Genomic DNA, 40,815 nt, shown 5'->3' with positions numbered 1-40,815 from the left:
TATTGCTACCGCGCCGTTGGGTCGTGGAGCGCAGTTTCGGCTGGGTCAATCGATTCCGACGCCTGGCCCGTGATTACGAACGCCTGCCGGAAACCCTGGCTGGACTCCACTTCGTCGTCTTCTCCATTCTCATGCTTGGAAATGCCGCGTCTCTACTTCAAAGTTCATAACACGCTCTAGTGTCGGATAGTGCCGTAGCAAACGATAGGCCTCTTGCCGCACCTCCTCGGGAACAGCCTTGTTACCAGCAAGCTCTTTCAGAAACGCGCCCGCTTGCAAGACATTGCGGGTGCGTTCGTCAGGTAGGGTCATCGCTACTGCTTCCGAAAATAAAGAGACCTTAGCTTACTGCGCTGACAAGAAGTGTGCCCACCATCGGTTAGGAAGTGAATCGCGCAGAGCTCCCTACAGCCTGCAAGCCTAAAAGGCGATCGCGTGTCTCATGACCCAGCGTCGTGAATCGACTCTTGGCAGCGCGAGTCGCTCCTACGCATTCTTGGCCTCGTAGCGGCAGCCACAATCACTCGGTGCATCATCTCAAGTCGCAGGAAAGCCATGCCCGGGCAGGCCTCTGGCATGGCAGAGACCGTGAGGGTAAAGTTCGTAGCCACTACGGAGTCACGCGTACTACGAATGAAAATCCGTGCGGCTGCCGACGCCAGTGGATGCCACCCGGAGACGATCCGCTACTACGAGCGGATCGGCCTGCAGCCGCGCTCGGGCAATTGCGACTGGGTCTATGGCCGGGCCGACATTGCACGATCGCGTTTGGCCGACCTGCAGCGCATGACCACCGAGCAGGAACGGGGGATCGCCAGTTGCGATGGCGAACCGCGAGCTGGATGCACCATCCTCTCGACCCTGCGTCAGTCGGCCTCTGTGGAGACCACGCGCCAGTGACCGAACTGGATCGCTATCTCGATGCGGCCACGCGCCAGAACACGGTGCGCAGCTACGCGTCGGCGCTGCGGCACTTCGAGGTCGAATGGCAAGGGCACCTCCCAGCCACACCTGACAGCGTGGCGCGGTACCTGGCCGCGCATGCGCAGACGCTGGCAACCAGTACCCTTCGCCACCGGTTGGCTGCCATTGCCTCTTGGCACCGCGACCATGGATTTGTCGATCCCACCCGGTCGCCACTGGTGCGTAAGGTGCTCAAAGGCATCCAGACCCTCCACCCAGGCCAGGTCAAGCAAGCGGCTCCGCTTCAGATTCGGCGGCTGGTCGAACTCGATGATTGGCTGGCCGCAGCAATCGCTGCGGCATATGCCCGGCGCGACGGAGCGGCGGCGCTGCGCAATCACCGGGACCGAGCGCTGGTTCTGCTCGGGTTCTGGCGGGGCTTCCGTGGCGATGAACTCCTGCGTCTGGACGTGGCCCATCTCACGCTGGTACCGGGACAGGGGATGAACTGCTTCCTGCCATGCAGCAAGGGCGATCGGCAGGCAGCCGGAGTCACCTACAAAGTGCCGGCGCTGTCGCGGTTGTGTCCAGTGGAAGCAACCCAGGCGTGGCTGCAGGCGGCCAACGTGCACGAAGGGCCGGTATTTCGGGCGATCAACCGCTGGGGCCAGGTGAGCGCCGAAGGCCTCCATCCCAACAGCTTGGTGCGCTTGTTACGCGAGCTACTGACCAGTGCTGGCTTTGCCGATGCTGGACTCCACAGCAGCCATCGCTGCGTCGCGGCTTTGCCAGCTGGGCCAACGACCAAGGTTGGGACATGAAGGCGTTGATGGAGTACGTCGGCTGGCGCGATGTGCAGTCGGCCATGCGTTACCTGGACGGGCGTGACCCGTTTGCACGTGACCGCATTGAAGCGAGCCTGCCCGGTCCAACTGCGCCAGCACCAGCGATGGCACTGCCGGCGCCAGAGGGCAAATCCGCACTGCAGCTGCGCCTACGTATGGTGCTGACCCCGTTTGGCCGCGCCGGCCGCAGCGCGTTCAAAGCCCGGGGCCGGATCGAAGAGATTTGCTTGGCCCCGTTCCAAGCTGTGCGTCTAAGGCAACGCTGATCAAGTCGGTCCCTATCGGAGAAAATATGCCCCTTCCTTCAAATCGGAACGACCGATGAAACAGCAGACATTGGCGATGGCGGCCGATCAGGGCANTGGAAGGACGGCTGATCGTAGATCCAAGTGCGTCATGAGCCGGATCGGCCAGTTCGCTGGCCGTTGCGACTACTTGATCAGCGTTGCCCTAAACGCCGCCAACAGCGAGTACCAGTTGACTGTTCCTACCGATCCCGACCGGGATCTGGATGAAATCCTGGCCACGTTGCTCGATGACATGCACCGCATGGCCGATACACACCAGTGTTTCCTGGAAGCGTCTTTCAGTACAGACGACGGCCGGCACTGGGACTGATCCCCCCCTCACAACCTCCAGATCCAATGGCTACCCTTCACGAGACCGCCTACCCGCGACTGAAGCCTGATCCCACCGCCAAGGAACTGGAGGAGATTTATACCCCGACCTCCGCTGAGATTGCATTCTCCAAACAGCTAACCACCCAGCTAGGCCCGCAACTGGCGGTGCTGATTCATCTCAAGCTCTTCCAGCGCTTGGGGTACTTCACGCTATTGGCCGAAGTACCCAAGCGGATCCAGCAGCACATCGCCAAGGCCACCCGTCTCGGGCGCGTACTGGACACCGACCAGCTCGAACGCTGTGACACCTCAGGCAGCAAGCGCCGGCACATGCCGCAGCTTCGGCAGTTCATTGGGGTACGTCCCCTGGATAAATCGGGCTTGGCCTGGCTTGACACGGTGGCCACTGCCGCCGCCCAGACCAAGCACACCATCCCTGATATCGTGAACGTCCTACTCGAAGAACTGGTGCACCACCGCTACGAACTACCTGCCTTCCGCACTCTGGAATTGGCCGCCATCGGGGCGCGTGAGCGGGTCAATCTGGGCTACTACCGCAGCATCAGCCACGCGCTGACGCCGGCCACGCGCAAGCTCATTGACGAACTGTTGCGTGCACCGGAAAGGTCCAGATTTACTGGCTGGCAATCGCTCAAGCGCGAGCCTGGCCGGCCGACCAACAAGGAGGTACGGTTCTATCTGCAGCACATTCGCATGCTCCAACAGTTGGCCGACCAGCTACCTCCCATTGATGTGCCGGTGCCCAAGCTCAAGCAATTCCGTGCAATGGCTCGTGCGTATGACGCCAGCGAGTTGGCCGAATTGGCATCGGACAAGCGCTATGCGCTGGCCACCATCTTCATTCGCGCCCAGCATGCCAAGACTCTGGATGACGCAGCCGAATTGTTCATTAAGCAGGTGCGTGGGCTGGAGAACACCGCGCAGCAGAAGCTGCTGGCCTACCAGCTCGAACACGCCGAGCGGGCCGATTTTCTCATCGGCCAGCTCAGGGAAATCCTGCAGGCCTATCAGCTCGACGGCAGCGATAGTCAGCGCGTGGACGCCATCGACAATAGCCTGGAAGCAGAAGTATCGACCTTGCTCGCCGAATGCGAAGAGCATATGGCCTACGCAGGGAAAAACTACTTGCCTTTCATGCTGCAGCCCTATGGCGCGGTCAGGCCGCTGCTGCTCAATGGGCTGGAGCTGATGAATCTACGGGCAACCAGCCACGATGCCGGCATGGAGCCGTTGATCGCAGCCGTGCTGTCACTGCGCAACCAACGGCGGGAGCTGATCGAGGTTGCCTCCCTGGGCCTGGACCCGAAGAAGGATTTTGACTGGATGTCCAAGCTCTGGCATCAGCACGTGTTCGGCAAGCGTGCCAACGCAGCCGGCGCCGGCTGGATGCACCGGAAGTATTTTGAGCTGGCCGTGCTGGTGCAGGTCAAAGACAAGCTGAAGTCCGGAGATCTCTTCATTCCCAGCAGCGAGCGCTTCGACGACTACCGCGAGTAGATGGTCGATGAAGCCACCTTGGCCCAGGAACTCGAAGCCTATGGTCAGGTGTCAGGCCTGCCCACCGACGCCGAGTCGTTCGTGGCCGGATTACGCGCACAATTGACCGCGTTGGCCGATGAGGTCGACGCGCGCTTCCCGGAGAATGTGCACGCGGACATCCTGGAAGGACGCTTGGTACTGCGGAAGGGGCAACGCGCCGAGGTCTCGAGTGCCATTGCCACCGTGGATCGTCTCATCGCCGAACGACTCCCGGAGTCCAGCATCGTCGATGTCTTGATCGACGCCAGCCAATGGCTGGATCTGCACCGCTTCTTCCGTCCGATTGCCGGCACCGAGAGCCAGGTTGAGGATCTCCCCCGACGGGTGATCACCACGCTGTTTTGCTATGGCTGCAACCTGGGACCGACGCAGACGGCGCGGTCGATCAAGGGCTTTAGCCGGCGACAGGTCGCTTGGCTCAACCTCAAATACGTGACCGAGGATGTGCTTGAGAAGGCCATTGTAGAGGTCATCAATACCTAGAACAAATTCGACCTGCCGGGCTATTGGGGCAGTGGAAAGAGCGCGTCAGCAGATGGCACCAAGTGGAGCGTCTACGAGGACAACCTCCTGTCGGAGTACCACATCCGCTACGGAGGCTACGGCGGCATCGGCTACTACCACGTGTCCGATAAATACGTGGCGCTGTTCAGCCACTTCATTCCCTGCGGCGTGCACGAGGGCATCTACATCCTCGACGGCCTGTTGGCCAACGCTTCCGACATCCAGCCTGAGATCGTCCACGGCGACACGCAGGCCCAAAGCTATCCGGTCTTTGGCTTGGCTCACATGCTAGGCATCCAGCTGATGCCCAGGATCCGAAACATCAAAGATCTGACATTCTTCCGGCCTGAGCCGGGAAGAGCTTACAAGAACATCCAGGCCCTGTTTGGGGACACTATAGACTGGCAACTGATCGCCACCCATTTTCACGACATGCTGCGGGTGGTGATCTCAATCCGTTTGGGCAAGATCACCGCGTCCTCGATCCTGCGGCGGCTTGGCACCTACAGCCGGAAAAACAAGCTCTACTTCGCCTTCCGGGAGCTGGGCAAGGCCGTCAGGACGCTGTTTTTGCTGCGCTACATCGATGACAACGAGATTCGCAAAACGATTCATGCCGCGACCAACAAGAGCGAAGAGTACAACGGCTTCGTGAAATGGGTCTTCTTTGGCAGCCAAGGGATCATTGCTGAGAACGTCCAGCGCGAGCAGCGCAAGATCATCAAGTACAGCCAGTTGGTGGCGAACATGATCATCCTCCACAACGTGGAGGGCATGAGCCGGACGTTGGCTGAGATGCGGAAGGAGGGGGTTGAGTTAACGCCCGAGATCCTGGCCGGTCTGTCGCCTTATCGGACCAGCCACATCAATCGCTTCGGCGATTACCATCTCGACCTTGATAGAGAAGTGGCGCCTCTGAGCTACACAGCGAAAGTCCTTGAACTGGCTCCATAGAAGGAGAGGTCCGCCACGCCAAAAATATGAAATCAAACTCAGGTCTTCGCTGTGCATTCAATCCAGCGCCAATCTAAGGATGGTCTGATCAACGCAGCCGGAAAACGAAACACGCCACATCCGCCGCGCTGAGGGCGCTCAAACCCCCGGTTTTTTGCCGTTTTCGGCACGTTTTCGNTGTTGTACTCCGCGTCGCCGAAGGTCAGTTGCATCGTCATCGTCCTGGTGCCTCTGTGCGATTGTCGCAGGATCAGGGGGAGTTGTTCAGAGTTTCCTTAGAAAATTTGCGCGAAGTCGCGCAAATCGAAGCCGCTCCGGGAATCTTCCGCTGGGATAGGTGGTGATCTGAACTAGTTCGGCGAGATCCTGCGACTAAAGTATGCCGCGCGGGCAGATAGGCGCATTCTGCATGTTCAGAAGCTGGGGAGAGATCCGTCACGGGTGTTAATTATTATTTCTTTCAAATCAGTCACTTAGGAAGTTTTTGGCCCAAGCCGTAATGATTCCCTGCCGACCCTCAACCTGCAGGCGCTCGCGGCGAAGGTGAGTCGGTGGGAAGAAACTGCGCTGATTAAACTTTGCCGCTCTCGTGGCTGGTTGCCTTCGATATGGGCCGACCAGGACGACGCCAGCCTGCTGCAGTGGCTGGCGCGCGAGCTGGCGCATGGCGATGCACAGCGACACTACCTGCCAATGGCGATCACCGTGCCGGTCCATCCATTTGCCGCCGCGCAGCCGCTGGCGCCCCGGTCGGCAAGCGACGCGTTACTGGGATGGCAAACGCTGCTTTCCGCAGACATGGTGACATGCATCACCGTGCCGGGCGATCACCACACGATGCTTCAAACGCCTCATGTGGCTACGTTGGGGGCGGTCATCAGCCAGCAATTGGAGGCCAGTCCGCCATTGCCGCCGCGCGGTCCGCAACGCTACGTGCCCTTGACCCGCATCCAGACCGGCACCCAGCAGCAGTCATCCGTGGTGTGCGTACCCGGAGCGGCTGACAACGTTGCTGGATTCGTCAATCTTGCCGCCGCGCTGGGCGATGCCTGGCCGGTCTACGGTCTGCAGCCACGCGGATTGCAGGGCGACCCGCTACCGCATGGCACTGTCGAGTCCGCTGCGGCTGCCTATGCTCAGTCGATGATCAACGAGCTTCCCAACCGTCCAATCCATCTGCTCGGGCACTCGTTTGGCGGCTGGGGCGCCTTCGACCTGGCCCGCCAGCTGGCTGCACATGGGCGCACCGTCGCATCGCTGACGCTGCTCGATTCCGAGGCGCCCGGCGGTGATGGCATGGCCGGCAGGTCCTACACCGCCCCCGCGGTCCTCGAACGCCTGATCGAGTCGTGCCAACGCGCTCCAGAGTCCAGCGGGTGCGGTGTCAGCGATTGAACGGGCCGCACTATGGCGCACTCGCAGGGGCGGGCAACAGTCGGGCGTTTACGCGCTATCGCTGTTCTTGCACGGCAGCAGTCACCAGACTCGGTAGGTGACGAGCGTTTGCGCATCGACCCAACCGAAGCCGACATGGCACAGATGGCCGGCTGGAAGCGACTGGCAGAGCGATTCGCCAAGCCTTAGCTGGAGACAACCGGCCGCCACGTCCACGCCCGTCAGCTGCGCTGCCGAGAAGTCGAAGTACCGTCCGACAGCCGGGAAACTCGCCTTGAACAGGCTTTCCTTCGCCGAAAAAACCAGCGTCAGCAATGCATCCAGCGCCAATTCGCCGGCATCGTGGAGCCTCTGCAACAGGGCCAGTTCCGACGCATTGATCACCGTCGCCTGCAGGGCCTTTTGGGCATCGGGACTTGCCAGGGGTTCCAGATCGATGCCGATTCCACGCCACCGATCGGCAGGCGCGACGGCGGAAATGGCTAACCGGTGGGTATGGCTGATGCTGCCCACGGCAGTTGCCGGCCATACCGGCTCGCGTGCGTCACCGCTCGCGATCTGCACGGTGTCGGGGTGAATGACCAGTCCTTGCTGATGCAACGCGTGGCGCGCGGCGAGTCTGCCGAAAAAGTATTCGGCTTGGCGCTTGCGAACGCTGCGGCCGATCGCAGGCGGGCAGGCGATGCCGCCGCGTGCGAACGCATCGGGCAAGAACTGATCAGCGGCAAAGTCCATTACCTGGACAACCAGGTGCTCGCCTGCAGGGCAGGGCAGGGCAGACTGCCAGTGCGCCTGCAGTCCAGGCACAGCAATATCGTAGGCAGTGCATTTCGGCGATACCCGCTCTATCAGCACGGCGGCTGCTGGCGCAGGGCATGCGTGTCGGCCAAGGTCGGCAGGGCTCTGCGCTCGTTCGATTTCGCTTTCGTCATCCCCGTCATCTCTGCAGCGCCACGTTGGTCGCGCTTTCTCGGCAGCGCCCAATAACGACTGACAAAACCACTGCGGCCATGCCAGGCGGGCGCGTCCGGTGTTCGGTGCGGCATGTACCACGCGCCCGCTGCGGTCCTGGGCGCGTTGTCCACACCCAGCTGAGAACCACTCGCTACGTTCCATTGAGCCGCTATGAATCTGTGCCCGGGGCGGGGGTCGAACCCGCATAGCCTCACAGCTGAGGGATTTTAAGTCCCTTGCGTCTACCAATTTCGCCACCCGGGCATGGCGATAGCGTGCCTGATTGCGCGGCGATTGTGAATCTCCAGACGAAGATCGCGCCCACTGCCGGTCCGAGTCCCGCGTGCGCTATGCTGCCGCCGCACAGCTGCGCGGCAACCGGTCGCGCGATCCCGAGGAATTGCATGTCCGGCACCACGCCTGTCCAACCGCAGCACGCACGCATCGCCGTCATCGGGCTGGGCTATGTCGGCCTGCCACTGGCCGTGGCGTTCGGCGAGCAGCGCGACACCCTGGGTTTCGACATCGATGCGCAGCGGGTTGCGCAGCTACGCGAAGGGCACGATGCCACGCTGGAACTGGACGATGGCGAACTGGCTGCGGCCACTCAGCTGCGCTATAGCGCAGTTGCCGAAGACCTTTCGACGTGCAGCATCTTTATCGTCACCGTGCCGACGCCGATCGACAGTTTCGAACAACCGGATCTGAAGCCGTTGCGCAGCGCCACCACGTTGATCGCCGCCGCGCTCAAGCCGGGCGATCTGGTGATCTACGAATCGACCGTCTATCCGGGCACCACCGAAGAAGTCTGCGTGCCGTTGCTGGAAGCGGTGTCCGGCCTGCGCTTCAACACCGATTTTTGCTGTGGCTACAGTCCGGAGCGGGTCAACCCGGGCGACCGGCAACGCCGGCTGCGCGCTATCCGCAAGATCACGTCCGGCTCCACGCCGCAGGCAGCCGATGCGGTCGACGCGCTGTATACGAGCATCATCACTGCCGGCACCTGGCGTGCGTCGTCGATGCGGGTGGCCGAAGCGGCCAAGGTGGTGGAAAACATCCAGCGCGACGTCAACATCGCGCTGGTCAACGAGCTGGCATTGATCTTCGACAAGCTCGGCATCGACACGCTCGATGTCCTGGAAGCGGCAGGCACCAAATGGAATTTCCTGCCGTTCCGCCCCGGCCTGGTCGGCGGGCATTGCATCGGGGTGGACCCGTACTACCTGATGCACAAATCCGAAAGCGTGGGCTACCACCCCGACCTGATCCACACCGCGCGGCAAGTCAACAATCGTGTGGGCCGGCATGTGGCCGAGCGGGTCTGCGGCATGCTGGCGATGCGCGGCGTTGCGCTCGCGCAGGCGAGGGTGCTGGTATTGGGCGCCACTTTCAAGGAAAACTGCCCGGACCTGCGCAACAGCCGTGCGCTGGAGCTGGTGCAATTGCTGCAGGCGGCAGGCGTGCAGGTCGACACCTGCGATCCCTGGGCCGACCCTGCAGAGGCGCTGCTGCATGCCGGCGTGCAGTTATGCGAAGGCCCGGAGGAGGGCGCCTACGACGCCGTCGTGCTGGCGGTGGCGCATGCGCAATATCGCGACTACGACGTCCAGCGCATTGCTGCGCTGGGCAAGCCGGGTACGGTGGTCTACGACGTCAAATCGGTGTGGCCGCGCGTGGCCGTCAGTGATCGGCTGTAATCTGATTGCCGTGCTGCTTTAGCCACTCGATCGCACCAAACGCAGCGCGACGCCCGCTGGCGAAGCAGGCGGTCAGCAGGTAGCCGCCGGTTGGTGCTTCCCAGTCCAGCATTTCGCCGGCACAGAACACGCCTGGCCGTGCAAGCGCCATCAACTGCGCGTCCAGCGCTTCCAATTCCACGCCACCGGCCGAGCTGATCGCCTCTGCGAGCGGGCGCGGCCGCAGCAGGCGCAGCGGCAATTGCTTGAGCGTGCGTGCCACCAACGCCGTATCGTTGCCGGCTTGTTTGCCGAGCAGTTCATAGACCAGCGCGGCCTTGACGCCCTCGATACCGATCTGGCGGCGCAGATGTTCGCTGAAACTGCGCCCCTTGCGCGGCCTGGCCAACTCGGCGTCAACGCGCTCCAGCGAACGGTCGGGTAGCAGATCCAGCGCCAGTTCCGCCACGCCATGCACATCGATCTGCGTACGCAGATCGGCCGCGATCGCATAGATCAGGCTGCCCTCGATCCCGGTCTCAGTGATCACGCATTCGCCTTGCAGCGCGTGCTGCACGCCCGCGCTGTCGCGCCAATGCGCGACCACCGGTTTGAGCGGTGCGCCCGCATGCCGTTGCGCGAAGTGCGCACTCCAATCGAGATCGAAGCCGCAGTTGGACGGCACCAAGGGGCGCACGGCGATGCCGTGCTGCTGCAGCGGGGCCTGCCAGGCGCCGTCGGAGCCGAGCTGCGGCCAACTGCCGCCACCCAGTGCCAGCACCGTTGCATCCGCGTGGAGATCGAGAGTGCCGCTGGGTGTGGAAAATCGCAGCGCACCGTCAGCGTTCCATCCCAGCCAGCGATGCTGCACGTGAAAGGCAACGCCCTGATCCTTGAGTCGGCGCACCCAACCGCGCAGCAGTGGTGCGGCCTTGCGATCGATCGGAAACACCCGCCCGGAGCTGCCGACATAGGTCTCCACGCCCAGCTCGCGCGCCCAGCCGCGCAATGCGTCGGCATCGAATTCCTGCAGCCACGCCGCCACCGCTGGCGTGCGCTCACGGTAGCGCTGGGCGAACAGTGGCATCGGATCGGAGTGGGTGAGATTGAGCCCACCCTTGCCGGCGATCAGGAATTTGCGCCCCACCGAGCCTTTTGCCTCGTACAGATCCACGGCGATCCCGGCAGTGCACGCCACTTCGGCAGCCATCAATCCTGCAGACCCGCCGCCAATGACCGCCAGCCGCGGTCTGCTCGCATCCATCATCACTGTCGCACTCAGCGCGGCTGCACGCCGAGCAATTCCACATCGAACACCAGCGAAGCGCCCGGCGGTATGACGCCGCCTGCGCCGTTGTCGCCGTAGCCGTAGTCCGGCGGGATCATCAAGGTCCGCTTGCCGCCCACGCGCATACCGGCCACGCCATCGTCCCAACCGCGGATCACCTGGCGGCCACCCAGCACGAACTGAAACGGTTCGGCGCGGTCCAGCGAGCTATCGAACTTCTTGCCGTGTTTGTCGGCGGCTTTTTCGTCGTACAGCCAGCCGGTGTAATGCACCGTTACCAGGGAACCGGGCGTGGCCTCTGCGCCGGTACCGGCAGTGCGGTCGATCCGCTCGAAGCTGGCGATGGTGCCACCGGAGGGCGGCAGGGCGGGCGCACAACTGGCAAGCAGCAGGGCGGCACAGAGCGTCAGCTTAAGGCGCATGGGCATGTCCATGAAGGAAGACGGCCATTATCGCACCTGGCTCCCGTTATCATCGCCCCATGGCCAAGCTGCTGCTCAACCTGCGCAATGTTCCCGATGACGAAGCCGACGAGGTGCGGGCGTTGTTGCGCGAGCAGCTCATGCCGGTCTATGAAACCCGGCCCAGCAACTGGGGCATTTCCGCAGGCGGCATCTGGCTCAGTGACGACGCCGACTATCCGCGTGCCAAGGCGGTGCTGGATGCCTATCAGGCCCAGCGCGGCGCGATTGCCCGCGCACAGCGCCAGGAAGCCATCGCCGCGGGCACTGCAGAAACCTTCGGTGCATTGCTGCGCAAGCGCCCGGTGTTCGTGATCGCCACATTGCTGGGCATGCTGATCGTCGCATCCTTGGTGTTGCTGCCGTTCCTGCTGCTGCGCGGCTGACCGCCGCCAGCTGTAGCGTCAGTGCCCAAAGTCGCTCGCTGCGTCTCGCAGCCGGGTGCGCAATGGCATGCAGCAGCGGGCGCAATCAGGTCTGATCGGGGCAACTGACTGGCAAGCGCTCGCTCCCCGGGGGCGTGCGCTTTAAAATAGCCGGATGATCACCAACACCGCAGCTTATCAATTCGTTCCCATTCACGGCCCGCAGCGCCTGGCCGACAGCGTGCTGGCGCAGGCGCAGCAGCAGGAACTGAAGGGGTCCGTGCTGATCGCGGAGGAAGGCATCAACCTGTTTCTGGCGGGCGAAGCCGACCAGGTTCAGGCGTTCTATCAATGGCTGCAGGCCGACCCGCGCTTTGCGCAGATGCGCATCAAGTACAGCCACAGCGCGCAGCAGCCGTTCGCACGGCTCAAGGTCAAGGTGAAGCCGGAGATCATCAGCTTCCGCCGCGACGATGCCTCGCCGTTGCCGGGTCGCGCGCCTGCGGTAACGCCTGCGGTGCTGCAGCAGTGGCTGCGCAACGGGCAGGACGACCAGGGACGTCCGCTGGTACTGCTGGACACACGCAATGCGCAGGAGGTGGCCTACGGCACCTTTCGTGGCGCGTTGACCCTGCCGATCGACAAGTTTACCGACCTGCCTGCCGCGCTGGAGTCGCACCGCGCTGCATTGACCGATGCCACGGTGGTGAGCTTCTGCACGGGTGGCATCCGCTGCGAAAAGGCCGCTGTCTGGATGCAGGCCGATGGCATGGACAACGTGCTGCAACTGGAGGGCGGGATCTTGGGCTATTTCGAAGAAGTCGGCGGCGAGGGCTACGACGGCCGCTGCTTCGTGTTCGATGAGCGTGTCGCACTCGATCCCGACTTGCGCCCGTTGGTGGACAATGCGCGGACCACCGAGCCAGTGAAAATCTGACCGGGCGCGACTGCGTTGCCCGATACGGCCTGCATTGCAGGCGCTTGCATCATGCCAACACACGGCGACGACACAGGCAAACACGTGTCGCTGCCCGTAGAACGGGCGTCTATCGCTCTAACTCTTGCGTAATACGTCGCATCGAGCTTGCCCTGAATTATTCACGGAGCTAGGCTGCACCAGCCAGCCGCACAGCGAGGACAACAAGGATGACCATCAGAGTTTTTCTGATCGACGATCATGCACTCGTGCGTACCGGCATGAAGATGATCCTGTCCAAGGAAGTGGACGTCGATGTGGTGGGCGAGGCAGACAGCGGCGAAGCGGCGCTGCCGCAGATCCGCCAGCTCAAGCCCGATATCGTGTTGTGCGATCTGCACCTGCCCGGCGTGAGCGGCCTGGAAATCACCGAACGCATCGTCAAGGGCGACTACGGCACGCGCGTCATCATCGTGTCCGTGCTGGAAGATGGCCCGCTGCCCAAGCGGTTGCTCGAAGCAGGCGCCTCAGGGTATGTCGGCAAGGGCGGCGACGCGCACGAGTTGTTGCGCTCAGTACGTGAAGTGGCGCTGGGTCGGCGTTATCTGGGTAATACAATCGCGCAGAATCTGGCGCTGTCCAATCTGGAAGGTGGCAGTTCGCCATTCGACGCATTGTCGCCACGCGAGCTGGAGGTCGCCTTGCTGCTGACCCAGGGCCTGCGCCAGGAAGACATCGCCAAGCGGCTGAATCTCAGCGCCAAGACCATCAACACGCACAAGGCGCGGCTGTTCGAAAAGGTCGGCATCCAGGACAACATCGCGCTGGCGCGGCTGGCCAATCAGTATGGCCTGACCGATCCGTCCAGGGTCCTGTAAGTCGACGTCTTTGGGGAGCGTCCTGCCCGCAGCGCGCAGTGACATCGTCAAACCACGCCGTGCCGCCGCACTGCGCTCGCTGGCCCGTCTGCAGCGTCAGCTGGACTCCACCAGCGCATAAACGCGCGAAAAGTCGCCCTTCGCGGCATCCTGGCGATGCGCCAGGAAGAGGGCGCGTTGAGCGATCGCTCCAGCCGCAATGCCTGTGCCGATCGGCTGATCTCGTATTCGGAGGCGAAGACCATCGTCGCCTGGCCGTCTCGCCGGAATTGCAGGTATCCGGGTTCGTCGGTGTCGAGCGACAACCCGTCCACGTTGGCGCCGTTGGCGACGAAGCGCTGCTGCTCACCGTCCCAGACGACCTTGCGCATCGCCGCTTCGGTGGTATCGATTGCGTCCCTGGGGGAGGACGTGGGCCACCAGCGCGGTGTCCGGAGGAGTGAACACGACACGCCAATCGGAGTAGTCCGATCCGGTGAAAAACGCCAGCAGTCCCGCCCCTGGCAGGACTTCCGCACGTTCCGGCAGTCCAGACAACGCGATCTGCGCCAGAAAGTTCAGATAAAACCCGCTGGCATCGCGTGGCCAGCCCTGTCCTTCAGCAAGATCAGGTGCACCGCCAACACGGCTGATGCCGATCATGTCCGAGTCCGCAACGCCGAGTTCGGTCAGAGAAACCGAGGGCGCTACGATCCGGCGCAAGATCTCACGCTTGCCGTCCAGGCCAAGCGTGGCGATAGCTGCGTCAAAGCGTGTCTGAACATCGGCCAATCGTCTGGCCGTGCATTGTGGCAAAGGCGACCGCCTTGCGCTCGATCACCGGGTCGTCGTCGCGCGTCAATTTGGTCAGCCAGGTCTTTGCTGACAGCTTGCGCTCCGCAGCGGCCGTCCACACGCTGATCTGCGGCGAGAACGTGGTCTGCTGCGCGTATCCGAGACTGATCGAGCCGCCGAGCACGCGTGTGTTGTCGAAGATCGGATTGGCTCCGATGGAAAATTCCGCTGTCTCGAGACGTTGCGTCATCGCTGTTCTCGGTTTGGACTACCCCGCGTCTGGAGGGCAAGGCGCCTGCCGACCCGGAGGATAACGATGCGCGTCAGATGCAGATGTGCAGCCCTGGCGCTGCGCGTGATCACGCACGCGACGTGCAAAGCGCCTTGCTGCGGGAGTGGCCGGGAGGCGTCAGCAAGCTTCAGCCGTTGTCGCGGCCCAACGCACGAAGGGTTCTCTCATCATCCGCGTGAACTTGTTGTCGGCGTACTGCCCAGAAACGCGGTGACTGAAAAAACCATCTCGGGGTATGCGCCGCTGCATGTGCAGTGCTCCCGCCTGCTGACGCACATAAAAAAACAGCAGCCGAAGGCCGCTGTTTTTCATGCCGACATGGCCCGTTAGCTCACAGGCCAGCCCGATCGATCACGTGAAGATCAGTGATCGCCACGCGGCTTGTTGCTGTCGTCGTCCTTCGCCTCATCGGCGTCGGGCGACAGGGCAACCGGCTTTGCTGCCTCGGACACGATCACCGTCGGCTTGGGCTTGTCTGCCGCCGTCTCCTGCATTGCGGCAGGGGCTGTCGGCGCTTCGCTGACCGAGGATGCGGGGGCTGCAGCATCGTTGGGGCTCAGCGCATCGAGCAGGGTGGTCTGCACCGGTGTATAGGGCTTGCGCACTGGTGCGGCGTCTGCCGCGGAGCTGGTCGGCACGACCGCGGCAGTGGAAGTGACAGCGACCTCGGCCGGCGGTGCCTGCGGGGCAGACGGTGCAGCGTGCGGCGCATTGACCGTGACCACTGCCGCCTGCGCCGTTGGCGTCGCCGCAGGCAGATCGGCAGCAGGCTTCGCGGTGGTGGCTTGCGCCGGCGCCGATTGCACCACAGGCGTTGCAGCGGCTGCCGAAGCAGCGTGCTCCTGCTTGTCGGCTTTCGGTGCAGCGGCCTTGTCGGCCACGGGCGCAGCGGCGTTGGCCGATGTGGAGGGCTGGCGTTGAGCGCCGGCCTCGGCCTCTGTTGCCACCGGCGTTACAGCAGCCGGTGCCGGTGCCGCAGCAGCTGGCACCGATGCGGCGGCCGCAGTCCCAGAAGTCACCGCAGGGGATACCGGGTTGGCGGTCGCAGCGACAGGTGCCGGAGCAGTCACCGGTGCCGGCGCAGCGGAGACCTGCGGGGCGACCGGAGCCGGGCGCTGCTGTACCGACTGCGTTGCAGCAACGTCTGCACCGACGACCGTCGACGGCATCGCAGCGGGGGCAGGCTTGGCAGGTGCCTCTGCGGCAACAGCCGGCGCCTCGGGACGCTCGCGAGCGGCATCAGCTGCGGCAACCGGTGCCGCTGCGGAGGGCTGCGACGACGGCACGGCGTTGGAAACCGGCGCGGTGGTCGAGTCCGTCTCGCTGCCGCCTTGCGGCTCTGCACGTTCCTTGGGAACCGGGCGCGGCTTGGCAGCTGCCTGCATGGCGGCTTCGGGCTTGCGCGCGGCAGCTGCCGGCGCGTCGTCGTCGAAGTCGAACTCCGGCTGGCCGGCACGCGGCGCGGCCGAGGCGTGGGCCTGGGGACCGGCATCGTCACCTTCGCCATCACCGTCGAGATCGGTGTCGGCATCGCCGTCCAGATCGTCGGCCTCCAGACCATCGACGCTGCCGCCGCCCTCTCCATTGGCACCGGCGCCACGACGGCGGCGGCGTCCGCCGCGACGACCGCGACGACGACGGCTTCCGCCCTCACCATTGGCCGCATCGTCGCCCGAGGCGTCTTGGACCGGCGCGATCGAATTCGCGTCGGTGCCGCGGTCGGCAGTGGTTTCGCCTACCACGACCTCGACCGGATGCGCCGGGGTCGCCTCGTTGGCATTGCTCTGCGTGTTGACCGGTGCAGCGGCTTCGGCGATGGCCGACGCCACGCTCGACGTCGTTGCCGTTGCGGCAGTCGCGGTGGTGGTCTGCGCTGTCGACGTCCCCTCATCCTGGCGTGCCGGACGCGGCTGACGCTCGGACGGCGCGCCGTCCTGCTGTGCGGGCGCACGCGGCGGGCGCGGGGGCTGGTTCTGCGGCTTGGGCTTCTGCTGCTGGGGCTGCTGCGGTTGCTGCTGCTTCGGTGCCTGCGCCTCGTTGCGCGGCGGCTTGGACACCTGCACCTGCTGCTGTGCCTGGGCGCCGTTCTGCGCACCCTGGCCGCTGGCCGGCTGGCGGCGCTCGTCGCGACGCTCCTTGTTGGCACCGTTGCCGTTGCCATTACCGCCATTGCCGCGGTTCTGGCCGCCATTACGGGTATCGCGGCCGTCGCGGCGCTGACCGCCGCGCTCACCGCGTTCGCTCCGGTTAGCGCGGCCGGCATCGTTCTGGCGCGGACGCGGAGTCGACTCGGGCGCAGGAGCGACCGGCTCGACGCCACCGAAAATACGCTTCAGCCAACCGACCACGCCGGTGACCGGCGCCGGAATCGGCACGGTCACCACCGGTGCCGGCGCGGCGACAGGCGCAACCGGGGCAGGGGCCTCTTCGCGCACTGGAGCGGGCTGGCTCGGCTTGATCGAGGTCACCGCCGGGGCGGCCGGGATGTTCAACTGCGCCTTGGTCAGCGCATGCACCGGCAACTTGCGCGGGGTGCCGCGCTGGTAGCTGGGCTTGCCGCTGTCTTCGCCCAACTCGTTCTCGCGAAGACGCGTGACTTCGTAGTGCGGGGTATGCAGCTGCTCGTCGGCCACGATGATGATCGGCGACTCGTGGCGCTTTTCGATCTCACGCAGTGCGCTGCGCTTTTCGTTGAGCAGGTAGTTGGCGATTTCCACCGGCGCCTGTACCAGCACCTGCCCGGTGTTCTCCTTCATCGCGTGCTCTTCGGCCACGCGGATGATCGACAGCGACAGCGACTCGACGCTGCGCATGCGGCCATGGCCATCGCAACGCGGGCACACGATCTGGCTGGATTCGCCCAGGCTCGGACGCAGCCGCTGGCGGCTCATTTCCATCAGGCCGAAGCGCGAGATGCGACCCAGCTGCACGCGCGCACGGTCGTACTTGAGCGCGTTCTGCAGCCTGTTTTCCACTTCGCGCTGGTGCTTGGACGAGGCCATGTCGATGAAGTCGATGACCACCAAGCCGCCCAGGTCGCGCAGGCGCAGCTGGCGTGCTACTTCTTCGGCCGCTTCCAGGTTGGTCTGGAACGCGGTTTCCTCGATGTCGCTGCCCTTGGTGGCGCGCGAGGAATTCACGTCGACGGCGGTCAGCGCTTCGGTCTGGTCGACCACGATCGAGCCGCCCGAGGGCAGGCGCACGTTGCGCTCATAGGCGCCTTCGATCTGCGATTCGATCTGGAAGCGGTTGAACAGCGGGATATCGTCGGTGTAGTGCTTGAGCTTGCGCAGGCTCTGCGGCATCACCTGCTTCATGAATTCCTGGGCGTCGGCGTACAGCTCCGGCGTATCGACCAGGATTTCGCCGACATCGGCGCGCAGGTAGTCGCGCAGGGCGCGGATGATCAGGCGCGATTCCTGGTAGATCAGGAACGCGGCCGGCTTGCTCAGCGCCGCCTCGGCGATCGCCTTCCAGGTCTGCAGCAGGTAATCCAGATCCCACTGCAGTTCTTCGGCGTCACGGCCGACACCGGCAGTGCGGATGATCACGCCCATGTCGTCGGGGATATCGAGCTTGTCCAGCGCTTCCTTCAGCGCGGCGCGGTCTTCGCCTTCGATCCGACGCGAGACGCCACCGGCGCTCGGCGAATTGGGCATCAGCACCATGTAGCGGCCGGCCAGCGAGATGAACGTGGTCAGGGCGGCGCCCTTGTTGCCGCGCTCTTCCTTGTCGACCTGTACCACGATTTCCTGGCCTTCGCGCAGCAGCTCGCGAATGGTCGACTTGTTGTGGTCGACGCCGGCCTGGAAATAATCGCGGGAGATTTCCTTCAGCGGCAGGAAACCATGGCGCTCTGCGCCATAGTCCACGAACGCCGCCTCGAGGGAGGGTTCGAGCCGGGTGATACGGCCCTTGTAGATGTTGGACTTCTTTTGTTCCTTGGACGGCTGTTCGATGTCGATGTCGTACAGGGTCTGGCCGTCCACAATCGCCACGCGCAGCTCTTCGGCCTGCGTTGCGTTGATCAGCATTCGCTTCATTGTTGCGTTCCTCGCGCGCTCTACCGCGCGGAACGCCGTGACGTTTCGCCTCTGGAACAGGTCGCCGGCCTTTCGCGCAACGCGCGGACAGGCCTGGCTAGGGTTTCCAGCGCTGCAACACCACGGCAGGCCGCGGGAGCGCTTCTCTTAAAGTTTTTTAGGTGTTTCAGGGCCGGCGCTGCGTCCGGACGATACCGGGGCCGCGCACGGGACATGTTCAACGCAATGGTCAAAGACCGCTGGCGATGGCCGGGCAGGCCGGTGAGCCGCTAACATGGCCGCCCCGGGGGCGGTGGTCGCGCACTGTGCCGGAATCATCGGAAGTCAGGCTTCTGGCCAATCAACTTCCAACGAAATCAAACCCTTATCTCGCTCGCCGAGTGTAACAGAATAAACAGCCGGATGACCGACCCCCAGCCCCCCAAGCCGCCTGCCGACCGTGTGGGCGTGCGCATTCTCAAAGTTCCGGAAGACCGTGCTGGGCAGCGGCTGGACAATTTCCTGCTCGGCCAGCTCAAGGGCGCGCCGCGTAGCCTGATCTACAAGCTGGTGCGCAGCGGTCAGGTGCGCGTGAATGGCGGGCGGGCCAAGGCCGAACGCAAGCTGGAAGGCGGCGAAGAAGTCCGCATCCCGCCGGTGCGCGTGACCGAGGACGGCGACAAGACTGCGCCACCGGCATCGTTCCTGGCCCGGCTGGAAGCGGCGATCGTGTTCGAGGACGCGCGCCTGCTGGCGCTGAACAAGCCTTCGGGCGTGGCCAGCCATGGCGGCAGCGGCATCAGCTTCGGCGCGATCGAAACCCTGCGCGCGCTCCGCCCGAACCAGAGCCTGGAGCTGGTGCACCGGCTCGACCGCGATACCTCCGGCCTGTTGATCGTGGCCAAGAAACGCTCGGCGCTGACCGAATTGCAGGCGCTGATGCGCGAGGACGACCGCGTCGAAGGCCGCGGCATTACCAAGCGCTACCTGACCCTGCTGGTCGGGCGCATGCCCGATGGGGTGATGACGGTCGATGCGCCCCTGCATATCGGCCTGCGCCAGGGCGGCGAGCGGCACGTGCAGGTGAATGCGATCGGCAAGCCCTCGCTGAGCCACTTCAGGTTGCTGGAACGGCGCGGTGGGCATTCGTATTGCGAGGTCCGCATCGAGACCGGGCGCACCCACCAGATCCGTGTGCATGCCCAGCATCTGGGCCACCCGGTGGCCGGCGACGACAAATACGGCGAGGCCGAGGTCAACAAGCGCCTGCGCGAGCAGCTTGGCCTGAAGCGGCTGTTTCTGCATGCCGCATCGCTGGAGTTCGCGTTCGACGCCGGCAAGACCCCTTACGTGCTCAGCGCGCCGCTGGCGCCGGAGCTGGCCGAAGCCCTGGACCGCCTGGGGCGGTGAAGCAGGGACGCCATTGCTACCGCGACGGCGACGCTCGGTTGTCCTGATAAGCACCCGTGATAGTCCTTCAGTCCGTATTCGGAGCCATGCTGGCCATTACCTGGTGAACTCGGATGGATACTTGGCCACAGGGGATGCTGCTGCAGGATGCCCCCTCGGGGCACGACCCGAACGCCTACCCACGACGGTGGTCGGAACTCCGATTGGGAGCGGCGGTAGCAGCAACGGGGCAGGTGCCCAAAGCTGGCGCTATCTTTCACTGGGAACGGCCGCTGTCCGGATCCTGGAAATTCCCTGCCCAATGGCTGGGTTACCAAGAAGATTTTCCGCAAGTGGGCATCATCATTGATCGCCCGGCGCGAACCATCGGTATCGAGGGAGATCCGGTCTGTCTGCTGCAGCTGGGGGGGGGCTGCCATAGACCTCACGTTCGGAGATTGCGGTCAAGCGACTTTTGGGATCGCCAGGGAGGATCTGGAAGACCGCAACTTCGAGCGTGTGGCAGCTGTGGTGGAGGGGCATTAGAGACTGCTCAAGGGCACTCGTTTCGGCTCCGGGCAGTGGACCTGCCTCGCTGAAACACTTGCTGGCCCTCCAGGGGGGGGGCTGCCTGCGTCGGTTCGAAGCCAGGTGCCGCTTGTGAGCAGCAGCTTGGACCCACTTGCCGGAGGGATCGTCGCCATGCGTCCTGTGGTAGCTAATCGTTGGTCTAAGGCGCGGCAAAGCGGAACAACACCAGGCTGATGGCGAGGGTGCCCATACCCGAGACCAGGCCATACACGGTCTCGTGACCTTTTGCGTAGCGCTTGGCGGCCGGCAGCAGTTCGTCCAGCGCCAGGAACACCATCACCCCGGAGATCAGCCCGAACACCGTGCCGAACACCGCTTCGGACAGCACGTCCGCCAGCGCCAGATAACCGATGCCGGCACCGATCGGTTCGGCCAGACCGCTCAACAGGCTGGCACCGAAGGCATAGAACTTGTTGCGGGTGGCGAAATACACCGGCACCGCGATCGCGATGCCTTCGGGAATATTGTGGATGGCGATAGCGAACGCCAGCGGCATGCCCACGGCCGGGCTTTCCAGGGTGGCGAAGAAGGTCGCCAGACCTTCGGGGAAATTGTGCGCGGTGATCGCGATCGCGGTCATCAGGCCCACGCGCCGGATGTAGGCGCGGTTGTCGTCGCGAAACTGCGGATCGTCGGTGGACAGGCTCTGGTGCGGGTTGGGCACCAGGCGGTCGATCACCATGATCAGCACCATGCCCGCCAGAAAGGTCAGCGTGCCGAAGGTAAAACCCAGCTTGTCGTTGTAGGCGTTGGAAAACGCAGCGATCGACTTGTTGAGGATCTCGGACAACGACACGTACACCATCGCGCCGCCGGCAAATGCCAGCCCGAATGCGAGCAGGCGCGGGTTGGGCTTCCTGGCGAACACCACCATGAGGCTGCCCAGGCCGGTAGCCAGGCCTGCGGCCAGGGTGACCGCCAGCGCGATCCAGACGTTGTGTGACGACACCTCAAGCATGCGATGGGACGACCTCGTGGAATGGAGCCTTGTCCTGCGGCAAATGCATCACGCACCCGCGCAGCGGCGGTGCAGGATGGCAATGCCGCAATGACGAACGCGTGGTGCCGCCGGCACTCAATGAAGCCGATAGTCGCGGCGATGCGCATCGACGCGTGTGTCGTCATGCAAGGCAATGGCGGGCACCTCGGCCCGCCTTGCATATCGGAACCCCGCTGCGCCTGCAGCGGCCGTGCTCAACCGCCGCGCCGGGCCCGCTCTTCGATGGCGAAGCATTCGTCCGGCCGTGGTACCGGCGGCTTGAAGGCGACCGGGACCTGGATGGTTTGCGGCACTGCCTGTCCATTGCGCGTAGCGGGCTTGAACTGCCATTCGCGCACGCGCTTCAACGCAGCCTCGTCCAGCACTGGCTGGCCGCTGCTCCGGGTCACCGACACATCGGTGGGCTTGCCCTCGTTTCCGATCACCACGCGCAGCACACTGGTCCCGCCGACGCCGGCGCAGGCCAGCTCGGGCGCGTATTCCGGAGGCGGGGTCTTTATCGCGGCCAGCTCGGTGGGGGCCACCGTGGGCGCTGCCGGCTGTTGCGAGGACTTGCCGCAGCCGGTCAGGCCGGCCGCCAGGGCCAGGCCGGCGAGGGTGGCGCGAGACATACTCATGCAGTGACTCCCTGGTGGTAGAGTTGCGCGGCCTTCGCGGCGCAGATGAAGTCGTTTTCGCTCAGCCCGCCCACGTCGTGGGTGGAATAGCGCACCACGACCCGGTCGTAGTGCACGCCCAGGTCAGGATGGTGGTCTTCGCGGTGGGCGATCCAGGCCAGCGCATTCACGAAGGCCAGGGTGCGGTAATAGTCGGCAAACCGGAACGTCCGCGTGATCGCGGTACCGGCCTCGGTCAGCTCCCAGCCGGGCACCTGCGGGAGCAGTTCGGCCAGGCGCGCTTCGCCCAGTTTGTGGTCGCTGCCCTTGCGCGGGAGGCAGTGGGCCTGCTCCAGGGGAATCAGATCGGTCATGGCGGTCTCGCAGGAATGGGCGGACGGCGCCCCGCCAGGATCACGGTGTTCCATGAGCGAGGGCGCATTGAGCGCTAGAATAACCCGCATGATCCAGATATCCGACAAAGCCCAGACCTATTTCCGCAAGCTCATCGAACGCGAGGGCGTGCCCGGCATGGGTGTACGCCTGAGCGCAGTGGACCCGGGGACCCCGCGTGCCGATGCCAGGCTCGAATTCGCAGAGCCGGCCGATCTCAACGGCGATGAGTGGGCGATCGATTGCGACGGCTTCACTTTATATGTGGTCGCCGCCAGCGTGCCGTGGGTGGATGGTGCCGAGATCGATTACGTCACCCAATCCACCGGCAACCAGCAACTGACCATCAAGGCGCCCAAGATCAAGGGCGAGGCGCCGGCCGAATCGGCGTCGATGGTGGAGCGTGTGCGCTGGGTGGTCGAGAACGAGGTCAACCCGCAGCTCGCCTCGCACGGTGGCCGCGTGGCGGTGCAGGAAGTCTCCGCCGATGGCGTGGTGCTGCTGCGCTTCGGCGGCGGTTGCCATGGCTGTGGCATGGCCGATGTCACGCTCAAGCAGGGCATCGAGAAGACCTTGATGGGGCGCGTGCCCGGAGTGACCGCGGTGCGCGATGCGACCGATCACGCCACCGGCGACGCCCCGTACATTCCGCGCGACAGCGCGGCCTGATTCCGCACCACCGGTGACAACGGCTGCCGATCTGCTGCAGGCACTGCGCGCGCGCATGCCGGCCAAGCTCATTCTGGATCGGCGCACCGGGCTGCCATACGGCTGGGCGATCTGGATGCGCAGCCGTGGCGATGCAGTGGCGCCATTCAACGATGACCATGTGACGGATGTGCTGCTGGCGCGTCCATCGACTGCGGATGGCACTGGCGCTGCGCGGCTGCTGACGCCGTTCCAGGCATTTTGCAGCCTGTGGTGGCAACACTGGGAACCACGCCCGCGCGATCAGCGCACGCAGCACTGGCTCGCCTTGCTGGGCAGCTTGCTGATCCACATCGGCTTTATCGCCTTGCTGATCTGGGTGGTCGCCGTGCGCTGGGCCCCGGAGGAGACCACCCAAGGCGAGGAGTCGCGGGTGCGGATGACGTTCATCGGCGATGGCGCGGCCGAGCAGGGAGGCGGGCAAGGGGAACCGTCCGCAACCTCGCTGCCTGCCGCCGGCGAGGCGGCCACGGCGCAGGACGCCAGCGCAGCAAGCGGGACGACGCCACCACCTTCGGTGCCGCCGCAGGCAACCGAACCCACTGAGTCCGCCAGCACGGCGCAGGCGACGGATACCGCCCCCGAACCGGCGGTCGCTGCTGCCAGCGAACCGGTGGCGCCTGAGGTGCCGCAAGTGACGGTGCAGGCGCCGCCAGTCATGATCGAATCGCCGTTGCAGGTGACCGAAACACCGATTGCCACGACAGACTTCGTGGTGCCACCACCGCCGAGCATCACCGTGATGCCACGTTCCGTGGCGCCGTCGGCACCGCAGATCGAGGTGCGTCAGCGCGATATCCAGACCGTGACCGAGCGGCCGGCACTGCGCGAGCTGCAGCGCCCCGCGCCTGCCGTGGCGGTGCGCGCTGCACCGGTGCCGGCGGTACGCGAGCGCGAGATCGTGGTGCCCGACCAACCCCAGCGCAGCGCGCCAGTGATCCGGCCGCGCGAGCTCGCCCCCAGCGTGCGCATGCCCGAGGTTGCGGTGCGTGCCACCGAACTGCCCAGCGTGCCAGAACCAACTCCGGTACCGCCCGCGCCTCCAGCTCAACCGGTACCAGCCAAGCCGGCGACCTCGTCGGCGACGGCCAGCCCGCCTGCTGCGCAGCCTTCGCCAGCCAGCTCGGCAACACAGACTGCGCAGGCCAGATCGGCCACACCTGCGCAAGCTGACAAGGCGGCAGCCTCTTCCGCTGCCACGCCCGTTGCCAGCAGCAAGGCCGGCCCGCAAGCGGCCGACCGTAGCGGCGGCTGGGATGTCGCGGCCAGTGCCGACGACTGGAGTAAATCCGACCGCAACCGGCGTGGCGACAGCAGCGGCGCGAACGGCCAACGCGATGGCGTCTTCAACAGCGACGGCAGTGTGCGGGTGGCCGGTAGCGGCGATACCGGCAGCGGCGCGGGGGATCGTGGGCCGCCGGGCAGCGAGACCGACACCTGGACCCGGGACCAGATCGCCCAGGGCGGCACCTGGCTCAAGCGGCCGCCGTATGGCTACACGCCCACCTCACTGGACAAGTACTGGATGCCGAACCAGTCGCTGTTGCAGGAATGGGTGCGCCGCGGACTGAAGAAGATCGAGATTCCGATTCCGGGCACCACCACCAAGATCAGCTGCGTGGTGTCGCTGCTGCAATTGGGTGGCGGCTGCGGTCTGAGCGACCCCAACCTCAACGACCAACCGGCCACCGCCAGGCCGCCGCCGGATGTGCCGTTCAAGCGCGAGTTGCAGGAAGACAACGGAGCGGTGCGGTGATGGCGAATGATCCTGCGGCTCGGTGATCAATGCCGGCGACGCCGCCGAGGGAATTGGCGTCTGCTTCCTGGAACGACCGGTAGAAAACAGCGGGCATCCGACCCACAAGGCGAGATGTAACGGTGACCAGTGGTGGACGCGAATTCCTCAAGTGGTTAGCTGCCGCCTTCATGACAGGCGATCACGTCTTGAAGGTTCTTGCGATTGGATACGTGCCAGTCGTGACAGAATTAGGGCGGGTGGCATTTCCGCTGTTTGCGCTGGTGCTCGCCTATAACCTTGCCCAGCCCAAGGCGGATGTCGAGAAGTCTGTAAAGCGGCTGTTTCTCTGGGGTCTTATCGCCACGCCGGTTTCAGCTATCGCATTTCAGCGCGTTTTTCCGCTGAACGTTCTGCTGTCTTTTGCATTGGCGGCAGTCTGCATTCTGGCGATCGAGCGCGGCCGCTGGGTTTTCTTTGCTTTATGCGCGCTTCTGGCGCCAACGGCGGTCGACTATCGATGGAGCGGGCTGGCAATCGTGCTGTGCGCGTGGGTGTTCTGGCGTGACCCATGGCAGTGGCGCCTGTCCAGGGGCGTACTGGCGCTGGTGCTGATAGTGTTGCCGGTGGCGCTGCTGTGCTTGGTCAACGACACCCCTTGGGGGTTGCTGGCGCTGCCATTGCTGTTACTTGCGAAAGTGCGCATACCGGTTCCGCGCTCGCGCCGGGCGTTCTATTTTTACTACGTGGGGCATCTACTGGTATTGAGCCTGCTGTCTTACGCAGTGCCCTGACACCTGGCGGCCCTTGCTCTGCGTCGCCTAGTCAACCAACGCAGGCCGCTTGTTGCGCGCGGACTTTCACTGATGAGCGTGGATGAAGTGCTGAATGCCGTGAAGCGCGATCAGAACACCGAGCCCGTCGCAGCGCACTTTGCGGACGAGGGAATTCGGCCGGTGATGACGATGCACACGCAGCGCATTGTCACCGGAACCGATTTTGCCCGTTGCCGCCCGTGTGGCGACCTGAGCTGCTGGCGTCATCGATGAATGAGTTCGCCCAACAGTTCGAGGGCGACCTGGCCAACGGCAAATACACGCCTGCAGCCGAAGCCCTGGAAGACGGGGAGCAGTGGCTGCAGGCAGCACGCGAGATCGATGTCTGCAACTGGTACAGCTCACCGACGTGGTCTTATGGTGGGCGGTTGATGGGTGAAGTACTTCGCCTGGCTATGGATCGGGTTCACATAATATACATTATGCGAAGTGGGCTGTTGACGCTCCTGTGCGCCCTGGCGGCCTATCAATGCTGGTCCCTCCACAGGAAGCGGACTGGACAATGACGCTAGACACCTACGATCGCGTAGACCTAACCGGCCCTTGGGCCGGTTTTGGTTTTCAGGGGCATCGGTTTTTCACTCCCGAAGGCCGAGATATCGACCCGGTGGGAATGCGGTACTGGTCGCTCACATGCAACATCGCCCGCGAGTGGGCGCTGATGATGGCCGAGGAACGCGAGCGCGTGTGGCATGCCAGGCCGGCCGAGGTGATCTACCTGCGGGACGTGCTCCGGCGCAGGCGTGAAATGCGGCTATCAGTGGTGGATGGCGCGGGGTCCGCCGATCGATCGACGGTGATCCGTAGGACGCGTGGGCCACGAGGTCCACGGCGCGGGTAAGGCGTTATCCGTAGGGGCTATGCCCCTACACCCCTGGGTTATTTGCAGGCGTCTTGGACTGCGTTGTCCCAATAGCTGGAAAGCGCGAAAGAGCGATGCACGCCGGCAGCTTCATAGGCTGCACGACGCCCCTCTTTGGCAACCTCACAGGCATAGCGATCCTTGGAAGAACTGGCAGCCACATAGGTCCCAGAACCGGAACGAACAGGAGAAGCATTGCGGGCGCGAAGCTGCTCAGCGGTACGGGCAAGCCTTTGCCTCAACGCCGGGTTATCCGGCTCAGGCTGAGCATCCCATTGCTTTGCGGCAACGCCTGCACACGGAGCCGACTGGTAAACGACTTGCGCACCGTTCACGCACTTGAAAACCTGCTGGGCGCTGGCCGGAGCGGAAGCCACGAAGAGCACAACAAGAAACGCACGAATATCCATACGCCCTCCCCTTGAGAGCGGGATTCTACCTACATCTGCAAGGTAGTGGCCGGCGTCGTGGTGTTCGTGGTGTAGGCCTTGTTGTCCGGGAACGTGCCCTGCGTACGCGGCCCGTACTCAATGACACCGCCTCGCACCCGGTCGCGGTCAGCGCCGCCGCCGTCACTCCCTACGGTCGCAACGCCAGCAGCGCCGCCGCTCCCATCGGGGGCCATGTTGTAGAGCCGTGCGTCCTTCTCACGTATGGGCGCGGTCCAGGGCCACGCGGTGGCCACCATTATGTGCTTGCCTGCTGACAGGCGAACGCCGTACGTGACGACGCTGACGCTGTAGCCCAGGGCGCGCAGCTGCGTGAGGTCCAATTCCTCAATGACGTTGTTGCTCTCATCGATCCATTGGACCCAGGCCCGGTCCTGATCCCCTACCCGCGCACGCGCCGACAGCCGAATGCGGCCCTTGTTGGCAAGCTCGGCGACATAGCGCTGTTCCTGCGTGAGATCGGCAAGCGGATCGGGCGGCGGCGGCTGGATCGGCACGCTTGGCGCGCCATTTGCCAAGCCCGCACCCACGTGCGTGGGCTTGTTGGTCTGGCTGGCCGAGGCCACCGGCTTGTTCGGATCGGAACGATCCTTGGTGAAGTAGTGCACGAAGAAGTAGATGCCAACAACACCCACGACGATGAAGATGGCAGCACGCACCGCCATCGCCGCCCAGACGTTTTTGCCGCCCTCTTCGTAGACCTCCGTGTTTTCGGCACCAGGGGCATAGCCGTCATACAGCGGAAAAATCGCAGGATCGTACTTGAGCGTCTGACCGCCCACCTTCTCAAACTTGCCCGGCGAAGTGGTGTGGAAATACGTCACGCGATACCGGCCCTTCATACCGATGGCGGTCATCTTCTGGAAGGTGTTTTTCTTCTCGATGCGCGCCTTGACCGCCGAGTGCAGGCGGTTGATCCATTGCGTCATGATGACCGCATCGCCGCCGTTCTGGCCGAGCAGCGCCCAGAAATTCTCCACTGCCGGCGCGAGCGGCTTGCGCTCATTGACGTAGAACTCGTGCACCTCATCAATGACGACTAACGCATCTTTGAACTCGTCCGGAATGCACCACTTGCCCGACTCATCCTGCGTGCACGCAAAAAGCTTGGTCACGTTTTTCGTATCGACCAAAACGAGCAGGCTTTGCACATCGCTTTCGGCAATGCCCAGGTGCTTAGCAATGCGATCAAACCGCAAGCCGTTGAGACGTGCGAACACGCGCCGGCCCTTCTTGAGCGCGGGGAGGATGTGATTCTTTACCGCGTCGTAGCTCTTGCCGGCACGCGGCACACCTTCGTTGAAAACTAGCATGTCACCAAATCCCGACCGTCAGAACGCGACGCAACAAATAGAACACCATGGCCGCACCAATCATCACCAACGCGGGACCGATCTTGAACACATCGGCGAACCACAAGATTGTGCTGCCGGCGTTACCGAGCATACCGCCAATGCTCTGGCCCTTCATGAAGTCCGGCATGGGCAGCAACGTCAACACGTAGAGAATGGCCGCCAGCGACTGTTCAAGCCACATGACGAACAGGTCGCCAACGAAATCGACAACCGCCTGCCATACCAGTTTGACGGCACGCCACAGCCATGCGGTCAAATCGTTGAACCAACCTGCTTGCATATCGTCGTCCTCAGGTCACAGCAATGCGAAGAGCAGCGTACGCAGCAATCGCGAGGATCACCCAGCCCGCCGCGCGCAAGAACGCCAGGAAATCGCCGCCGCAGTGAAAATTGATCGTCATGGCGTCCCAAAACTTCGACGCGCGCAGCGAAAACACCGGACACGATCCACCCGAGGGCACGGTCATGAAGTCCGTGATGCCGGCGACCATGGGCGTGCCACGCACCTGCGTATTGAATTTGCTCAGCACAGACTCAACAGTCTTGCCGCTTTTTTTGTAGAGCTCGGACATGGGAGCGCCCTCACCGCCTTCACCCTCACCGGGCGTAGTGCCGTCACCATCGCCAGGAGTATCACCGTCACCGTCGCCGTCGCCGTCGCCATCACCATCGCCGTCGCCGTCGCCACCGCCATCACTGCCACCGTCTCCACCACCATCACTGCCGCCGTCACCACCGCCATCGCTTCCACCGTCTCCACCACCGTCACTGCCACCATCTCCACCACCATCGCTGCCGCCGTCACCATCACCGCCGTCATCGCCCGGAGTAGAAGGCGGCGCGTCGCCTGCGGAGCAAGTGGCACCGCTGGGATACATGCCGCTGCCGCCTGAAGCACCAACAGTGAAGTTGTAGAAGCAGCCGTCATCGCAGCTAAAACCGCTGCCATCGGAAGAAGACGCACCAATCAACGGGGGACGCTGGGCACACGTTTTGCTGTAAAACGTAGAACCAGCACTAGCAGGCCCACCAATGCTACACGTCGCCTGTGCGTTATAAATGCCAGCACTGTCGGCAACAACATCCGGCCCCTTGTAAAGCGAATTGGAACCGCCGACTAGCTTGCACAAATCAACGCCGCGCTGATCGGCCAGCATGCGAGCAGCCAAAAACGCCTGCCCTTGATCGCAGGCGTCAGCCGAATCTCTACACATGGCGGCATTGGCGCTAAACGCGCATGACCAGAACGCACCCGCAAGGATGCACGCGACAAGGCGAACAGTTATCACGCGTCTAAACCCTTGACGCCTGCCCACCCACACAGCGCGCCCATAAATCCACAGAACAAGAGAACGATCATCGCCCTACCCTGAAAGAGAGAGGGCGACACCGAAGCGCCGCCCTACCCTCACCACAATTAGCCGAAGAAGCTTGCAACCTTCTTAGCACCCCACTTGGTGAAGCCCACCAAGGCAATGATTGCGGCCGCTGCGATCATCGCGGTTGCAGCTTCAGCACCGCTCACGCCAGCCAGAATGTCACCCATGTTTAACTCTCCTCATTGATTGATTGATTTACCGGTCGTTGAACATGCCTGCGACGCTGCCGGCGAGGCGTCCCAGGACGAACCACACGATCACAAGGCCACAGCAGCCGGTGGACCACGCTACGGCGTCCTCCTTGCTGGGCATTGCGAACGCTTCTTGCACCAGCGCATACACGCTGTATTCGCTACCACTGACGAGTACGTAGCCGCTGCACTCGCCAACCGATTGGCCGGTGGGCACCAACGTGCCGTCCGCTTGCAGGGCTACGCACATCGCCATGGATTAGCCGGCCTTTGCGGGCTGCTGTTGCAGCCTTGCAGTGAGATCAGGCACCAGCCGGATGCGACGGCCAAACTCGAGACCGCCGAATTTATTGTTCTGCAACGACTTGGGATCGATGATGTAAAAGCCCTCGCCGTAAGGGGGTTGATCCTCATCAAGGCCAATGGTGAACGGCAGCGGGAAATCTCCCTCCCGCAACACCGCTGCGGTCTGCTCACGGAAATGCGTCGCGGGCTTACCCTCGCGCGCAGGGAAGGAACGAACAGCGACAGCGGAACTCATGACTTGGACTTTCATAGTTGGACTACCTTCCAGGCGAATGTCCGGCCGAAAATGAATGTGACTTTCCACGGAGACGGCCAGAACTCTCCGGTAAGCCTGTCGAACCATCCGCCCTTTACTTTGCGGATATCCGCTTCCCCGCCGAGAGCTTCACGCGCATCTTTCGGGGCTTTCCACCAGCGCAACTCGCGCTTGGATTCGGTATCAAGTCCACCAATGCCATGGGTGCGGAAGCCTTTGGGAAAAGCTCCAGCTGTAAGGGCAGTGAACTTGCTCGCGTATTTCGCGAGATACCCGACGCAGTTGCGGGCTTTCTCAATTTGCGTTGTGCCATGTGGCCACCAGCCGCGTTGATCGACCTTGCCGAAATACATGCCAGTGGGAACCCACAGCATCACGTGGTAGTGCGGACGGAATCGCTGGGTGAGCTCTCCGACCCATACGTAACGAAAGCTTTCACGGTTCCACCGTGCGCGCCCAGATTTAAGGCGATTGAAGTGGCCGCGCATGCGTTTAAATAGTTCGCTAACGTCACGAGGGCTGCTGTCGCTTCCATCACGGTAGGTGAGCGTGAGGAAATACCACGCACCACGGAAGGAGCCTTTTTTCGCTTCCTGGTCATGCAGACGTGCTCCGGTAATCACGGACTTTCGCAGCCGTTGCGCCCGCGCTTGCAGCGGGTCGATTTCGATGGTCACGGTGCCGGTCGAAGAGGCCCGCGTGTCACTTGTTTTGTAATGGACAAGCCCAAGGGCCAGCGCTGCGCGCTGGCCCTCAGCGGTCAATGCGATCGGATGGGCAGCGTCGAACTCACGCACGCTTGTGCCGACCACACGCTTGTTCTTTTGGATCTTCTCTGCGGCGATTTCAGTGCGGCGCGTAGCGGCCTGCATGACGCCAACAGATGCATCGAAAGCGGACAACTCACGCGATTGCGTGGGCTGTTCCTGCATTCGAATCCGTGCGTTTTTCGAGGTGCATGCAAGGCACAACCGGCCTGGGAAAAAATAGGCAGTGGTGTCGCCGCAGAAAGAGCACGTGCCGTCAGCCACGATAGAACTCCATGGCAGCATCACGGGCATCGGCAGCATCGGTGCGCGATGCGAAATAACTCTGTTCGACAGCATTGCCGTTGACGACGATGGTCAACACGTAAATGCGTGGACCGCCGTGCACACGAGCAGCGGAGATGAGCCACTGCACAGACGGAGCGTCAGTCATGGCCGACACCGGAGAAATACGCGATCAGACCGGCAGGCGTCAGGAACAAGAACACGCCACAGACCCATGTCCACGGCTCAGGCAGGTAGTAGGCACCGATGATGAAAAGGGAGATGAAGGCAGCGAGCGCCCACACGTAGCCGATGCACTTTGCGAACTCCTTCATGCGACGGACCGCCCATACCAATAGCCAGAGGTCGCATCCGCCATGAGTTCGGCGCGTTCCTCAGCAGCAGCTACACAGGGATCAACGTAGTCCACCGCCAAAGACGATGCGACCAGATCGGCGTAGCTTTCGATGATGAAGACCTGTTCGCGGTGTGCGCGCAGCGCAGCTTCGGCGCGACGGTCAAGAATCCAGGCGACCAATCGGGCGAGGCCGACAATCACGGTCAGCGCGGAAGCGCCGATCAGTGCAAGTGCGTTTGTGTCCATGAAGCCCCTATCCCCTGCCCCTTGACGCGGACCCCGGAGGGGAGCCGGGGGCGCGGTGTCATACGGCGTAGGACACGAGGTGCATGTAACATGAGAAAGGACACTTATGTCAAACGGTATATGACGTGGACACCATAAATAAATTACTTGACACGGCGCGCAAAGCATGCTCGCGCGACTCAGACAACAGTGTTGCGCTGTCGCTTGGCGTGTCGCGGAATTCGGTTTCGGTGTGGCGCAAAGGCGGCAAGATCACAGACACACACCTAATGGCGCTCATTGAACTGGCACAGGCCGATCCGGCGTTGGCCGTGAAGGTGCGCCAGGAAGAGGCAGCATCGCCGGCAGAGAAGAAGGCGTGGAGTGCGCTGTGGGACAGACTGTCCCCGGTCACTACGGTGATCGGGGCGCTCGCACTGGTGGCAGTCGGCATGCACGCAGGGGCGCATGAGGCGCTGCTGGCGGCCCTCTCGCCGGTCGTGATAACCGACCCTCTATACATTATGCGAAATGTATTGGAGTGCGGCATGAACTCGGATGTGGCAGGTCTGGAACCGGGCTCAAGCGCTCAGGTCGAAGTCAGTGCGAGACTCATCGTTCAAGGCCAACGACTGAATTGATGCCGGCACGGCACCCTATGTGCCTGGCGGTGCCACAGATGTGCTAGGTCACGGAATCCCGGTCGGCTTGATCACGCATTGTCATTTCCAGGCGCACTGGGCAATTGACTCGCCCCGGAGCCGGGCATATACGTCGAAGCAACCTACGACATCTCCAGAGGGTCTCAAGAAACCAAAAGAGCGCCCTCGATCTCCCAATGAGCCTAGACGCAAGGACTGCGCGAACGGATGCAGTTTTCGTCGCCACTGGGACGGATGGATGCGCTTCAGATGCATGCAATCTCGCCACCCAGCCAAATGCTAGGACACTATGGAGAAGGTTTGTATGAGCGCGACCGAAACGCATGCCCTATCGGGAGTCATTTCCAGCACTCCCCGCCAGATCGTCAACCAGCCCCTTTCGAACCTCGACGCCGACAAAGCCGCACTGCAGGCCTTGGTCCAGGCTGCGGTGAATGTAGAGCTCTTCACCGTGCCGCTGTATATGTGCACGATGAAATCCATCCAGGGCACGCACGCGATCAATGCCAACGGCATTTCCTATTACAAAGGCCGCCGCTGGCCGGGCATGGCGACCGGAACGCTACCGGTGGGCGCTCCGCCTGAGACGACTGCTCCGCAACGCGCCTATAACTTGCTGTTCTCCGTGTTTATCGATGAGATGCTGCATCTTCAGATGGCCGCAAATCTGTGTGGCGCGGTCGGTGTTACCCCGACGTTCAACAGCCCGCTGCTCCAGGACGCCAACCACAACTGGATCTGCTACGGCCCGTCGCAAACCGTCATTCCGCATATCATCGATCTGCAAGACCTGGAAGACGGCACAGTGGGTAGCGGATTGACTGTCGACCTTGCAGGATTGACGGACGCGCAAGTGGCGCTGTTTACGGTGATCGAGGAAAACCACGATACTGCACGCGTCAAGATCAAGCCCTCGGTGCTTGAAACAACCTATTTCCCGACCGTGCCGTTCAATGGCTGGACTGCGACGAATACGGAAGTGGACCTGCCGAAATTCGGGACCATCGGCTGGATGTATTTTTGCATCTTCCAATACATCACGCTCAAATACGAAGACGGCCAGACCTTGTGGGAAAAGGTGTTTGCAGGCCCCACAGGTCAGCGCGATTTGTTCAATGGCGTCACCAGCAAGATCCAAAAAGAATACCCGCAGCTCAACACCCAGATCACCGAAACGCAGTCCCTGGCCGCCGCAGCGCAGGCCATCTACATGATGTATGCCATCTGCGATCAAGGCGAAGGTGGGATCGACTGGCAAACCACCAGCGCGTTCCTGGGCATGATCCACGAGCGCGCACTGGAGACGGGCGCCACGCTTGCGACCCTCAACAGCGTGATCGTGCAGTTCCAGCCCGACGAAGCGGCATTAGCCAACAACTATCCGTCCTACACCGATAGCGGTGAGCCCGCCCCCTCGGCAGATGCGGCTGCGCGATCGAGCAATGGCGGGCAGGATCATTACGAGCGCTTCGAGCAACTGCTTGATCTGGTCGACCAGGTGGAGACGTGGAGTGAATGGCACGCAGTGTCCGGCAACGTCTGGACAGAGGCGCTGCTCACCGGTGCCGACTTCGACCCCGCCACCGCACCGACCACCATCCCCAAGCCGTCGGAGGTGGCGACTGCGCTCAACAACTTGAAGCTGGTTGATCCGGTCGGGTTGGACAATGTCGCACAGGGCGCGCTTGCCGGCATCACCACCGTGCTGACCAAATCCTGGGGCGATCTGTCTGTCGACTTCCCGTTCCCTTCCATGGTCGGTTCGGGTGACCGCATGGGGTTGTATTGGGCCGTGTATGGCAGCGCGCCAACCCTGCGGCAAGGAGTGGCGGCGCAGCCGATCAGCGCCCTGCAACATGCCTGCCAGGGCCTGGCACTGGATGCATCCGGCGGGAACTGTGCGGCGCCGGCCATCTATCACAGCTGCAAGGGCTCCAACACCTGCGCCACCCAGGGAGGCTGCGGTTTTGCTCATTCGGTGAGCGGAGGCGGCAACTGCTCGCAGTCGATCGGAGGACGCGGCGGCTGTGGCCAATCTGCGCCACGTGCTGCTGCGGTAGGTGGCAGCTGCGGTCTGCCGGACTTCTTCAGCGCGCCCGCAGACAACAAATGCGCAGGGTTGGGTGGATGCGCCGTGCCCATTTCCGCCTCGCAGCTGTATCCCACCGCCGGCACGATGGAACTGTTCGATTTCACTGGTTCGGATAATACTCCCACGCCAATAGCGGAACTGCCCTTCGCTGTGGGCGATTCGGTCTACGATATCGCATGGCAGGCGTTCGAGAAGGTCATGGCCAACCGCCAACTGCCGCCTGGCACCAAGCCCAATCCGACGGACCTGCGCATTGCCCTACCGCCTTCCACCTGACGGCCGACATGGTGATGCACGCATGTCCAACGCAGCCGCACCATGTCCAGGGCATGGAAGAACGCATGCCCTACCCCGACTGGGCTTACCCAATCTCGGATTCGGTGTGGGACTTCGGCCGCAGCATCTCCCGGCCATCCTGGCCGGGGGAGCGCGGGTGGAGTGGTTCGAAATCATTTCCGAGAACTATCTCGACGACGCCGGCTACCAGCGAGCCATGTTGAGCAAGCTGGCGGTCGAGGTCCCCATCGTGATGCATGGCGTCAGCTTGTCGATCGGTTCGAACACCCCGCTCGACACCGCTTACCTGCACAAGCTCAAACAGCTTGCGGAAGACATCAACGCCGTCTGGGTGTCCGATCATCTGTGCTGGACCGGACTCGGTTCGCACAACTCGCATGACCTGCTCCCCCTGCCCTTCAATGCAGAGTCGCTCGTTCATGTGCGCGATCGGGTTTTGCAGGTGCAGGACGTGCTCGGCAGAGCGCTGGTGCTGGAAAACCCATCCAGCTATGTGCAGTTCCAGACGTCGACCATGCCGGAGTGGGAGTTTCTGTCACGCCTGGCCGAGAGCACCGGTTGCGGCATCCTGCTGGACGTCAACAATGTCTATGTGAGTGCTCACAACCATCGCTTCGACCCAGAGGTGTATCTTCGCTCGCTGCCGCATCAACAGGTGGTGCAGATCCACCTGGCAGGACCGACGCAATACGGCGACTGCCTGGTCGACACGCACGACCAACCCGTGCCCGCCCGCGTGTGGGAGCTATATGCACTTGCGCAGCAACTGACCGGCGGCGTCTCGACACTGCTGGAATGGGACGCCAACTTGCCTGACTACGACGGGCTCCTGCGCGAGCTGGACAAGGCGCGCCAGGTCATGGAAGGCAGCATGCCGGCAACGGCAACTCCGGTGGCAGCCGAGCAAGCAGTTTCCACGCCCCTCCACCATCCCCAGGTGGAGCGTCTGGATGCTTAGTTCTCCAACGGGCCGCCAGAGCGCCACGCCGCTTGGCGAGGTGCAACGCTGGATGCTGACGGCAACCACACATGCGGCTGGGCTGAAAGAAGGTCTTAGATCCGCGCTTGCCGGACAGGGCCTGGATCTCCACACACTCGTTGCTACGCCTGCTGGTGTCGATCCGCATGCACGGCTGGCTATCTACGCCAATGGCTATTGGCTCAGGCTGATCGAATGCCTGCAATGCGACTATCCAGCGCTATCGCGCCTGCTTGGCCAGGAACTGTTCGCGTTCTTCGCACGCGCGTACCTGAGGGAACATCCCTCACGCTCTCCCACTTTGCATGCGCTGGGTGCAGGTCTCCCCCACTTTCTTCGTGCCTCGCAACGGTCTCGCCCCGGGCAGCAACGCCAACGCTTTCCGCTCGAGCTGGCTTGGATCGAGCGGGCACTCTCCGAGGCCAGCCGCGCGCGGGGACTGGAAGACGCAGACGTCGATACACGGATGAATGCAGCGGTGCTCGCAATGGGAGTGCCCTGCGTTGTGCGCCTGCCTGCGACCACCAGGCTGACCGTCGTGTCTCACACACCGGAGAGCTTTCGGAGGTGGCTGTCGGGCGAACGCCCGAATGAATTCCCCATCGCTGGCCACACCTTCCTTACCGTGCACCGTCACCGCTACCGCGTCGGGATTGAACCGCTCACCGACTGGCAATTCTTCGCCTTGCGCCACGCGGCGCGCCGTCCGCGCACGCTCATCGAATGCGCACAGGCGGCGGCACGCCGCACTGGACGAACGGCAGGCGAACTGCACGCCCTGCTTGCGCTATGGCTGCCCACTGCTCAGGCATCGAGCCTGGTGGAGCTGACGTCCCCATCAGCAACCACTGAACCCACCGACCTATAGATTTGCTCAACACTCCGACCGAGGACATTCGCATGCCTGGCGTTACCGCACCGTTGTTGGACGTGCACTATCAATGCAGCTTCGGCGCGCTGGCCGGATATCTTCCGGAAGACCGCAGCGGATTGACCGCGTGGCACGCGCTCATTCGCGAAAAAGCTGACCGGCTACGCAGCGCTCAAGGACCTGGCTACGTCAATAAGGCAGTGCAGGACATGGCCGACCTGATTGACGCCAACGGCATCGTGCGCATGTATGTCACCGAGGCTATCGACCAGACCGGTGCTTTTACGAAGAACATTTCCTCCATCCAGGACATGTTGGCCCAGCTCGATGTCATCTGCACCACGGCGCCCGAATACAACGTCGACAAGAACGCACGGGTTCTGTTCCCGATGTCGGCGCTGTTTGTCGACATGATGGCAACGCCCGCAGGCAAAGCCCTCTTCCGACTCGCATCGTTCAATGAAGCACTGAGGGCGATTCTGAAGACTTGGGCGGCGTATCTCGACAGCCAGGCCAGCTGCTGGGTGCTCAACCGAGATCCCAATGTCGGCTGGCTAGGCACAGCCGCCATCGCCGAATTCAAGCTTGCCGATTTTGTCATCGACTGGGACGCCGAGCACGGCGGCTTTCAATCCTACAATGACTTTTTTCATCGCGAAATTCAGGCCAGTTGTCGCCCGCTAGCTGGGGAAGGCGACGCCAGCATCATCACCTCGCCCAACGACGGCACGGTGTATCGCATCGCAACCGACGTGCAACAGAGCGCCGTGTTCTGGATCAAGGAGCAGAGCTACTCCTTGCAGGACATGCTCGCCAACCCGGATGCAGCTCTGCTGCAGCGCTTTGTGGGAGGCACGGTGGTGCAGATCTTCTTGAGTGGAGCGGACTATCACCGCTGGCATGCGCCGGTCGATGGCGTGGTCACTTACGAGAATGTCAACGGACTACTTTTCAGCGAAAACGAAGACAGCAGCTTCGATCCGGACGCAGGTGTGACATCGCAGGTCTATGGATCGGCAGTCAATAATCGAGGCATTGTCTCCATTGCTGCCGACGACGCGCGCCTGGGCACCGTCTTCGTGATGCCGATCGGCATCACGGAAATCTCCTCACTGACGCAGACTGCTGCCAATGGCCAGCACGTCAGCAAAGGCGATGAGCTGGGCTACTTCAACTACGGCGGCTCAACGCTTTGCCTGGTGTTCGAGAAAAGCGTGGCACTGAACTTCGGCACCCTGCAACCGAACCAGACCATCGACGTTAATGCACAGCTTGCAAGATTAAACACACCTGTTTGACGCTGCTCAAGGTCGTCGTTCTCGCGCAGGCAAGCGATGACGCGACCTAGGCAGGCTTCACAGCCACACGTTCCCATCGACCACGCCATACCTGGAATGCCTCCCAGCCATCGAAGCTGCCTGCCGCATTGTCACCCTGGCAGGAAAAAGAGCGGACTTTGTCCCTCGCGTTCGCCTGCGTGTATTTGCTACTCAAGCTCCGCATGGAGATGCACGATCAATCCGCCCGCATCGAATCTCAACACCATTTGGCCAATCTCATGTCCGAAGTCGCCAGTGAAATCGAGTCGAAGGCGGCTACACAGCTCATCTGCGTGGTTCAATGCGAGTATCCGGGCGACCGTGTCGTAGCCGACGAAATAGCTTTCGATGTACTTACGAATGCCGCGACGGCCATGGAATACCTGTTCTGTCGATGGGTCGTCGATCAGAGCGGCAGGCGCAAAAAGAGCAACTGCGGCGTCTGTGTCAAAAGCATTGGTTGCGGCAACAAGCGCTATGGCCACCGATTGGCGTGCGTCCTTCTGCGCGCTAGACCTGGTGAAAGACATTGATCTTTTTATCGAGTGCTTCTTCATTGTACTGGTCATGAGACTCCGTTGCGCAGCGAGGCGATCTTTTGGCTGGCTGGCCGGCCTGTGAATGCTAGAGGATGTAACCGCCGGAAACGTCGATCGATTGCCCGTTGATCCATTGCCCATCGGTGGACAGCAGCATTGCGATCACGCGCGCGACATCGTCGGGCTCTCCGATGCGATCGAGCGCGGTCCTGGATGCAAGCAAGGACTCGAACGCGGCGTCCACGCCGCCGCCCAGCTCGGTCCGGATGGCACCAGGCGACACAGCGTTGACGCGGATTCCTCGCCCGCCGAACTCCTGCGCCATGTAGCGCGTCAGAACCTCCAATCCACCCTTGCACGCGGCATACGGCGCGACACCCGCAGTGGCCACGCGCGTCGTGGCACTGGTCAGGTTGACGATCGATGCTCCCTGCTCCAGTAACGGCAGCAGCTGCTGGGTCAGGAAAAAAGGGCCCTTGAGATGCACATTGCATAGTGCATCGAACTGCTGCTCGGTCGCCGTCTCGATCGGGTTGAAGAGGCCGTGCCCGGCATTGTTGACCAGCCCGGACAAGGTCTCGCACTGCCAATGTTCTTTCAGCTGCTGGACCACCGCCTGGTGGAATGCACCAAAGCCTGAGAGCTGGCCGACATCCAGGCGTAACGCCACCGCGCGCGCGCCCATGCCTTCGATGTCATGCACCACCTCTGCGGCCGCATCGGCCTGGCTGTTGTAGGTCAGGATGACGCCCATTCCGCGCCGTGCACATTCCCGCGCAGTGCTTGCGCCGATACCGCGACTTCCGCCAGTGATAACGATCACGCCCATTGACTTGCTCCGTTGTTGTTGAGGAGCATCACCTTAAGATGCAGGGCGCGACCCAGCCTGCCCGATCATCGCGTAGACCTGCCTATTCCTGCTCCTGACTTCCCTACCCCCCCCTTCGGATCGAATTACCCATGATGTCCGCGCTCGCCACCCTCCGCCGACTGACCGCACATGCCGAGAACAGGCGTACCGACACCGGTATTCCGCGTGTGGCGATGGTCCAGGGCAAGATCGCGGAGCATTCGCTGTCGATGGTCTACGAGCCGATGATCAACCTGATCCTGCGCGGCGGGAAATCGATGACGGTCGGCAGCCAGACGCTGCACTACGACCCTGCGACCTATTTCGTGATGAGCGTCGACCTGCCTGCGGTCGGCGTGGTCCACGCCGATGCAGAAGGACGTCCCTATCTGGCCGTTTCGCTGACCCTGTCCGCACAGGTGATCGGCCGCCTGCTGGAAGACGTGCCGGCCGAGCTACATGCCCACAGGAGCACTGCCACCTCCGGTCAGTCCTTCTCGGTCGCAACGGTGACGTCAGAATTGATGGATGCCTGGGTGCGACTGCTGGGCTTGATGGAGCGGCCATTGGAGATCCCGGCGCTGGCGCCGGTCTATGAGCGCGAAATCCTGTATCGCGTGCTGCAGGGCCCGCATGGGCACATGCTGCGCGATATCGCCACCCCGGAATCCCTGCTGGGCCGGATCCGGCTGGCGATCCAGTGGATGCGCGCTCATTACGCCATGCCCTTGCGCATAGGGATGCTGGCCGAGCGCGCGGCGATGAGCGAGTCCGCATTTCATCGCCACTTCAAGGCGGTTACCGCACTCAGCCCGCTTCAGTTCCAGAAACAGCTGCGTTTGCTGCAGGCGCGCCATCTATTGGCCACGCAAGGCCTCAGCGTCACCACTGCGGCAATGGAAGTGGGTTACGAAAGCACTACGCAGTTCGCTCGGGAATATGCGCGCAGCTTCGGCCTGCCACCGTCACAGGATGTTGCACGCATCGTTGCCGGCTTTCGCGCAACGACGTCATCGCAATAGCTGCCAGTTGATCGACCGGGCAATGCCGGCAAGCGATCATTCGGTGCCAGGCGCTTTGGGTGCCCGGAAACAGCTAGGCCAGGCGTTATGGCTATGGCACGCTTTCCCAGCGATATC

General features: G+C 62.9%; 47 protein-coding genes, 1 tRNA gene and 2 pseudogenes (1 of these 50 only partly in view). 23 read left to right on the top strand and 27 right to left on the bottom strand.

Going from position 1 to position 40,815, the window contains the following annotated elements; genetic code table 11:
* On the top strand, positions 1 to 170 hold a 170-nt coding region (locus tag XCSCFBP4642_RS27005), incomplete at its 5' end, for a transposase (protein WP_152527260.1).
* Here XCSCFBP4642_RS27005 and XCSCFBP4642_RS30490 read toward each other — a convergent pair.
* Entirely contained in the window at positions 130 to 312 is a 183-nt protein-coding gene (locus tag XCSCFBP4642_RS30490; protein ID WP_084624494.1) for a BPSL0761 family protein, read from the bottom strand. The two genes, XCSCFBP4642_RS27005 and XCSCFBP4642_RS30490, sit on opposite strands and share 41 nt — an antisense overlap.
* A 321-nt stretch (positions 313 to 633) precedes the next feature.
* Between XCSCFBP4642_RS30490 and XCSCFBP4642_RS0111680 the strand changes: the two genes are divergently transcribed.
* The 4 genes and pseudogenes from XCSCFBP4642_RS0111680 to XCSCFBP4642_RS0111660 all read left to right on the top strand — a co-directional run bounded on the left by XCSCFBP4642_RS0111680 (position 634) and on the right by XCSCFBP4642_RS0111660 (position 6,781).
* Positions 634 to 900, top strand: a complete 267-nt coding sequence (locus tag XCSCFBP4642_RS0111680; RefSeq protein WP_029219941.1) for a MerR family DNA-binding transcriptional regulator — start codon at positions 634 to 636, stop codon at positions 898 to 900.
* Positions 897 to 2,002 (top strand): annotated as a pseudogene (locus XCSCFBP4642_RS24680) (site-specific integrase); the annotation flags it as partial. The gene XCSCFBP4642_RS0111680 and the pseudogene XCSCFBP4642_RS24680, both read left to right, overlap by 4 nt.
* Before the next feature lie 390 nt (positions 2,003 to 2,392).
* A pseudogene (locus XCSCFBP4642_RS24675) lies at positions 2,393 to 5,386 on the top strand (Tn3 family transposase).
* Positions 5,387 to 5,983: 597 nt separating this feature from the next.
* A complete protein-coding gene (locus XCSCFBP4642_RS0111660; RefSeq protein WP_029219939.1) occupies positions 5,984 to 6,781 on the top strand; it encodes a thioesterase domain-containing protein in 798 nt (265 codons plus the stop codon).
* 81 nt (positions 6,782 to 6,862) lie between these two features.
* Here the strand turns inward: XCSCFBP4642_RS0111660 and XCSCFBP4642_RS0111655 are convergent, their stop codons facing one another.
* Together XCSCFBP4642_RS0111655 and XCSCFBP4642_RS0111650 are read right to left on the bottom strand one after the other, a co-directional pair.
* Positions 6,863 to 7,516, bottom strand: a complete 654-nt coding sequence (locus tag XCSCFBP4642_RS0111655) for a 4'-phosphopantetheinyl transferase family protein (RefSeq protein WP_029219938.1) — start codon at positions 7,514 to 7,516, stop codon at positions 6,863 to 6,865.
* Between the two features lie 399 nt (positions 7,517 to 7,915).
* A tRNA-Leu gene (locus tag XCSCFBP4642_RS0111650) sits at positions 7,916 to 7,999 on the bottom strand.
* Positions 8,000 to 8,139: 140 nt separating this feature from the next.
* Here XCSCFBP4642_RS0111650 and XCSCFBP4642_RS0111645 point away from each other — a divergent pair.
* Complete coding sequence (locus XCSCFBP4642_RS0111645) at positions 8,140 to 9,432, top strand: nucleotide sugar dehydrogenase (protein ID WP_029219937.1); 1,293 nt, start codon at positions 8,140 to 8,142, stop codon at positions 9,430 to 9,432.
* Here XCSCFBP4642_RS0111645 and XCSCFBP4642_RS0111640 read toward each other — a convergent pair.
* Together XCSCFBP4642_RS0111640 and XCSCFBP4642_RS0111635 are read right to left on the bottom strand one after the other, a co-directional pair.
* Positions 9,416 to 10,678, bottom strand: a complete 1,263-nt coding sequence (locus XCSCFBP4642_RS0111640; RefSeq protein ID WP_029219936.1) for a TIGR03862 family flavoprotein — start codon at positions 10,676 to 10,678, stop codon at positions 9,416 to 9,418. The genes XCSCFBP4642_RS0111645 and XCSCFBP4642_RS0111640 overlap by 17 nt on opposite strands.
* Before the next feature lie 11 nt (positions 10,679 to 10,689).
* Positions 10,690 to 11,121 (bottom strand): FKBP-type peptidyl-prolyl cis-trans isomerase, encoded by a 432-nt coding sequence (locus XCSCFBP4642_RS0111635; protein ID WP_029219935.1) that lies wholly within the window; start codon positions 11,119 to 11,121, stop codon positions 10,690 to 10,692.
* Between the two features lie 59 nt (positions 11,122 to 11,180).
* Here XCSCFBP4642_RS0111635 and XCSCFBP4642_RS0111630 point away from each other — a divergent pair, with 59 nt between their 5' ends.
* The 3 genes from XCSCFBP4642_RS0111630 to XCSCFBP4642_RS0111620 all read left to right on the top strand — a co-directional run bounded on the left by XCSCFBP4642_RS0111630 (position 11,181) and on the right by XCSCFBP4642_RS0111620 (position 13,319).
* Positions 11,181 to 11,546 (top strand): DUF6164 family protein, encoded by a 366-nt coding sequence (locus XCSCFBP4642_RS0111630; RefSeq protein ID WP_029219934.1) that lies wholly within the window; start codon positions 11,181 to 11,183, stop codon positions 11,544 to 11,546.
* Positions 11,547 to 11,700: 154 nt separating this feature from the next.
* Positions 11,701 to 12,462: a sulfurtransferase gene (locus XCSCFBP4642_RS0111625; RefSeq protein WP_029219933.1), complete on the top strand. Its 762-nt coding sequence runs from the start codon at positions 11,701 to 11,703 to the stop codon at positions 12,460 to 12,462.
* A 209-nt stretch (positions 12,463 to 12,671) separates the two neighbouring features.
* Entirely contained in the window at positions 12,672 to 13,319 is a 648-nt protein-coding gene (locus tag XCSCFBP4642_RS0111620) for a response regulator (protein ID WP_029219932.1), read from the top strand.
* Positions 13,320 to 13,366: 47 nt separating this feature from the next.
* Here the strand turns inward: XCSCFBP4642_RS0111620 and XCSCFBP4642_RS0111615 are convergent, their stop codons facing one another.
* The 5 genes from XCSCFBP4642_RS0111615 to XCSCFBP4642_RS0111600 all read right to left on the bottom strand — a co-directional run bounded on the left by XCSCFBP4642_RS0111615 (position 13,367) and on the right by XCSCFBP4642_RS0111600 (position 18,419).
* A complete protein-coding gene (locus XCSCFBP4642_RS0111615; RefSeq protein WP_029219931.1) occupies positions 13,367 to 13,690 on the bottom strand; it encodes a hypothetical protein in 324 nt (107 codons plus the stop codon).
* A complete protein-coding gene (locus XCSCFBP4642_RS0111610) occupies positions 13,665 to 14,090 on the bottom strand; it encodes a DUF1963 domain-containing protein (RefSeq protein ID WP_152527259.1) in 426 nt (141 codons plus the stop codon). The genes XCSCFBP4642_RS0111615 and XCSCFBP4642_RS0111610 overlap by 26 nt, the downstream gene beginning before the upstream one ends.
* On the bottom strand, positions 14,065 to 14,343 hold the full coding sequence (locus tag XCSCFBP4642_RS0111605) for a hypothetical protein (RefSeq protein WP_029219929.1): 279 nt from the start codon (positions 14,341 to 14,343) through the stop codon (positions 14,065 to 14,067). The genes XCSCFBP4642_RS0111610 and XCSCFBP4642_RS0111605 overlap by 26 nt, the downstream gene beginning before the upstream one ends.
* Before the next feature lie 159 nt (positions 14,344 to 14,502).
* Positions 14,503 to 14,697: a hypothetical protein gene (locus XCSCFBP4642_RS29190; protein WP_160170370.1), complete on the bottom strand. Its 195-nt coding sequence runs from the start codon at positions 14,695 to 14,697 to the stop codon at positions 14,503 to 14,505.
* A gap of 50 nt (positions 14,698 to 14,747) precedes the next feature.
* A complete protein-coding gene (locus tag XCSCFBP4642_RS0111600) occupies positions 14,748 to 18,419 on the bottom strand; it encodes an Rne/Rng family ribonuclease (RefSeq protein ID WP_029219928.1) in 3,672 nt (1,223 codons plus the stop codon).
* Positions 18,420 to 18,830: 411 nt separating this feature from the next.
* On the opposite strand from XCSCFBP4642_RS0111600, the gene XCSCFBP4642_RS0111595 reads away from it, so the two are divergent.
* Together XCSCFBP4642_RS0111595 and XCSCFBP4642_RS30770 are read left to right on the top strand one after the other, a co-directional pair.
* Positions 18,831 to 19,817 carry an RluA family pseudouridine synthase gene (locus XCSCFBP4642_RS0111595; protein WP_029219927.1) on the top strand — a complete coding sequence of 329 codons (987 nt, stop codon included), beginning with the start codon at positions 18,831 to 18,833 and terminating at the stop codon, positions 19,815 to 19,817.
* 345 nt (positions 19,818 to 20,162) lie between these two features.
* Positions 20,163 to 20,342 (top strand): DUF1963 domain-containing protein, encoded by a 180-nt coding sequence (locus XCSCFBP4642_RS30770; protein WP_160170369.1) that lies wholly within the window; start codon positions 20,163 to 20,165, stop codon positions 20,340 to 20,342.
* A 184-nt stretch (positions 20,343 to 20,526) separates the two neighbouring features.
* On the opposite strand, the gene zupT is transcribed toward XCSCFBP4642_RS30770, so the two are convergent.
* From zupT to XCSCFBP4642_RS0111580, 3 genes are all read right to left on the bottom strand, one after another.
* Positions 20,527 to 21,345: a zinc transporter ZupT gene (gene zupT, locus XCSCFBP4642_RS0111590; RefSeq protein WP_029219926.1), complete on the bottom strand. Its 819-nt coding sequence runs from the start codon at positions 21,343 to 21,345 to the stop codon at positions 20,527 to 20,529.
* 236 nt (positions 21,346 to 21,581) lie between these two features.
* Positions 21,582 to 22,004: an energy transducer TonB gene (locus XCSCFBP4642_RS0111585; RefSeq protein WP_029219925.1), complete on the bottom strand. Its 423-nt coding sequence runs from the start codon at positions 22,002 to 22,004 to the stop codon at positions 21,582 to 21,584.
* Positions 22,001 to 22,357 carry a 4a-hydroxytetrahydrobiopterin dehydratase gene (locus tag XCSCFBP4642_RS0111580; RefSeq protein ID WP_029219924.1) on the bottom strand — a complete coding sequence of 119 codons (357 nt, stop codon included), beginning with the start codon at positions 22,355 to 22,357 and terminating at the stop codon, positions 22,001 to 22,003. Before XCSCFBP4642_RS0111580 ends, XCSCFBP4642_RS0111585 begins: the two co-directional genes overlap by 4 nt.
* 88 nt (positions 22,358 to 22,445) lie before the next feature.
* Between XCSCFBP4642_RS0111580 and XCSCFBP4642_RS0111575 the strand changes: the two genes are divergently transcribed.
* The 6 genes from XCSCFBP4642_RS0111575 (at position 22,446) to XCSCFBP4642_RS0111550 (ending at position 26,496) form a co-directional block, all read left to right on the top strand.
* On the top strand, positions 22,446 to 23,045 hold the full coding sequence (locus XCSCFBP4642_RS0111575) for an NfuA family Fe-S biogenesis protein (protein WP_029219923.1): 600 nt from the start codon (positions 22,446 to 22,448) through the stop codon (positions 23,043 to 23,045).
* Between the two features lie 13 nt (positions 23,046 to 23,058).
* Positions 23,059 to 24,840, top strand: a complete 1,782-nt coding sequence (locus XCSCFBP4642_RS0111570; protein ID WP_029219922.1) for a hypothetical protein — start codon at positions 23,059 to 23,061, stop codon at positions 24,838 to 24,840.
* Between the two features lie 122 nt (positions 24,841 to 24,962).
* Positions 24,963 to 25,613: a TraX family protein gene (locus tag XCSCFBP4642_RS0111565; protein WP_029219921.1), complete on the top strand. Its 651-nt coding sequence runs from the start codon at positions 24,963 to 24,965 to the stop codon at positions 25,611 to 25,613.
* A 72-nt stretch (positions 25,614 to 25,685) separates the two neighbouring features.
* Entirely contained in the window at positions 25,686 to 25,868 is a 183-nt protein-coding gene (locus XCSCFBP4642_RS0111560; protein WP_029219920.1) for a hypothetical protein, read from the top strand.
* Complete coding sequence (locus XCSCFBP4642_RS0111555; RefSeq protein ID WP_029219919.1) at positions 25,865 to 26,161, top strand: hypothetical protein; 297 nt, start codon at positions 25,865 to 25,867, stop codon at positions 26,159 to 26,161. The genes XCSCFBP4642_RS0111560 and XCSCFBP4642_RS0111555 overlap by 4 nt, the downstream gene beginning before the upstream one ends.
* Positions 26,158 to 26,496: a DUF3653 domain-containing protein gene (locus XCSCFBP4642_RS0111550; protein WP_029219918.1), complete on the top strand. Its 339-nt coding sequence runs from the start codon at positions 26,158 to 26,160 to the stop codon at positions 26,494 to 26,496. The genes XCSCFBP4642_RS0111555 and XCSCFBP4642_RS0111550 overlap by 4 nt, the downstream gene beginning before the upstream one ends.
* Positions 26,497 to 26,534: 38 nt before the next feature.
* On the opposite strand, the gene XCSCFBP4642_RS26995 is transcribed toward XCSCFBP4642_RS0111550, so the two are convergent.
* The 11 genes from XCSCFBP4642_RS26995 to XCSCFBP4642_RS0111490 all read right to left on the bottom strand — a co-directional run bounded on the left by XCSCFBP4642_RS26995 (position 26,535) and on the right by XCSCFBP4642_RS0111490 (position 32,088).
* Complete coding sequence (locus XCSCFBP4642_RS26995) at positions 26,535 to 26,927, bottom strand: hypothetical protein (RefSeq protein WP_029219917.1); 393 nt, start codon at positions 26,925 to 26,927, stop codon at positions 26,535 to 26,537.
* A gap of 29 nt (positions 26,928 to 26,956) precedes the next feature.
* Positions 26,957 to 28,279, bottom strand: coding sequence for a zonular occludens toxin family protein (locus tag XCSCFBP4642_RS0111540; RefSeq protein WP_029219916.1), 1,323 nt, complete (start codon positions 28,277 to 28,279; stop codon positions 26,957 to 26,959).
* A 1-nt stretch (position 28,280) separates the two neighbouring features.
* Positions 28,281 to 28,601, bottom strand: coding sequence for a minor coat protein (locus tag XCSCFBP4642_RS0111535; protein WP_029219915.1), 321 nt, complete (start codon positions 28,599 to 28,601; stop codon positions 28,281 to 28,283).
* A 10-nt stretch (positions 28,602 to 28,611) separates the two neighbouring features.
* The gene (locus tag XCSCFBP4642_RS30050) at positions 28,612 to 29,535 is read right to left on the bottom strand and encodes an attachment protein (RefSeq protein WP_425480110.1); all 924 of its coding nucleotides are present in this window, start codon (positions 29,533 to 29,535) and stop codon (positions 28,612 to 28,614) included.
* Positions 29,536 to 29,738: 203 nt separating this feature from the next.
* A complete protein-coding gene (locus XCSCFBP4642_RS0111520) occupies positions 29,739 to 29,867 on the bottom strand; it encodes a Phi-Lf prophage-derived major coat protein (RefSeq protein ID WP_029219912.1) in 129 nt (42 codons plus the stop codon).
* A gap of 28 nt (positions 29,868 to 29,895) precedes the next feature.
* Positions 29,896 to 30,147 carry a hypothetical protein gene (locus tag XCSCFBP4642_RS29415; protein WP_029219911.1) on the bottom strand — a complete coding sequence of 84 codons (252 nt, stop codon included), beginning with the start codon at positions 30,145 to 30,147 and terminating at the stop codon, positions 29,896 to 29,898.
* A 3-nt stretch (positions 30,148 to 30,150) separates the two neighbouring features.
* Positions 30,151 to 30,447: a single-stranded DNA-binding protein gene (locus XCSCFBP4642_RS24665; protein WP_033898288.1), complete on the bottom strand. Its 297-nt coding sequence runs from the start codon at positions 30,445 to 30,447 to the stop codon at positions 30,151 to 30,153.
* Positions 30,444 to 31,385, bottom strand: coding sequence for a rolling circle replication-associated protein (locus XCSCFBP4642_RS0111505; RefSeq protein WP_029219909.1), 942 nt, complete (start codon positions 31,383 to 31,385; stop codon positions 30,444 to 30,446). The genes XCSCFBP4642_RS24665 and XCSCFBP4642_RS0111505 overlap by 4 nt, the downstream gene beginning before the upstream one ends.
* A 91-nt stretch (positions 31,386 to 31,476) precedes the next feature.
* Positions 31,477 to 31,653 (bottom strand): hypothetical protein, encoded by a 177-nt coding sequence (locus XCSCFBP4642_RS28560; protein WP_228325755.1) that lies wholly within the window; start codon positions 31,651 to 31,653, stop codon positions 31,477 to 31,479.
* The gene (locus tag XCSCFBP4642_RS29410) at positions 31,646 to 31,819 is read right to left on the bottom strand and encodes a hypothetical protein (protein WP_017118719.1); all 174 of its coding nucleotides are present in this window, start codon (positions 31,817 to 31,819) and stop codon (positions 31,646 to 31,648) included. Before XCSCFBP4642_RS29410 ends, XCSCFBP4642_RS28560 begins: the two co-directional genes overlap by 8 nt.
* Positions 31,816 to 32,088 carry a hypothetical protein gene (locus tag XCSCFBP4642_RS0111490; protein WP_029219908.1) on the bottom strand — a complete coding sequence of 91 codons (273 nt, stop codon included), beginning with the start codon at positions 32,086 to 32,088 and terminating at the stop codon, positions 31,816 to 31,818. Before XCSCFBP4642_RS0111490 ends, XCSCFBP4642_RS29410 begins: the two co-directional genes overlap by 4 nt.
* 125 nt (positions 32,089 to 32,213) lie before the next feature.
* On the opposite strand from XCSCFBP4642_RS0111490, the gene XCSCFBP4642_RS26980 reads away from it, so the two are divergent.
* From XCSCFBP4642_RS26980 to XCSCFBP4642_RS29660, 5 genes are all read left to right on the top strand, one after another.
* A complete protein-coding gene (locus tag XCSCFBP4642_RS26980) occupies positions 32,214 to 32,708 on the top strand; it encodes a DUF3693 domain-containing protein (protein ID WP_029219907.1) in 495 nt (164 codons plus the stop codon).
* 325 nt (positions 32,709 to 33,033) lie between these two features.
* Positions 33,034 to 35,097: a ferritin-like domain-containing protein gene (locus tag XCSCFBP4642_RS0111480; RefSeq protein WP_029219906.1), complete on the top strand. Its 2,064-nt coding sequence runs from the start codon at positions 33,034 to 33,036 to the stop codon at positions 35,095 to 35,097.
* A 157-nt stretch (positions 35,098 to 35,254) separates the two neighbouring features.
* The gene (bufB, locus tag XCSCFBP4642_RS0111475) at positions 35,255 to 36,076 is read left to right on the top strand and encodes an MNIO family bufferin maturase (RefSeq protein WP_029219905.1); all 822 of its coding nucleotides are present in this window, start codon (positions 35,255 to 35,257) and stop codon (positions 36,074 to 36,076) included.
* Positions 36,069 to 36,965 (top strand): HvfC/BufC N-terminal domain-containing protein, encoded by an 897-nt coding sequence (locus XCSCFBP4642_RS0111470; protein WP_228325752.1) that lies wholly within the window; start codon positions 36,069 to 36,071, stop codon positions 36,963 to 36,965. Before bufB ends, XCSCFBP4642_RS0111470 begins: the two co-directional genes overlap by 8 nt.
* 32 nt (positions 36,966 to 36,997) lie before the next feature.
* Complete coding sequence (locus XCSCFBP4642_RS29660) at positions 36,998 to 38,266, top strand: phosphatidylserine decarboxylase family protein (RefSeq protein ID WP_029219903.1); 1,269 nt, start codon at positions 36,998 to 37,000, stop codon at positions 38,264 to 38,266.
* Between the two features lie 188 nt (positions 38,267 to 38,454).
* Here the strand turns inward: XCSCFBP4642_RS29660 and XCSCFBP4642_RS24655 are convergent, their stop codons facing one another.
* Both XCSCFBP4642_RS24655 and XCSCFBP4642_RS0111455 read right to left on the bottom strand, forming a co-directional pair.
* Positions 38,455 to 38,856 (bottom strand): nuclear transport factor 2 family protein, encoded by a 402-nt coding sequence (locus XCSCFBP4642_RS24655; protein ID WP_029219902.1) that lies wholly within the window; start codon positions 38,854 to 38,856, stop codon positions 38,455 to 38,457.
* A 55-nt stretch (positions 38,857 to 38,911) separates the two neighbouring features.
* Positions 38,912 to 39,655, bottom strand: a complete 744-nt coding sequence (locus XCSCFBP4642_RS0111455) for an SDR family NAD(P)-dependent oxidoreductase (protein ID WP_029219901.1) — start codon at positions 39,653 to 39,655, stop codon at positions 38,912 to 38,914.
* A gap of 215 nt (positions 39,656 to 39,870) precedes the next feature.
* On the opposite strand from XCSCFBP4642_RS0111455, the gene XCSCFBP4642_RS0111450 reads away from it, so the two are divergent.
* A complete protein-coding gene (locus XCSCFBP4642_RS0111450; protein ID WP_029219900.1) occupies positions 39,871 to 40,698 on the top strand; it encodes an AraC family transcriptional regulator in 828 nt (275 codons plus the stop codon).
* A 91-nt stretch (positions 40,699 to 40,789) separates the two neighbouring features.
* Here XCSCFBP4642_RS0111450 and XCSCFBP4642_RS24650 read toward each other — a convergent pair whose 3' ends face one another.
* A protein-coding gene (locus tag XCSCFBP4642_RS24650; RefSeq protein ID WP_033899135.1) for a M61 metallopeptidase family protein crosses the window boundary here: on the bottom strand, positions 40,790 to 40,815 show its 3' portion. Its footprint extends 751 nt past the window's final position; the window shows 26 of its 777 coding nt (coding positions 752-777); its start codon lies beyond the right edge, outside the window; its stop codon occupies positions 40,790 to 40,792.

It is taken from the genome of Xanthomonas cassavae CFBP 4642 (assembly GCF_000454545.1).
Lineage (GTDB): Bacteria > Pseudomonadota > Gammaproteobacteria > Xanthomonadales > Xanthomonadaceae > Xanthomonas > Xanthomonas cassavae.
Note: the sequence above shows the minus strand (reverse complement) of the source record. Positions and strands in the feature narration are given on the sequence as shown.

Coding starts and splice junctions, on each gene's coding strand:
- XCSCFBP4642_RS0111505 (WP_029219909.1), bottom strand. CDS start 31,385: ATGCAGGAACAGCCCACGCAATCGCGTGAGTTGTCCGCTTTCGATGCA.
- XCSCFBP4642_RS0111635 (WP_029219935.1), bottom strand. CDS start 11,121: ATGCGCCTTAAGCTGACGCTCTGTGCCGCCCTGCTGCTTGCCAGTTGT.
- XCSCFBP4642_RS0111595 (WP_029219927.1), top strand. CDS start 18,831: ATGACCGACCCCCAGCCCCCCAAGCCGCCTGCCGACCGTGTGGGCGTG.
- XCSCFBP4642_RS24665 (WP_033898288.1), bottom strand. CDS start 30,447: ATGAAAGTCCAAGTCATGAGTTCCGCTGTCGCTGTTCGTTCCTTCCCT.
- XCSCFBP4642_RS0111630 (WP_029219934.1), top strand. CDS start 11,181: ATGGCCAAGCTGCTGCTCAACCTGCGCAATGTTCCCGATGACGAAGCC.
- XCSCFBP4642_RS30050 (WP_425480110.1), bottom strand. CDS start 29,535: ATGTGTAGAGATTCGGCTGACGCCTGCGATCAAGGGCAGGCGTTTTTG.
- XCSCFBP4642_RS0111490 (WP_029219908.1), bottom strand. CDS start 32,088: ATGGACACAAACGCACTTGCACTGATCGGCGCTTCCGCGCTGACCGTG.
- XCSCFBP4642_RS0111640 (WP_029219936.1), bottom strand. CDS start 10,678: ATGATGGATGCGAGCAGACCGCGGCTGGCGGTCATTGGCGGCGGGTCT.
- XCSCFBP4642_RS0111580 (WP_029219924.1), bottom strand. CDS start 22,357: ATGACCGATCTGATTCCCCTGGAGCAGGCCCACTGCCTCCCGCGCAAG.
- XCSCFBP4642_RS0111450 (WP_029219900.1), top strand. CDS start 39,871: ATGGTCCAGGGCAAGATCGCGGAGCATTCGCTGTCGATGGTCTACGAG.
- XCSCFBP4642_RS0111480 (WP_029219906.1), top strand. CDS start 33,034: ATGAGCGCGACCGAAACGCATGCCCTATCGGGAGTCATTTCCAGCACT.
- XCSCFBP4642_RS0111585 (WP_029219925.1), bottom strand. CDS start 22,004: ATGAGTATGTCTCGCGCCACCCTCGCCGGCCTGGCCCTGGCGGCCGGC.
- XCSCFBP4642_RS0111605 (WP_029219929.1), bottom strand. CDS start 14,343: ATGACGCAACGTCTCGAGACAGCGGAATTTTCCATCGGAGCCAATCCG.
- XCSCFBP4642_RS30490 (WP_084624494.1), bottom strand. CDS start 312: ATGACCCTACCTGACGAACGCACCCGCAATGTCTTGCAAGCGGGCGCG.
- XCSCFBP4642_RS0111455 (WP_029219901.1), bottom strand. CDS start 39,655: ATGGGCGTGATCGTTATCACTGGCGGAAGTCGCGGTATCGGCGCAAGC.
- XCSCFBP4642_RS0111470 (WP_228325752.1), top strand. CDS start 36,069: ATGCTTAGTTCTCCAACGGGCCGCCAGAGCGCCACGCCGCTTGGCGAG.
- XCSCFBP4642_RS0111645 (WP_029219937.1), top strand. CDS start 8,140: ATGTCCGGCACCACGCCTGTCCAACCGCAGCACGCACGCATCGCCGTC.
- XCSCFBP4642_RS0111560 (WP_029219920.1), top strand. CDS start 25,686: ATGAGCGTGGATGAAGTGCTGAATGCCGTGAAGCGCGATCAGAACACC.
- XCSCFBP4642_RS0111535 (WP_029219915.1), bottom strand. CDS start 28,601: ATGCAAGCAGGTTGGTTCAACGATTTGACCGCATGGCTGTGGCGTGCC.
- XCSCFBP4642_RS29410 (WP_017118719.1), bottom strand. CDS start 31,819: ATGAAGGAGTTCGCAAAGTGCATCGGCTACGTGTGGGCGCTCGCTGCC.
- XCSCFBP4642_RS26995 (WP_029219917.1), bottom strand. CDS start 26,927: ATGGATATTCGTGCGTTTCTTGTTGTGCTCTTCGTGGCTTCCGCTCCG.
- XCSCFBP4642_RS29660 (WP_029219903.1), top strand. CDS start 36,998: ATGCCTGGCGTTACCGCACCGTTGTTGGACGTGCACTATCAATGCAGC.
- XCSCFBP4642_RS0111520 (WP_029219912.1), bottom strand. CDS start 29,867: ATGGGTGACATTCTGGCTGGCGTGAGCGGTGCTGAAGCTGCAACCGCG.
- XCSCFBP4642_RS24655 (WP_029219902.1), bottom strand. CDS start 38,856: ATGACCAGTACAATGAAGAAGCACTCGATAAAAAGATCAATGTCTTTC.
- XCSCFBP4642_RS29415 (WP_029219911.1), bottom strand. CDS start 30,147: ATGGCGATGTGCGTAGCCCTGCAAGCGGACGGCACGTTGGTGCCCACC.
- XCSCFBP4642_RS29190 (WP_160170370.1), bottom strand. CDS start 14,697: ATGAAAAACAGCGGCCTTCGGCTGCTGTTTTTTTATGTGCGTCAGCAG.
- XCSCFBP4642_RS0111655 (WP_029219938.1), bottom strand. CDS start 7,516: ATGGACTTTGCCGCTGATCAGTTCTTGCCCGATGCGTTCGCACGCGGC.
- XCSCFBP4642_RS28560 (WP_228325755.1), bottom strand. CDS start 31,653: ATGACTGACGCTCCGTCTGTGCAGTGGCTCATCTCCGCTGCTCGTGTG.
- zupT (WP_029219926.1), bottom strand. CDS start 21,345: ATGCTTGAGGTGTCGTCACACAACGTCTGGATCGCGCTGGCGGTCACC.
- XCSCFBP4642_RS0111555 (WP_029219919.1), top strand. CDS start 25,865: ATGAATGAGTTCGCCCAACAGTTCGAGGGCGACCTGGCCAACGGCAAA.
- XCSCFBP4642_RS0111540 (WP_029219916.1), bottom strand. CDS start 28,279: ATGCTAGTTTTCAACGAAGGTGTGCCGCGTGCCGGCAAGAGCTACGAC.
- XCSCFBP4642_RS0111615 (WP_029219931.1), bottom strand. CDS start 13,690: ATGCGCAAGGTCGTCTGGGACGGTGAGCAGCAGCGCTTCGTCGCCAAC.
- XCSCFBP4642_RS0111620 (WP_029219932.1), top strand. CDS start 12,672: ATGACCATCAGAGTTTTTCTGATCGACGATCATGCACTCGTGCGTACC.
- XCSCFBP4642_RS0111680 (WP_029219941.1), top strand. CDS start 634: ATGAAAATCCGTGCGGCTGCCGACGCCAGTGGATGCCACCCGGAGACG.
- XCSCFBP4642_RS0111575 (WP_029219923.1), top strand. CDS start 22,446: ATGATCCAGATATCCGACAAAGCCCAGACCTATTTCCGCAAGCTCATC.
- XCSCFBP4642_RS0111600 (WP_029219928.1), bottom strand. CDS start 18,419: ATGCTGATCAACGCAACGCAGGCCGAAGAGCTGCGCGTGGCGATTGTG.
- XCSCFBP4642_RS0111550 (WP_029219918.1), top strand. CDS start 26,158: ATGACGCTAGACACCTACGATCGCGTAGACCTAACCGGCCCTTGGGCC.
- XCSCFBP4642_RS0111625 (WP_029219933.1), top strand. CDS start 11,701: ATGATCACCAACACCGCAGCTTATCAATTCGTTCCCATTCACGGCCCG.